Consider the following 57,671-nt stretch of genomic DNA (forward strand, 5'->3'; position numbering starts at 1 on the left):
CCCAGCTCGCGGGCCCGCGCGGCGATCTCGTCGACGTCCGAGCGCTGCGGCACCTCGATACCGATGTGCGCGAACGGGTGGAGCAGGCCGAGCTGGCCGCCCTTGTCCTTGTTGAACGAGACGAGCACCAGCACGAACGGCGTCTCGACCTGCTTGTCGTTGGAGAGCCACACGCTCTCCCCGTCGGCGTCGGCGAACCGCTCCACCACCACCAGCGGGGTGAGCGTGGTGTAGAACGCGATCGCCTTGTCGAGGTCGCCGGTGGGCAGTGCCACGTGCGTCCATCGGGCTTGGGTCAGGCCGGTCCCCATGAGTACCTCCACCGTGCCGGAATGTCCATAACAACGCTGTCACCAGCCTATTCGTCCCCCGGTCCCGGCGGCGATGTGCCGGGGACACAAACCCGTCCGGGCCGATTCGACCCGGCGGGACAGTGCCGGGGGTCGGGTCGGCGTGCCAGCGTGGTCACACACACCAGCAGGAGGACGATCAGATCATGCGCTACCGCAGGCTCGGCGGCACGGGCGTCGAGGTCAGCACGCTCTGCCTCGGCACGATGATGTTCGGCGCGTGGGGCAACACCGACGAGAAGGAGTGCCACCGGATCGTCGCCGAGGCGCTCGACGCCGGGGTCAACCTGGTCGACACCGCCGACGTGTACGCGCACGGCGAGACCGAGGAGATCGTCGGCCGGGCGCTGCGCGGGCGGCGCGACGACGTGGTGCTGGCCACCAAGTTCCACGAGCCGATGGGCACCGACCGCAACCGGCGGGGCAACTCCCGGCGATGGATCACGCAGGCGGTCGAGGACAGCCTGCGCCGGCTGGGCACCGACTGGATCGACGTCTACCAGGTGCACCGCCCCGACCCGCGCACCGACGTCGACGAGACCCTCGGCGCCCTGTCCGACCTGGTCCGGCAGGGCAAGGTACGCCTCATCGGCACCTCCGCGTTCCCCGCCGAGCAGATCGTCGAGGCACAGTGGGTCGCGCAGCAGCGCCAGCGGGAACGCTTCACCACCGAGCAGCTGGCGTACTCGATCCTGGCCCGGGGCGCCGAGGCCGGCGTGCTGCCGACCTGCGAGCGGCACCGGCTCGGGGTGATGGTCTTCAGCCCGCTCAACGGCGGCTGGCTGACGGGCAAGTACCGCGCGGGCAGCGTGCCGGCGGACTCCCGCGCCGGGCGCAACGGCGACCACTTCGACTTCCGCGACGCCGCCGCCCGCGACCGCAAGCTCGACCTGGTCGGCGAGCTGGACGCGCTGGCCCGGGAGAGCGGCCTGACGCTGATCGAGCTGGCACTGGGCTTCGTGCTCAGCCACCCGGCCGTGACCAGCGCCGTCATCGGCCCCCGCACCCTGGAGCAGCTGCGTAGCCAGCTCGGCGCGGGCCAGCTCGACGGGCTGCCGGCCGACGTGCTGGACCGCATCGACGCGCTGGTGCCGCCGGGCCACAACGTCAACCCGGCCGACGCCGGGTACCAGCCGCCGGCGCTGACCGACCCGGCCCTGCGGCGGCGCTGACGCCACAGGCGGCCGTCGCCCCGGCCGCGAGGGCGGCATCGCTGGATAGGGTGCCCCCGTGGCCCTCTCGACACCGCCGGCCATCCCCGCCGGGACGCTTGCCGCCCGCCCGCAGCCGGTGCTTCCCGCTGCGGGCGGGCTGTTCCTGCGCCCGTGGGCGCCCTGCGACGCGGCGGTCTTCTTCGCCGCCTACGCGGACCCGGAGATTCGGCACTGGCACACTCGTCAGCCTGCCTCCCAGGAGCAGGTCCACGAATGGTTCGATCAGTATCGTCAGGCGTGGGCGCGGGAAACCGGTGCCAGTTGGGCAGTGACCCGCAGCGACGGCGAGGTGCTGGGACGTATCGCCATGGGTGGCCTGAACCTCGATGACGGTGTCGCGGGGTGCGCCTACTGGGTGCTTCCCGCCGCCAGGGGAGCGGGGGTGGCCTCGCGCGCACTGACCGGCCTGAGCGCCTGGGCACTGGGCGAGGCCGGTTTCCACCGTCTGCACCTGGACCACTCGACCCGCAACATCGCCTCCTGCCGGGTCGCCGCCAAGGCCGGCTTCCTGCTTGAGGGCACCAAGCGCAGCGACGCCGTCCACTCCGACGGCCGGCACGACATGCACCTCCACGCCCGCATCCGAGGTGACGAGCAACTCGCCTGACGCACTCCACCAGGCGGCTCGCGGCGGGAACACCGGACGTAACCCCATTGGCGACCGACGATCACCGTCGGCTCCTTTGCTTGCCCGTGTGAGCGGTCACATGTTAACTTTCCCGAGGAGCTACCGGGCCGCTCCAAGCAGCTTATCGGGATCCCCGCCGGTCTCGGAGCGATGCGTATTACCGCGTCGAGCCGTGGCCATTCGGGAATTCCGCGCAGCGCTGAGGACAGGTCGCATTCCCGCCCCGTAATCGCAGGTGACCGCCACCAAGATGTCACCAGTGCACCACTCATGCCTGCCGAATGGCATATCAATTGGCAGGCGGCACGACGACGTCCACCGTCCCGAAGATGGAGAGTCAATGCGCGCACGTACGAGATGGTTCGCCGCCCTTGGCGTCGCACTCCTGGGAGCAGTCGGATTGACCGTGGTCGACACGGTTGCCGCGCCGCAACCAGCTCAGGCGTTGGACAACGGGGTGGGCCGCACCCCGCCGATGGGCTGGAACAGCTGGAACACGTTCGGCTGCAACATCAGCGAGGCGCTGATCCGGCAGATGGCCGACGCCATGGTCAACTCCGGCATGCGGGACGCCGGCTACCAGTACGTCGTCGTCGACGACTGCTGGATGAACCCCAACCGCGACTCGGCCGGCAACCTGCAGGGCGATCCGACCCGTTTCCCCAGCGGCATGAAGGCCCTGGGTGACTACATCCACAGCAAGGGCCTCAAGTTCGGCATCTACCAGGCACCGCTGGACAAGACCTGCGCCCAGTACTTCAACTCCTACCCCGGGGCCACCGGTGCCATGGGCCACGAGGCCCAGGACGCCCGCCAGTTCGCCGCCTGGGGCGTCGACTATCTCAAGTACGACTGGTGCTCGCCCACCGGCACCATCAACGAGCAGGTCAACCGGTTCGCCATCATGCGCGACGCGCTCGCCGCCACCGGTCGCCCCATTCTCTACAGCATCAACTCCAACAGCATCCACGAGAAGACCGGCCCCATGCGCAACTGGGGCGACGTCGCCAACATCTGGCGCACCACCGAGGACATCACCAACGCCTGGAACACCGGCCAGACCAACGGCTACCCGATGGGCATCCAGAACATCATCAACGTGACCGTGCCGCTGGCCGGTTACGCGCGTCCGGGTGCGTTCAACGACCCCGACATGATGGAGGTCGGCCGGGGCGGCATGAACGACACCGAGATGCGTAGCCACTTCGCGATGTGGGCGATCATGGCCTCGCCGCTGATCGCCGGCAACGACATCCGCAACATGGACAGCGCCACGCAGACCATCCTCAAGAACGCCAACCTCATCGCGATCAACCAGGACACCCTCGGCCTCCAGGGCACGCAGGTCTCCAACGACGGCACCCGCCGGGTGCTCGCCAAGCGGCTCGCCAACGGCGACGTGGCCGTCGCCCTGTTCAACCAGGGCAGCTCCACTACCACCGTCTCCACCACCGCCGCCGCGATCGGCAAGTCCGGCTCCTCGTTCACCCTGCGCGACGCCTGGACGAACGGCACGTCCACCACCACCGGCACCATCTCCGCCAGCGTGCCGGCCCACGGCACGGTCGTCTACCGGGTCAGCGGCGGCGGCACCACCACCCCGCCGCCCACCACCACGTTCCGGCTGCGCAGCGAGTCCAGCGGCCGGTGCCTGGACGTCGACAACGGCAACACGGCCAACGGCACGGGGGCGCTGATCTGGGACTGCCACAGCAACGCCAACCAGCAGTTCACCCAGTCCGGCCAGGCCCTCCAGGTCCTGGGCAAGTGCCTGGAGCTGCCCACGAACGCCGCGGCCGGCACGCGGGCCCAGATCTGGGACTGCAACGGCGGCACCAACCAGCAGTGGACCTTCAACGGCAACGGCACCATCAGCAACGTACGGTTCCCGTCGCTCTGCCTGGACGTCAACAACGCCGGCACGACCAACGGCACCACCGTGCTCGCCTGGACCTGCCACACCGCCGCGAACCAGCGGTGGAGCCGGGCCTGACCTGACCCCACGCGCCACCGGGCGCCCCGGACGCCACCGTCGGCAGACGGCCCGGCATCCGGGGCGCCCGCCTTCCCGTACGAAAATCCGCCACACTGTGCCGCATGAGCGGATCGCAGGTGCCGGTGCTGGAGATGCTGTGGGAGGCGCACGATCCGCACCGCGCGCTCGACGCAAGGTTCGGCTTCGGCGACGCGCGGGCGGCGGGCCGTTGGGTCGCCGACGTCCTGAACGAACACTGGGGCGTACGCGTCGACTCCTGCGAGCGGATCGTGATGAGCGGCGGCAACGCGCTGGCGTGGGTCGACACGCCGTCCGGTCGGCGGCTCGCGAAGCGGTCGGTGCTGCCCGATCGTTTCCCGCGCCTGGCCGAGGTGGCCCGACTCACGAGCTGGCTCGACGGCCAGGGCCTGCCGGTCTCGGCGCCGGTTCCCACCCGGGACGGCCGGCTCCAGGTCGAGGCCGACGGTGTCTCGCTGGGCCTGCAACGGGTGATCGAGGGCGATCTTCTCGACACCACCGACCCCGGTCAGGTGCGGGCAGCCGGCGCCGTCCTGGCCCGGCTGCACGATGTGCTCGCCGCATACCCGCACGCCGAACGATTCGCCACGCTCGCCGTGGCGTCCCCACCGTTGACACAGCAGATCACCGAATGGCTCGACAGCCGCGCCGCACCGCTGCCCGCGGTGGCCCGTGACGTGCTGCGCGGACTGGTCGCCGGCGCGCCACCCGACCGGCTGCCGCGGCAGCTCGTCCACGTCGACTTCCGCTCCGCCAACGTCCTGTGTGCCGGCGGCGAGATCACCGCGGTCCTCGACTTCGAGGAAGCCCGGCACGACCACCGGCTCGTCGACCTGGCCCGCGCGACGGTCCTGCTCGGCACCCGCTACCACGACTGGGGGCCGGTGCCACCTGAGGCCCAGGCCCAGTTTCTCGCCGGCTACCAGGCCGTGCGCCCGCTGACTTCGGCGGAGGCGGGCTGGTGGGACATCCTGCTGCTCTGGCAGGCCCTCGCGATGGTGCCGCCCGGGGAGGACCCGACCGGGTGGGGACCGTCCGCGCTGAGTCGACTGCCGCGACCCTGAGCACGATCCACTCTCGGCGAGCCGGGCCGGATCGGGTGTGGTGCACGATCAGTCGGCCGGCGGGGTGCCGTCCCGGTCGGATTCGGCGGGTTGGGTTGCCGTGTTCCACAGGAGCACTTCCGTGGCGGTGCGCAGGACGTCGCGGGCGGCGGTGGCGACCGGGCAGTCCGCTGTTCGGCAGGTCGGGCAGTGGCCGTCGGGGTCGGGTTGGTGGTCGCGTAGGACCCAGCGGGCGGTGAGGATGAGCCGGTTGCGGATCTGGGCCAGGGACAAAAACGGCGCGGTCATCCTCAGCCCACCCCGATGGTGGCGGCGAGGTGGACGATGATCATCGGGGCGGCCGGGTCGCGGGCGACCTGGGCGAGGACGTCGCGGCCGGCGGGTCGGTGGCGGATCTCGGCCGGCGCGATCCGGTCGGCCTCCATCAGGACCCGGCCGGCGTTGACCGGGTCGCCGGTCTGGAGGTACGCGCGGGCGGTGTCGAGCAGGTGCGCGGCGCGGTGTTCGGCGGGCAGCCACCGCCAGCCGTCCCGCGCGGTCGCCTTCTCGTGCCGGGCCACCGCGTTCCCGCTGTCGCCCCACTCCATCGCCGCGGCGGCACGGGCCAACTCCACCGCCGTCGGCCCGAACCCGGTGCGGTGGTGGTACTCACCCCCAGTACGAATGAGCTGGTCAGGAGTCACCCACGTCGCTGTCTGCGACGGGAAACGTCGACTGTCGGTCACCGTAGGGATGGCGATGGCACCGTTCGAACGATCCACCCCGGCTCGCGGCGACGTGACCGGCTACCTGCTGAAGCTGATCCGGGAATCCATCCCCCTGACCCAGGAACAGCTCAGTGTGAAACTCTGCGTCGACCGTGCGACCGTCCAGAGTTGGGAGTCAGGGCGGCGACCGTTCCACGCCGTCCCGTTCGGCCAGGCCGTCAGGATCCGGCATCAGCTCGGCAGCCTCGGGGCACATCCGGTACTCCTCGACGCCGTCACGGACGCCGTCGAGGCCGACACCGTCCTCGCCGCCCTGCTCGGCCCGAAGATCGAGCGGGCAGACCTCACCGCGCAACCCCTTGGCTGCATGGTGCTCACCCACCGGCTGACCGACCTGATCCTCTGGGCGGTCCTCGGCCAGACACCCACCTTCATCAGAAGCCTGCCGATCTCCCACCGTCGACGCGGCCCCGTCGCCACCGGCCCCACCCTGCCGCCAGCGGAACAGCGAGCCTTCTTCGCGGGCCTGCATGTCCTGGCCGAACGCTCCACAGCCCAGCACCACCCCGATTTGCTGCTGCACCGGCAGGCGTGCTTCCTCGCCGGCATGGACCCCACAGGCACCTCCACTGATTGGCTCGCCCAGAGCAACGCTCGGAAGGCGCCAGGGAAGACCGCCTTCCATACCTGGTCACCGCTGTGGCCCGATGCCCGCTCCGTCGTCACATCCCTGGCCAACCAAGGAGACCCCGAGCCGCTCCGGGACTTCATCGCCCGCGCGCACCCCGATGATGCCTGCCAGCGTGCGGCCCTCAACTACTCGGCGTACTGGGTCGGCGAGATCCCTTACCGCCGACCCGACGACACCTTCATGCCTGCCACCATCGACGATTGGCGCGGCAACCGACTCCTGCGGCACCTGGTCGAGCGCCTCAACGTCGAGCACCCGTTCATCGACCTCAACACCCACAACCTGTGGGCCCTGCTCACCGCCCGACGCGGGCTCGTCCACGATCACCCCGCCATCGGGCGAGCCCTCGCCCACCGTGCCGTCGCCGTTCTCGACAGCGACCGGATCTCGGCGCAGTCCCGCCAGGAACTAACCTCTATCGTCTACAGCCTGCGGACAGAAGGCATCACCGGCACGGGGACGGGCAGATGAGCGAGGACCAGCACGCCGCCGCGATGAGGTTCGTCTTCGAGGCCGGCGTCCTCAAACGCGCCGCCCGAACCGGCTGGTGGTTCGCCGGGGTCAAGCACCCCGAGACCATCGCCGAACACTCCCACCGCACCGCCCTCATCGGCATGATCCTCGCCGCCATGGAAGGCGCCGACCCCGCCCGCGTCACCATGCTCTGCGTCCTGCACGACACCCAGGAAACCCGCACCACCGACCTGCCCCACATCGCCAAGCGCTACCTCACCGCCGCCCCCAACACCACCATCACCGCAGACCAGGTCGCCGGCTGCCCACCCGCCGTCACCGACACCATCACCGCCGCCGTCACCGAATACGAAGCCGGCGAAACCCTCGACGCCATCGTCGCCCGCGACGCCGACAAACTCGAGTGCCTCGTCCAAGCCGTCGAATACCGCCACCAGGGCATCGACAACGTCCAACGCTGGATCGACAGCAGCCGCGCCGCACTCCGGACCAACTCCGCACATCGCCTCGCCGACGCCGCACTGACCGGACAGCCGCTGGCCTGGCTCACGCCCCCCGCACGGCCGGAGTAGCGGCTCCCTCGTCGGTGGGTTCCTTTCCCTGTGCCGCCGCTGCGGGTGCCCTACCCCAGGCTCAGGTTGTGCTCCTCAAGGGAGTGCTGGATGATCCCGAGGGCCTTCGGCCCCATGCCGTGCAGCCTGGCCAGCTCGGCGCGGGGCACCCCGGCCAGCTCGCGCAGGGTCGTGTAGCCGGCGTTGTTCAGGGCCCGCGTCGCGGGTGCTCCGATCCTGGGGAGCGCGTCGAGGGCAGAAGTCACGTCGTCGACCCTACGGGCAGGTCAGCGCGATCTCCGGGCTGGGCTCAGGATTCCACTCCGGCGAGTCGGGCGGCTCGGTGCCAGAACCGGTCGATGTTGGCTTCGTCTTCACCCTCCCCCGCAACCTCATCGAAGAGTAGCCATACCGGCGCACTCAGCTACCTCTCAGGTTGAGTTGGTACTTTCCCGGCGCAGCGGCTTCCACCATGGACGCCGCTGAATCCGTTGTGGCACAAGGGTTTCCGGTGAAAGTTCCGCCGAATCCCGCGTGGCGCGCGTGGTGGCTGTCAAGGGAGACGCACGGAGTGTTCAAGAAGATGTTAGGCGCGTTCGGGGTGGGTGGCCCGAGCGTCGACACGGTCCTGCCCAACCCGAACACCCGCCCGGGGTTGCTGCTCGGAGGGCAGGTGAACCTGACCGGCGGCAGCCACGACGTGGAAATCGACCACATCACCGTCGGCCTGGTCACCCGGGTGGAGGTCGACGGCGCGGAGGAGGGGTACGACGCGCTCGTCGAGTTCCACCGCGTCCAGGTCGCCGGCGGCCTGCACCTGCGGGAGGGGCAGCACCTCTCCCTGCCGTTCCAGGTGGCGATGCCGTGGGAGACCCCGGTGACCGACCTGTACGGGCAGCACCTGCACGGCATGACGATGGGCCTGCGCACCGAGGTGGCCATCCGCGGCGCGGTCGACAAGGGTGACCTCGACCCGGTGTACGTGCACCCGCTGCCGGCGCAGGAGCGCATCCTGGAGGCGTTCGGCCGGCTCGGCTTCCAGTTCAAGGCCGCCGACCTCGAACGCGGCCACATCTCCGGGCTGCACCAGACGCTGCCGTTCTACCAGGAGATCGAATACTTCGCGGCCCCGCAGTACGCCCACGCCGTCAACGAGGTCGAGCTGACCTTCGTCGCCAACGAGCACGGCGTCGACGTCGTGCTGGAGTTCGACAAGCGCGGCGGCCTGTTCGGCGGCGGCCATGACTCGTACGGCCGCCATCACGTCGCCCACGGCGGCGCCGAGCACGGCGACTGGGCCGCGCAGGTCGACGGCTGGATCCGCCAGGTCCTCGACGGCCACCAGAGCCCGCACGCCGGCCTCGGCTACGCCCCGCCCGTCCAGGGCTACGGCGCTCCCGGCTACCCGCCGCCGCCCCCGCCGCCCGGCTACGGCCAGCCCGCATACGGCCAGCCCGCATACGGCGCGCCCGGCTACGGGCACCCCGGGGGCCACTACAAGGAGGAGCACCACGAGCGGCACGACGGGCCCGGCATGGGCGGGGTCGCCGCCGGGGTGGTCGGCGGCGCGGCGCTCGGCTTCGCCGGCGGCATGATCGCCGACGAGGTCTTCGGCGACGACGACGAGGACGACGGCGGCGACGAGGAGTGAGCCTCCGGCGGGTCCACTGTGGATCCGCACGCCGTTTCATGATCTAATTTGTCAGGTTTGTCCGCATCTGGCCGGGCCGTCCGGCCGGAGTTTCGAAGGAGTGTGCATGCCCGTCACCGCCGACCTCACCAAGCTGGTCGACAAGGCCTACCAGGACAAGACCCTCACCGAGATCGTCGACGCCCCGGTGTCCGCCCTCGCCGGGGTCAGCGACGGCGACGCGAAGCTGCTCAAGGACGCCTTCAACATCACCACCGTCGGCGACCTCGGCCGCAACCCCTACTTCCGCACCGCCAACGCCCTGGTCGCGCTGACCGGCACCACGAAGTAGCGCTACGACGGGTGCCCGGCGGCCGAGAGCAGTTCTCGGCGCACCGGGCACCCGTCCGTTTCGCTGCCGCCCGCGTCAGGTGGTGCCGCGCTGGAACGGCTGGGCCAGCGCCCGGGGTTCGCGGTGCGCGGTGGCGAACACCAGCATCGCGAGCAGGGCCAGCAGGTACGGCGCGGCGATCAGCAGCTGCGAGTTCATGGTGACCCCGAGCGCCGGCAGCGCCAGCCGCATCGCGTCGGCGAGGCCGAAGACGACGCAGCCGACCAGCGTGCGGCCGAGCCGCCAGGCGCCGAAGATCACGGCCGCGATCACCAGGTAGCCGCGCCCGGCCGTCATGTTCTGGTTGAACGAGCCGACCTCGCCGACGGCCAGGTACGCGCCGCCGAGCCCGGCGAGCAGACCGCACCACAGCAGCGCCTGCCGGCGGCGGAGGTTGACGTGGATCCCGCTCACGTCGGCGGCCTGCGGGTTCTCCCCGACGGCCCGTAGCTCCAGCCCCCACCGGCTGCGCTGCACCAGCCACCAGGTCAACGGGATGACCGCCAGCAGCAGATACACCGGCCAGCGCTGCACGAACAGCATCGGGCCGACGATCGGGATGTCCCGCAGCACCGGCACGCTCACCTGCCACACCTGGTGCCCGGTGAAGGTGCTCACCGTGATCAGGTAGCTGGTCAGGCCCAGCACGAGGGCGTTGAGGACCAGGCCGACCACGAACGTGTTGATCTGCACCCGGTGCGACAGGTTGCCGTGCACGAACGCCACCGCCACGCCGACGAGCGCGCCCGCGGCCAGGCCGATGGTGGCGCTCCCGGTGGCGCTGGCCACGGCGATCGACCCGAACGCGGCGCCGAGCATCATCGCCTCGACGGAGATGTTGAGGGTGCCGGCGCGCTGGGCCACGTACTCGCCGCAGGCGGCGAAGGCCAGGGGGACGGTGAGCCGGGCCCCGCTGGAGAGGATGGTGGCGATGTTGTCGGCGGCGCTCATGCCAGACTGCCTTCCATAGCGTCCTGCTTGCTCACGGCCGGGTCGGTGGCGGGCGTGGTGGTCGCCGGCTCGCCGGCGCGGCGGCGTTTGCGCAGCATGTCGATCACCACCGGCGGCGCGACGAACGCCAGCACCAGCAGCGCCTTGACCACGTCGACGAGGAACGGCGGCACCCCGGTGGCGGCCAGGAAGCTGCCCCCGGCCCGGAGCACGCCGAACAGCACCGCGACCGGGATGGCCAGCAGCGGGTTGTTCCGGGCGACGAGGGCGACCAGCAGGCCGTCCCAGCCGATGTTGAGGGACATGCCGGGCTGCAACCGGTTGGTGCCGACGGGGCTGGCCAGCAGCAGCGCCCCGGCCAGGCCGGCGAGGCCGCCGGAGATGGCCAGCGCCATCCCGCCGAGGGCGCCGACGCGCACGCCGGCATGCCGGGCCGCCGCCGGGCTGAGGCCGGTCATCGTGAGCCGGAACCCCCATCGGGTACGCGCCAGCGCAAGGCTGAACACGACCGCGACGACGATGGCCAGGACGAGGCCGCCGTTGATCTGGAGGTTCGGGTACTCGCCGAGGGAGCTGATCCGCGCGCCCTCGGGCAGCGGGTTGGACTGCGGGGACAGGGTGCCCCGGCCCAGGCGGGACTCCTGCAGCAGCCACGGGGTGTTCACCGCGAACGAGACGAGCTGCTGGGCCAGGAACGTCATCAGCATCGTGCTGACCACGACGTTGACGCCGCGGAAGCGGTACATCAGGGCGCTGAGCCCGGCCCACGCGCCCGCGCCGACTGCCGCGGCGGCCAGCACGCTGACGACGAGCAGCGGTCCGGGCAGCGCCAGGCGCAGGCCGGCCCAGGCGCCGAAGAGCGCCCCGATCAGCACCTGCCCCTCCTGGCCGATGTTGAAGAAGCCGGAGCGGGCGCTGACGCAGGCCCCGACGGCGACCAGTAGCAGCGGCGCGACGTACAGCAGGGAGGTGGTCCAGGCGGCGGGGCTGGCCATGCTGCCCTGGTACATGGCCTTGGCCGAGGCGGTCGGCGAGCCGCCGGTGACCGAGATCAGCAGGGCGGACAGGGCGAGGGCGACGGCGACGGTCGCCGCCGTGGCGGCGGCCACCTGCCAGCCGCCGACGCCCGGGTTGAGCCGGCGCAGCAGCCGGCGGCCGGTGGCGTCGGGGCCGCTCGGGCCGGTGGGCGGCGCGGCGACGGTGGTGGCGGCCATCAGTGCGCCACCCCGCCGACCAGCATGCCGAGGCGTTCCGCGGTGGCCTCGGCGGTGGGGAGGACCCCGACGATCCGGCCGGAGGAGATCACCGCGATCCGGTCGGCCAGGGCCATCACCTCCTCCAGCTCGGTGGAGATCAGCAACACGGCCACTCCTTCCGCGGCGGCCTGCCGCAGCCGCACGTACATGTCTTCGATCGCGCCGACGTCCAGCCCGTGGGTGGGTTGGGCGGCGACCAGCGCCTTGGGTCCGGCGGACAGCTCCCGGGCCAGCACCACCCGCTGCTGGTTGCCGCCGGAGAGGCTGCGCAGCGGGGTGTCCGGCGAGGGGGCCACGATGTTGAACTCGGCCATCTGCCGGCGGGCGATCCGGTGCATCCGCCGCCGGCTGAGCACCCCGCGCGTGCAGACCCCGGCGAGGGACTTCATGACGAGGTTCTCCGCCACGCTCATGTCGAGCACCACCCCGGAGTGGTGCCGGTCCTCGGGGACGATGCCGAGGCCGGCCTCGTGCAGCGTGCCCGGCCGGGTCAGCTCGACGGGGCGGCCGCCGACCTCGACGGCGCCTTCGTCGGGGACCAGCAGCCCGGACAGCAGCTCGCCGAGGGTGGCCTGGCCGTTGCCCTCGACCCCGTACAGGCCGACGATCTCGCCGGGGGCGACGTCGAGGTGCAGGTCGTCGAGGACGGGCAGGCCGCCGACGCGCAGGGTCACCCCGCGCAGCCGCAGCGCGGCCGGCGTGGTGGGGTCCGCCGCCGGGGCCGCCCCGGCGGGGTCGGTGGACGGCGGCGCGCCGGCCGGGCTCTGGGGCTCGACGGGCAGCAGGCCCAGGGCCGCGCCCTCGGCGCGCAGCGAGACGTCGCGGCCGACCATCTGCCGGGCCAGCTCCTGGGCGGTGGTGTCCGCCGTCGTGCCGTGGAACGCCACCGCGCCGCGCCGCAGCACGGTCACCCGGTCGGTGGCGGCCATGATCTCGGCGAGCTTGTGGCTGATCAGGATGACGGCGCGGTTCTCGGCCTGCACGACCCGGCGCAGCACCGTGAACAGCTCGGCCGACTCGGCCTGGGTGAGCACGGAGGTCGGCTCGTCGAGGATCAGCACGGACGGGTCGCGCCGCAGGCACTTGATCAGCTCGACGCGCTGCCGTTCCCCGGCGGAGAGCCGGTCGACCCGGGCGAGCGGGTCGATGGGCAGCCCGTAGCGCTGGGCGACCTGCTCGACCTGGGCGCAGGCCGCCGCCCGGTCGACCCGCCCGGTGTCGCCGAGGATGACGTTCTCCCAGACGGTGAGCGGCTCGATCAGGCTGAAGTGCTGGTGGACCATGCCCAGCCCGAGGTCGGCGGCGACCTGCGGGCTGTCGATCTCGATCGGTTCGGTGCCGCGCAGGATGGTGCCGGTGTCCCGGTGCACCAGCCCGAGCAGGATCTTCATCAGGGTCGACTTCCCGGCCCCGTTCTCGCCGAGGAGGCCGTGGATCTCGCCGGGCCGTACGGCGAGATCCACGGCGTCGCAGGCGACAACCGGACCGTAACGCTTGCTGACCCCGCGCAGGGTGAGAGCCGGCGTCAGCTGGTCGTCAACGTTCACAGTCCGTCCACCTCGTTGGTCGTCGAGCGGCAGGGGTCAGGAGCCGAGCTTGGCGACTTCCGCCTTGGTGTCGATCTTGTCGGCACCCACGTCGGCGATGAAGGCGTCCATCTTCTGGGTCTGCTCGGCGGTGGGGGAGCAGATCTTGACCGTCGGGTACGCGTCCTTGCCGAGGTGCCACACCTTGGTGGTGCCGAGCTGCATCTCGCCCTTGGCGAACAGCTCCAGGGCGGCGGCGAAGTACGCGCCCGGGTCGAAGATGACCGAGATGTCGAAGCGCGGGTCGGTCGAGTCGCAGCGGTCGGTGCCGGGGGTCAGGGTGATCGCCCCACCGCCGGCGGCGAGCTTGGCGGCGGCGTCGGTGGCCCCGCCCAGGTACGGGTAGATGACCTTCACGCCCTGGCTGAGCTGCGCCTGGACGGCCTCCCGGGCCTTGGCCGAGTCGTTGAAGTCACCGGTGTAGGTGGTGACCAGCTCGGCCTTCGGCACGACCATGCGGATGCCGGCCTTGAACGCCTTGGCGGCGTTGACGGAGAAGTCGGCCTCCATGCCGGTGACGAAGCCGGCCTTGGTGGCGTTCTTCTGCTGCATAAGCAGGCCGGTGGCGTAGCCGGCGGCCAGCATGCTCTGGTTGGGGTCGTCGCTGGAGATGACGGTGCGCGCGGTCTGCGGAACGTTCTCCGACGACGGCACGTACCAGGCGGTCTTCGCGCAGACCGGCTCCTCGGAGGCGGGGATGGCGTCCTTGAGCTCGGAGGCGCCGAGGGCGACCATGTCCACGCCCTGCTGACACATCGCCCGCGCGGCGGCGAGCGCCTCGGTGGCCGGGACGCTGCCGCGCTTGATGACCTGCCAGCCCTTGCTGGTGGCGAACTTCTCGGCGCCGACGACGAAGCTCTCGTAGTAGCCCTTGTCGTTGATGTCGCCGGGGCTGAGCACCCCGATGACGACCTTGCCGTCGCCGTTGACGTCGGGCTGGCCGGCCTGGGTGGTCCCGCCGCTGGCGGTTCCGGCCGCCGAGGGCGCGGACGCGTCGTTGCTCGCGCAGCCGAACAGGGCGAAGGCGAGGGCGCCGGCGAGCACCGCCGCCGGGCCCTTCGCGGTACGAAGTGTCATGGTGCGTTTCCTTTCACAGTGGGGGCGCTGCGGCGGCCGGCTCGGCCGGGCGCGCGCAGTGTTCGGTCGCGGGCACGGTCGGCCAGCGATGGGGGATGTCGATGCCGGCCCGGTGCAGCAGGGCGGCCCGGCGTGCGGTGGCCTCCTCGCGCAGGGCGTCGACGTCGACGGTGGTGACCCGCCGGTCGCGGACCACCAGCCGACCGTCGACCAGGACGTCGCGGACGGTGTGCCCGGCCGCGCCCCAGACGAGCTGGGTGGCCAGGTCGCCGCGCGGGGCCCAGGAGATGGTCCGGGTGTCCAGCACGACCAGGTCGGCGGCCTTGCCGACCTCGATCGAGCCGGTCGTGCGCCCCAGCCCGACGGCGTCCGCGCCGTCGATGGTGGCCAGGGCGAACACCTCGTCGGCGCGCAGCGGGTCGGGCGTGCCCCGGTCCCGCTCCAGGCCGGCGAAGAGCCGGGCGGCGCGCCACACGTCGGGGGTGTCCCCGGCGTTGTGCGAGTCGCAGCCCAGCGCGAGCCGGCCGCCGGCGCGGCGCAGCTCGGTGTGCCGGCCGGCACGGCTGACGCCCTGCCCGAGGCGCAGGTACGCGCCGGGGCAGGCGGCGACGGCGGTGCCGGAGTCGACGAGCGCGGCCAGCTCGGCGTCGTCGAGCCAGACGGCGTGGCCGAGCAGCAGCCGGGGGCCGAGCACGCCGAGGTCGCGCAGGTGCAGCACGGGCCGCGCGCGGCCGGCGGCGGCGTACGCGGTGACGTCGTCCGGGCCCGGCGAGATGTGCCAGGTCATCGGCACGTCGAGCCGCTCGGCCAGCTCGGCGGCGCCGGTGAACAGCTCGTCGCTGACCAGGTCGTGCCCGAGCAGCGTGATCCAGCCGGTGACGAGGTCGTCGCCGGCGAGCGCGGCGACGGTGTCGGCCTGGGCGGCGAGGGCCTCGGCGGCGGGCAGCGCGTAGGGCGCGCCGGGGGTGTCCCAGCCCCAGCCGCCGACGCGGGCGCGGATGCCGGCGGCGCGCAGCCCCCGGGCGACCCGCAGCGGGTGGGCCACGGTGCCGGGCTCCAGCAGCGTGGTGACGCCGTAGCTGAGCGCCTCGACGGCGGTGAGGGTGGCCGACAGCTCGTCGTCGTCGCCGGTGACGGCGGCGTGCAGCGGCACGATCCAGTCGTAGATGGCCTGCTGGGCGGGGACGTCGTCGGGGATGCTGCTGCGCACGAGCGGGTCGGCGGTGGTGTGCTGGTGGGCGTTGACCAGGCCGGGCACGACCACGCAGCCGGCGGCGTCGAGTTCCGGGCTGCCCGGGTACGCGGCGCGCAGCGCGTCGGCGGGGCCGAGCGCGGCGATCCGGCCGGCGGTGACCGCGATCGCGCCGCCGGTGACGACCTCGCGGCCGGGGGCCATGGTGACGATCTCGGCGTCGACGATCAGCAGGTCGGCGGGGCCGGCGGCGGCCGGGGTCGGCGGCGGGGTCCCGGTCATGGCCGCACCAGGATCTTGCCGACGAGGTCGCGGGACTCCTGCCGGGCGTACGCCTCGGGCAGGTCGGCCAGCGGGTATTCGGTGGCCCGCACCACGCGCAGCCCGCCCGCGTAGAACGCGTCGAGCATGGCGGCGAAGTCGGCGGGGGCGTACGCGCCCGCGCCGAGCAGGCGCAGCCCCCGGTGGTAGACGTCGGCCAGGGAGAAGGTCACCTGGTCGCCGCTGGTGTTGCCGAGCAGCGCCAGCCGGCCGCCGGTGCGGAGGCTGGCCAGGGAGACCGGCCAGGTGGCGGTGCCGACGTGGTCGACGACGAGGTCGACGCCGTGGCCGCCGGTGCGCTCGCGCACCTCGGCGACGGTCCGCTCGTCGAGGTCGAGCGCGTCGGCGCCGAGGTCGGCGGCGAGGGCCCGCTTGGCCTCGGTGCGGGCCACGGCGATCACCCGTGCCCCGGCGCGGCGGGCGAGCTGGATGGCGGCGATGCTGACGGCGCTCGCGCCGGCCTGCACCAGCACCCACTCCCCCGCGCGGACGGCCCCGACGCGGTGCACGGCGTGCCAGGCGAGGCTCCAGGCGGTGGGCAGGGCTGCGGCGTCGGCGAGGTCGACGTGCGCGGGCACGGGGTGCACGACGGCGGCGGGGACGGCGACGTACTCGGCGAAGCCGCCGGGGCGGTTGCCGCCGACGACCGCGAGCCGGGGACAGTAGCCGGGCTGGCCGGCGGCGCAGGAGGGGCACGCGCCGCAGCCGACGGTCGGGTCGACCAGCACCCGGTCGCCGGGGCGTACCGTAGTGACGTCGGAACCGACGGCGACGACCTGGCCGGCGACGTCCATCCCGGCGACGTGGGGCAGGCGGAAGCCGGGCAGCCGGCCGGGGCCCTTGCGCTGCAGCAGGTCGAGGTGGTTGAGCGCGGCGGCGTGCACCTGGATGACGGCCTCGGTCGGGCCGGGCTCGGGGTCGGGCAGGTGGCGCAGTCGCACCACCTCCGGGCCACCGAACCCCGTCTGGACCATCGCTCGCACAGGACCCCTCCGGCGCTCTGCCAATCAATATGGCGTCTTGCATTGTGATTCGCGTTGCTTAGCGACGTACTCTGCCTGCGGTCCGTCGGCATGTCAACGGCTTGACCGAAACAGGAACGCCAGCGAAACCAAGCCGTGCCTTTACGTCCCCGGCGCACCGTTCACCGGGCATCGACCAGCAGGTCAGCCCGGGTCGGACGCGGCCAGCAGCTCCCGCGCGGAGAGCGCGGTGCGCAGCACCGTCGCCGTGTCGGGATCGAGCGGGTCGACGCCGAGCAGCCGCTTGATCAAACCCACCCGGTAGCCGACCGAGTTGCGGTGCAGGTGCAGGCGCTCGCTGACGGCCTGCCGGCTGCCCCCGGTGGCCAGCCAGCAGTCCAGGGTGCGCAGCAGGTCGTCGCGGTGCGCGATCGGCCCCAGGTGCCGCCGCACGAACCAGCGCAGCCGCTCGTCGGGCACGGCCAGCAGGACCTGGTGCAGCCCGGCCCGACCGAACGACAGCTCCGGCGGCGCGTCCGGCTGGCGCAGCAGCAGGCTCAGCAGGCGGTCCGCGTCGCGGAACGACGCCGCCGTCCGGGCGGCCCCGCTGACCGTCGCGCCGCTGGCCACCCGCACCTGCCCCACGCCGACGATCTGGTCCAGCCGGGCCCGCAGCCGGGTCGCCTCACGCTCGACGTCCTCGCCGTGCAGCAGGGTCCAGGCCCGCCGTCCCTCGGCGAGCACGGGCCGGTCCAGCCAGCTCAGCGCCGACGCCCAGCGCCGCTGCTGGGCCCCGGTGTAACCGATCCCGGCGACCGCGTGCGGCTGGTCCAGCCGCCACCCGTGCGTCGCCCCGGCCCGCAGCAGGTCGGCCTCGGTGAACCCGCGCGGGCCGACGGCCCCACCGGAGCCGGCGACGCCGGGCGGGACGCCCGCACCGAGCGGGTCGCCGGGGCCGGGCGGGCGGACGCCGTCACGCAGCGCCCGCAGCACGGCCGCGGCGTCGGCGAGGGCGGGCGGCGGGGGCGACTCGCGGCGTACGGCGTCGATCAGCAGCGCGGTGGTCGCGGCCCGCGCCAGGTCGAGCTGCCCGGCGGTGACCGGCTCGGCCACCAGCAGCGCGCCGAGCCGCCGCTGCCCCGCGCCGACCGGCACGGCGCGGCCGGTCCACCCGTCGGCGCAGCGGACCCGGCCCGCGACGATCCCCGGCACCGGCCCGCCGCCGGCCCGGGAGCCGGCCAGCGCCCGGCGTACGTCGTCGGGGTCGGCGCCGCGGGCGTCGCCGGCCGCGCCGTCGCTGGCGGCCAGCAGCTCCCCGGCCTCGGAGACCAGCCGGCAGGCCGCCCCGACGCGCTGCGCGAGCGCGGCCAGCAGGCCCGGCCAGCCGGCGCCGCCGAAGGCCAACTCGGCGAGGGCCTGGGCGAACACGGCCGGCGGCGGCCCGGTCGCGACGGTCAGCCGCGTCCGGGCCGCCGGAAGCTCGCCCGGCCGGGTCACGCCGGTGGGCGGTCGAGCAGGCGGACCGCCACGGCCTTCTCCTGGGTGTACTCGCGCAGCGCCGCGTAGCCGCCGCCCCGGCTGAACCCGCTCTCCTTCTGCATGTTGAACGGGAAGCCGATCACCCCGGCGTCGTGGAACTGGTTGACCGCCACCTGGCCGCTGCGCGCGTCGGCGGCGACCCGCAGCGCCCGGGAGACGTCACTGGTCCAGATGCAGGTCAGCAGCCCGAAGTCGGTGCCGTTGACCAGCGCCACGGCCTCGTCGACGCCGCGGAAGCCCTGCACGGCCAGCACCGGGCCGAAGACCTCCTCGCGGGCCAGCCGCATGCCGGAGTCGACCCCGTCGAAGACGGTCGGCGCGACGAACCAGCCGTCGCCGTGGCGTCCGCCGGCCGACTCGCCGCCGGTGACCAGCCGGGCCCCGGCGGTCGGGGCCTCGGCCAGGAAGCCGCGCACCCGGTCGTACTGGGCCTGGCTGACCAGCGGCCCCATGTCCAGGTCCTGGTCCCATGCGCCGGTACGCACGGCCGCCATGCCGGCGGCGACCCGCTCCACCACCTCGGCGCGGATCGACTCCTCGACCAGCAGCCGGGACCCGGCGTAGCAGTTCTGCCCGGCGTTCTCGGTGATCGAGGTGACGATCGCCGGGATCGCCACGTCCAGGTCGGCGTCGGCGAAGACGACGTTCGGGGACTTGCCGCCCAGCTCCAGCTTCACGGGGACGAGGTTCTCGGCGGCGGCCCGCATGACGGCCCGGCCGGTCACCGTGGACCCGACGAAGCTGATGTGGTCGACGTCGCGGTGCCCGGTGAGCGCGGTGCCCGCCTCGGGGCCGAGGCCGGTGACGGCGTTGAGCACGCCCGGCGGCAGGCCGGCCCGGCGGGCCAGCTCGGCCAGGGCGAACGGGGCCAGCGGCGCGATCTCGGAGGGCTTGAGCACGACGGTGTTGCCGGCGGCGAGGGCCGGGGCGACGTTGGCCGCGGTGAGCACGGCGGGCACGTTCCACGGGATGATCACGGCGCACACGCCGTACGGCTCGGGGCGGGTGTAGCCGAAGTAGTCCGGCGTGCGGGTGGGCAGGGTGACGCCGGTGAGCTTGTCGGCCGCGCCGGCGAAGTAGTCGACGATGCCGTGCGCGATGTACATGTTGAGACGCCCGCCGGAGCGGGGCTTGCCCACGTCCCGCGCCTCGTGGGCGGCGAGTTCCTCGACGTGGGCGGCGATCAGGTCGGCCCAGCGGCGCAGGATCGCCCCGCGCTCGGTGGGTGAGGTCGCCGCCCAGGCGGGGAAGGCCCGGCGGGCCGCCGCGACGGCGGCGTCGACGTCGGCCGCCCGGGCCCGCGCCACCGGCTGGATGGGCGCGCGGGTCGCGGGATCGAGCACCGGCAGCTCGCCCTGGTCGGCGGCGGCGACCCAGGCGCCGTCGATGAGCTGGCGGGCGGGGGGAATGTCCAGGTCAGCCATGAGGGAATCCTTGACCCTTCATGTTTCACATGTCAAGATGCAGTCTCGCTTTGTGAGTTGACCGGGAGGACGTGTGCGGATCACTGCGGCGGTGCTGGAGAGCGCGGGAGCGCCGTTCACCCTCCAGCAGCTCGACCTCGCCGAGCCGGGGCCGGACGAGGTGCTGGTGCGGGTGGACAGCGTCGGCGTCTGCGGCACGGACCTGGAGTTCTCGAACTTCTTCCCCACCCCGGCGGTCCTCGGCCACGAGGGCAGCGGCGTGGTGGAGCAGGTGGGCGGGCGGGTCACCGGCGTCGCCGTCGGGGACCACGTGGCCATGAGCTTCGCCTCCTGCGGCGAGTGCCCGCTCTGCCTCGGCGGAAACCCGGCGTATTGTCGCCGGTTCGACGCCGTGAACTTCGCCGGGCGGCGGCCGGACGGCAGTTCGGCGCTGTCCCGCGACGGCGCGCCCGTCAACGGCCACTTCCTGGGCCAGTCGTCCTTCGCCACCCACGTGGTCGCCCCGGCCCGCGCCGTGGTGCCCGTCGCCAAGGAGATCGACCTGCGGGTCGTCGGCCCGTTCGGGTGTGGCTTCGGCACCGGCGCCGGCGCGGTGCTCAACGTGCTGCGCCCGGAGGTCGGGTCGTCGCTGGTCGTCTTCGGCGCGGGCGCGGTCGGCGTCGCGGCGATCCTGGCCGCCCGCGCGGCCGGCTGCGCCGTGGTGGCCGCCGTGGACGTCAACGCCGGCAAGCTGGACACCGCGCGGCTGCTCGGCGCGACCCACGGGGTGCACTCGGCCGCCGGGGACCCGCGCGAACTGCTGGCGGCGATCGCCCCGCACGGCTTCGACGTCGCGATCGACACCACCGGCCGGGAGGACGTGCTGCGCACGGCGGTGGAGGTCCTCGGCCCGCTGGGCCGCTGCGGCGTCATCGGCGTCGGGCCGAGCGAGCGGATGAGCTTCGACTGGCGCAGCATCCTCAACGGCCGCACCGTCACCGGCATCATCGGCGGCAACAGCCTGCCCCAGGTCTTCCTGCCGAAGCTGCTCGACCTGCACGCCGCCGGCCGGTTCCCGGTGGACCGGCTGATCACCTACTTCCCGTTCGAGCAGATCAACGAGGCGGTGGCGGCGGTACGCGCCGGCGAGGTCGGCAAGGCCGTCCTCACCTTCTGATGCTCGATTCGTAACACCGTCTCGTGATGCGAGCGAGTTACGCTCGTCGTCCGACACCCCAGTGGCGCGGCTGGGCAACACCGCGCAGCGTCCCGCACCCGTGGAGCTCGTCCCCATGACCGAACACCAGCTGACCACACCGGCCGCCCCCTTCGACCACCACTCGGCCGAGTGCAACGCCGACCCCGTGGGCTACTACGAGGCGTACCGGCAGACCTGCCCGGTCGGGCGCACCACCGCGCACGGCGGCTTTGTCTACACCACCCGGTACGCCGACGTGGTCCGCATCGCCCGCGACGACGACGCCTTCTCCTCCGCCCGGTCCGTCGCCGGGGGCGACGGCACCGCCATCGTCATCCCCCGGGGCCCCGGCCTGGAGCAGTACCCGATCGAGCTGGACCCGCCGGCCGCCACGGAGTACCGCGACCTGATCAACCCGCTGCTCACCCAGGACGCGGTGGCCACGCTGGCCCCCATGATCGCCCGGCACACCACCCGCGTGATCGACGCCTTCATCACCGAAGGCTCGGTCGACTTCGTCCGCGACCTGACCAACCCGCTGCCGGCCGCCGTCACCCTCGACTGGCTGGGCTTCCCGGAGGCCGACTGGGCCAAGCTGGCCGGCCCCATCCACGACATCTTCGCCGCACTGCCCGGCAGCGAACGCGCCGCGCGCGGGGCCGCCGGCCTGGCGTACCTCGACCAGCGCATCCGCGAGCTGATCGTCGAGCGCCGCGCGCAGCCGACCGGCGACGCCGTGAGCTACCTGGCCACCCAGCGCCGCCCCGACGGCGAGCTGTTCGACGCCGACGAACTGGTCTCCGTCATCGGGCTGCTGATCGCCGGCGGGGTCGACACCACCACGTCGCTGACCGGGTCCACGCTGGTGCACCTGAGCCGCCACCCGGAGGACCGGCAGCGGCTGATCGACTCCCCCGACCTGCTGCACAACGCCACCGAGGAGTTCCTGCGGGCGTTCGCCCCGTCGCAGTCGATGGCCCGCACCGCCCGCGCCGACGCCGAGGTGGGCGGCTGCCCGGTCACCGCCGGCGAGCGGGTGCTGATCCCCTGGGTCGCCGCCAACCACGACCCGGCGGTGTTCCCCGAGCCCGAGCAGATCCGGCTCGACCGCGACGCCACCCGGCACCTCAGCTTCGGCATCGGCAGCCACCGCTGCGCCGGCGCCCACCTGGCCCGCCTCATGTTCCGCGAGATGATCACGCAGGTGCTCACCCGGCTGCCCGACTACCGGGTCGTCGAGGAGGGCCTGGTCACCTACCCGACCCGGGGCAACCAGACCGGCTGGGACGCCGTACCCGCCGTGTTCACCCCCGGCCCCCGCGCCGCCGACACCCCGGGCGCACGCCCGGCCGCGGGCCCGACCCTCGACCGGGACCTGCGCGTGGAGGTCGCGGCCGTCGCCGCCGACGACGTGCTGGAGGTACGCCTCGCCGACGCCGCCGGCGCGCCGCTGCCGCCCTGGGCGCCCGGGGCGCACCTGGAGGTGCGGCTGCCGTCGGGCCGGGTCCGGCAGTATTCCCTGTGCGGCGACCCGGACGACGCCCACCACTACCGCATCGCCGCCCTGCGCGAGGCCGGCGGCCGGGGCGGCTCGGTGGAGCTGCACGCGGTGGCCCGCGCCGGGGCGACCCTGTCCGTGCGCGGCCCGCGCAACCACTTCCCGCTCGTCGACGCCCCCGGCTACCTGTTCCTCGCCGGCGGCATCGGCATCACCCCGATCCTGGCGATGGCCCGCGAGGCACACCGCCGGGGCGTGCCGTTCCGGCTGGTGTACGGCGGGCGCACCCGCGCCTCGATGGCCTTCGCCGACGAGGTCGTGGCGCTCGCCGGGGACCGGGCCACCCTGCTGCCGCAGGACGAGGCCGGCCTGCCCGACCTGGCGGCGCTCGTCGCGTCCGCCGGCCCGGACACCGCCATCTACTGCTGCGGGCCCACCGCCATGATCGGCGCGCTGGAGCGGACCTGCGCCGAGGCGGGCCGGTCGGGCCAGCTGCACGTCGAGCGGTTCACCGCCGGCGACGACCTGGAGGTCGCCTTCGACCCGGCGGCCAACACCGAGTTCGAGGTGCACCTCGCCCGCACCGGGGCGACCGTGCGGGTGCCGAGGGACCGCCGGATGATCGACGTGCTGCGCGAGACGGTGCCCGGCCTGACGTACGACTGCGAGAAGGGCTACTGCGGCGCGTGCGAGACGCGGGTGCTGGCCGGCACGCCGGAGCACCGCGACTCGCTGCTCACCGAAGCCGAGCGCGCGGCCGGACGCAGCATGATGATCTGCGTGGGCCGCAGCTGCTCCGAACGACTGGTGCTGGACCTCTAGCACCCGCCTGCTGAGCGGGCCGGCCCTCGCACCGGGGCCGGCCCGTTCGGCGTGATGGGGCTACGGGCCCGCGGGGCCGTTGCGGGCCGCCAGCGCGTCGAGGATCAGGTCGAGGCCGAACTCGAACTGCCCGCCGAAGTCGTAGCCGGGCTGCCGGACGTGCTGCGTCGCGAACTCGACCAGGTGCGGGTAGTCGCCCGCCGCGAACCCCTCCATGATCGACTCCGCGACCTCGGTGGCGGCGTCGCCGCCGTCGAACGGCAGCGACGCCTCCTGCAACACGAAGCCGAAGACGTACGCGTCGACGATCGCGTACGCGTGGGCCGTCATCGGCAGCGAGAAGCCCCCGGCCCGCAGCACGCCGAGCATGGCGTCGTGGTGGCGCAGGGTCGCCGGCCCGGGGCTGGTCCGGGTCTCGACCAGCGCCAGCGCCCAGGGGTGCCGGGCGAGGACCGCACGGGCCGAGAGGCACCGCCGGCGCACCTCGGCCCGCCAGTCGCCGCCCGCCCCGGGCAGGTCGATCTCCGCGAAGACGCCGTCGACGAGCGCGTCGAGGAGCTCCTCCTTGTTGCGGATGTAGTGGTAGAGCGACATCGGCCTGGTGTCCAGCTCGGCGGCCAGCGACCGCATGGTCAACGCCGCCAGGCCGTGCGCGTCGGCGATCCCGACGGCCGCCCGCAGCACCCGCTCGCGGCTGAGCTGCCGCCCCGCTCCGCCCACCGCCCGGCCCCCTCCGCCCGACACCGCGTTGACCGCGCTTGCCTGCCGAGCCTATCGTACTTAGTACCACGTACTTAGTACGAGAGCCTGGGAGGCTCGATGTCCCTCCGTGTGGCCGGCCGCTGCGCCGGCGCGTTCTTCCTGCTGGCGTTCGTCGCCTACGGCGTCGGCAGCGCCCTGCCCGGGCAGCCCGCCGGGGCGGCGCTCGTGGCGCTCAACTCCGCCCTGGTCGCCGCCATCGGCGCGCTGGCCTTCCGGACGCTGCGCCCCGCCCACCCCGGAGCCGCCTGGGGCTACCTCGTCGGGCGCGGCGCGGAGGCGTTCCTGCTCGCCGCCGGGCTCGTCCTGCGGGACTCCGCCGGGGCCGCGGCCGCCGACATCGCCTACCAGGCGGCCATGCTGTCCCTGGGCCTGGGCAGCGTGCCGTTCTGCCTGGCCCTGGCCCGGCAGCGCTGGCTGCCGGGCTGGCTCGCGGGCTGGGGAGTCGCCGGGTACGCGCTGCTGGCGGCCGGCGCGGCGGCCGAGCTGGCGGGGATCCGGGTCGGGCTCGTGCTGGCGGCACCGGGCGGGCTGTTCGAGCTCGTGTTCGGCGCGCTCCTGCTGGCCCGCGGCTTCGCCCCGGCCACCGGCGGGCGGCCCGGCCCCACCGGCGACGTGGCGTCGAGCGCCGCCGGGGCCGGCGACACCCGGGTGTGGCGCGCCGCGCGGGCGGCCGGGTCGGCCTGCTGCTGATGGCGGTGCTCGCCGGGCTGGCCAACTTCGGCATCGTGCAACGGCTGGCCGCCGCCGACGCTGCCGGGACCAGCGGCCTACCGCTGTCGCACCAGCGGGCCCTCGTCCTGGCCGTCGTCGCCCTGCTCGCGGTGGCCTGCCTCGACGTGCTGGTCGCCTGGGCGCTGCGCGCGTTCCTCGCCGACGCCGGCCGCGCCGTCGCGCTGCTCGCCGCCTGGTGCCGCACCGGGTACGCGGTCGTCCTCGCCGTGGCGATCACGCACCTGGTCGCCGCCGCCGGCCTCCTGCGCGACGGCGGCACCGACCGGATCGACGCCGGCATCCGCGCGCGGATCGCCGACTTCGAGGAGGTCTGGAACGTGGGCCTGATCCTGTTCGGCGTCCACCTGCTGCTGGTCGGGTGGCTGGCCTGGCGGTCGGCCGCCGTGCCGGCCTGGGTGGCGGCGCTCGTGGCGGTCGCCGGGGCGGGCTACCTCGCCGACTCGATCGGCGCGCTGGTGCCGGCCGCGTACCCGGTGCAGGTCGCCGCCGTCACGTTCGTCGGCGAGGTCGTCCTCATGGGGTGGCTGCTCTGGTTCGCCGCGCGCCGGCGTCCCGACCGGGGGGCCGACCGGGACGCGGGCCGCGCCCGCCAGGCGCAGCCCGCGTGAGGGCGACGGGCGGTCACGACGCGGACGGCCCGCCGCGCCACGACTCTGGGGCGCTGCGGGCCGTCCTGACGAGGGGCCGGCGGGTCAGTTGCCCCACTCGAAGTTGGGCTCGACCGCCTCGGCGATGCGGAACCGGCCGCCCGGCGCGATCTCGCTGCCGCGCTCGGTCACCACGTGCTTGCCGAACCCGGCGACCAGCGGCCGGCCGACGTCGCGCTTGAGCCACAGCCGCAGCAGGTGGCGGCGGCGCTCCGGCTCGGGGAAGTCGACGTAGCCGGTGCGCGAGTGCAGGGCGGCGTAGTTGAGCAGCCACTGCACGTCCCCGGGCTGGAAGTCCATGTCCAGGGCCAGGCCGGGGGCCTGGGACACCTCGTCGTAGAGGTGCAGCAGCTCGATCTGCGCCTCGGTGAGCCGGGGCACCTCCGGGTAGTCCTGCGCGGAGAAGATCATCGAGCTGCCGGCGTACGTGCTGAAGATGCCGTCGACGTAGCTGCAGATGGGCGAGGTGTAGGTGCGGGCCGGGGCGTCCGGGTCCTGCCGGTGCCAGTCCCAGTGCCACGACTCGAACAGCAGCGGCGCGAGGTCCGGCCGGCGACGCAGGATCTCGTTGTAGATGGTGGTGCCGCTGACCAGGCTGCTCGCCCCGCCGGCCTTGGCCGCCCGCAGGCACATCAGCGCGACGACGTCGGAGCTGTCGGAGTGGAACGGCAGCCGGTCCCGCACCCGCGACGGCAGCGCCGACGGGTCGTCGAGGGTCTTGTTGGAGGTGGCGATGACGTGGTCGAGCACGTCGCCCATCTGGTTCTGCCCCATCGGCACGCCGAGGTGCAGCCCCATCAGGAAGAAGATGGCGCCGGCGAGGGTGTCGCCGTACTCCTCCGTGCGCAGGCCCCGGACCAGGATGAAGCCGCGCCCGGAGTCGAGCTGGCGGGCGCACTCCTCGTTGAGGCCGGCGCAGGCCGGCAGCGGGTAGTCGGCGGCGGTCACGGTACGCAGGTCGGGGTTGTCGGCCACGAAGCGGCGGCCGACGGTCTCCAGCTCGGCACGCTCGGCGTCACTGAGCTGGTAGACCCACTCGGTCGAGGTACGCAGCTCGTCGCCGCGCCAGGCGGACGGGCCGGAGATGGGGGCGAGGTCGATTGCGGTGGTCATGATGATGCGCTCCGAGGGTCGGTTCTGACGGGTACGGATCGGTGCCCCGGCGCGGGCGTTGCCACGGGCCGGGCGATCGACGACAGGGGCGGCCTCGCCGCCGTTCACGGCGGCGGGGCGGCCCGTCAGAAGGGGGTCTGCGGATCCCCGGCGGCGGTCCCGGGGCGCATGCCCTCTCGCGGCGGGTGTACCCGCAGCGGCTCCTCGTAACCGCGCACCAACAATCCAGCGCCTTGCGGAACTCGGATCATGGCGTCTCCTGCGGCTGACGGTGTCGCCCCAGGCTAGGGCAGCCCCAGCGCGACGTCAAGAGAGACGGCGTCTCGCAATCTGACAAGCAGGCCAGGGGCGCCCCCGCGGAATCTAAGACATTTCCCAAACGAATTGTCGAGCATCGATGCTGATCGCCGCGCAGGGCGGCCGGTCAGACGAGGAGCGACCATGCCCGTACGACAGTCCGACACGATCCACGGCGCGACGCCCCGCCCGGTCAGCGCCCTCCCCGCCGGTCCGGACGACTGGCGAGGCCCCCTGCTGGACCACCTTCCACCGCGCGAGCGCCGGCTGTTCCACCGGTTCGGCCGGGGACCCGAGGTGACCGTGCCCGACCTGCGCATCCACCAGGCGTTCGAACGCTGGGCCGCCGCCACGCCCGACGCCGTCGCCGCCGAGCACCTCGGCGAGACGATCGGCTACCGCGAGCTGGACCGCCAGGCCAACCGGCTCGCGGCCCGGCTCGCCGACCTCGGCGTACGGGCCGGGGACGCCGTGGGCGTCTTCGCCAGCCGCTCGCTGCCGATGCTGGTGGGGATCCTGGCGACGCTGAAGGCCGGGGCGGCCTACGTCCCGCAGGACGTCCGGATCACCCCGCACCGGCAGCTGCGGCAGGTCGCGACGACCGCCCGGTGCCGGGTGGTGCTGACCACGGCCGGCGCCCTGGACACGGTGCCGGCGCTGCCCGGCGTGACGCGGCTCGCCGTCGACGAGCTGATGGCGCAGCCGCTGCCGCCCGGCCGGCACCTGACCGCCCCCGGCACCGACCGCCCGGTGACCGCCGACGACGGCTGCTACGTCCTGTTCACCTCCGGCACCACCGGCACGCCGAACGGGGTCACCGTCACCCACGGCAACGTGGCCAACCTCCTGCTCACCGCGCCGGGAAACCTGGGGATCCGGCCGGGCCGGCGGGTGGCCCAGCTGCTCAACGTCGCCTTCGACATGGCCGCCTGGGAGATCCTCGGCTGCCTCGCCAACGGCGGCACCCTGCTCGTGCGCGACCGCGACCTCACCGCCACCGCCGCCCGCGCCGACGTGGTGGTCGCCACCCCGTCGGTGCTCGGGCGCATCGACCCGGACCGGTGCGCCGGGGTGCGGACGGTCGCCGTGGCGGGCGAGCCCTGCCCGCGCCCGCTGGCCGACCGCTGGGCCGCCGGCCGCGCCTTCTACAACTGCTGCGGGCCGACCGAGACCACCATCGTCAACACCATGCACCGGCACCGGCCCGGCGGACCGCTCACCATCGGCCGGCCGACGCCGAACAACACCGTCTACGTCCTCGACGCCGACGGGCGGCCGTGCCGCATCGGCGAGGTCGGCGAGATGTGGGCCGGCGGCGGCTGCGTCTCCGCCGGCTACCTCGACAACGACGCGCTCAACGCCGAGCGGTACGCCCCGGACCCGTTCCTCGGCGGCGGCCGGCTGATGTTCCGCACCCGCGACCGGGGCCGCTGGAGCGCCGACGGGGAGTTGGAGCACCTGGGCCGCACCGACGACCAGGTGAAGGTCCGGGGCTTCCGGGTCGAGTTGGACGCGGTCTCGACCGTGCTGGAGGCGGTGCCGGGCTGCCGGGCGGCGGTCACGCTCAAGCTGACCGACCGTGACCTGGTCTCCTTCGTCGCCCCGGCCGAGCTGGACCCGCAGCGGTGCCGGGACGCGGTGGCCGCCGCACTGGCCTACTACTGCGTGCCGGCGGCCGTGCACCCGCTGCCGGAGCTGCCGATGACCGGGCGGGGCAAGGTCGACCGGGACGCGCTGCGCCGGCTCGCCCTCGACCTGCGCTGGCAGTGGGCGCACATCGAGGAGGCGGCGGCGTGACCACCACCCCCGTCCGGCCGCAGCCGGCCCCGCCCGCTCCCCCGCGTACCGACGCGGCCGGCCCGCCCGGCGACGCGCCGCCACCCCCGGTGTCGACGCTGCGCCGGATCCTCGCCCACCCCCGGTTCATGCACCACCACCGCCTGGTCGCGGCGGTGCTCGCGGCCAACGCCGCGCTGCTGGCGTACGGCCTGGCCGCCGACTGGTGGCGCGGGCCCGGCGCGGCCGAGGCCCTGGGCGCCGCCGCGCTGGCCAACGTCGCGCTGGCGGTCCTGGTGCGCCAGCAGTACGTGATCAACCTGCTCTTCTGGCTGGCCACCCGCGCGCCGACCCGGTGGCCCCTGCGGATCCGCTGGACCCTGGGCAAGGTCTACCACTTCGGCGGGCTGCACGTCGGCGGGGCGCTCGCCGGCACCGCCTGGTACCTCGGGCAGCTCGGCGCGCTGACCGCCGCCGGCGGGCACGGGCCGGGCGGGGCGGGGGCCCTGGTCACCGGGTACGCCACCGCCGGCCTGCTGCTGGCGGTCGTCGGCACCGCCCTGCCGCCGGTGCGGTCCCGCCGGCACGACCTGTTCGAACGCACCCACCGCCTCGGCGGCTGGGCGGCGCTGCTGCTGCTGTGGGCGCAGGCCGGCCTCCTGGCCGGCGGGCCGGTCGCCCTCGCCGCCTCCCCGCAGGGCTGGGTGCTCGCCGTGCTGACCGCCAGCATCGCCCTGCCCTGGCTGCGGCTGCGCCGGGTGCCGGTCGTGGTCGAGCGCCCCTCGTCGCACGTGGCGCTGGTCCACTTCGACCACGGGGTGACCCCGTTCCCCGGCTCGTCCACCGCGATCAGCCGCCGGCCGCTGTGGGAGTGGCACTCCTTCGCCAATGTGCCCGCGCCGGGGCGCAGCGGCTTCCGGCTGACCGTCTCCCGCGCCGGCGACTGGACCGGACGGTTCATCGACGACGCGCCGCAGCGGGTCTGGGTGAAGGGGATCAGCACCGCCGGGGTCGCCAACGTCGAGACCCTGTTCCGGCGGGTGGTCTACGTGGCCACCGGCAGCGGCATCGGCCCGGTGCTGCCGCACCTGCTGGCCGAGCAGGTGCCGGCCCGCCTCGTCTGGGTGGCCCGTCGGCACCGGGAGACCTTCGGCGACGCGCTGGTCGACGAGATCCTCGCCCACCAGCCCGACGCGCTGCTGTGGGACACCGCCCGCGACGGCAAGCCCGACATGCTGCGGCTGGCCTGGCAGGCGTACCGCCAGTTCGACGCCGAGGCGGTCATCTGCATCTCGAACCGCCCGCTGACCTGGCAGGTGGTGCGGGGCATGGAGGAACGCGGCGTCCCCGCGTACGGCGCGATCTGGGACTCCTGACGGACGGGCCGCCCGGCCGCCCGGGACCGCACCGGTCCCGGGCGGCCGGCTCAGAGTGCGCCGATCTGGTAGCCGAGGCCGTGCACGGTGCGGACCACCCCGTCGCCGAGCTTGCGCCGCAGGTAGTGCACGTACGTGTCGACCACCGCCTCGGTGCGGTCGGCGCCGAAGACCCGCCCCCGCAGCTGGCTGCGGCTGTGCACCATGCGGGGCTGGGTGGCGAGCAGCCGGATCAGCTCGAACTCCCGCCCGCTGAGCGTCACCTCCCGGCCGTCGGGCAGCCGGACCCCGCGTTGGGCCAGGTCGAGCTGCCCGGCCCCGATGGGGATCAGCTCCGCCCCGTCGAAGCGGCGGCGGGTCAGCGCCCGGACCCGGGCCATCAGCTCCGCCACCTCGAAGGGCTTCGGCAGGTAGTCGTCGGCCCCGGCGTCCAGGCCCCGGATCCGCTCGGTGGGGTCGGCCAGGGCGCTGAGCATGAGCACGCGGGCGGCGACCGCGCAGCGCCGCAGCCGGATGAGCAGGTCGACGCCGTCGATGGCGGGCAGCCGCCGGTCGAGCATGATCACCTGGTAGCGGCCGCGCAGGGCCAGGTGCAGGCCCCGCTGCCCGTCCCGGGCCAGGTCGATGCGGTAGCCGTCCCCGCTGAACAGCTCGACCAGCATGTCGGCGAGCTCCGCGTCGTCCTCGACGAGGAGCAGCGGTCCGTGCGCCGGGGCCGGCGGGTCGTCCATTTGTTTATGGTCCCACCGAATGCTGAGAAGGTTGACCCGCGGAATTCTCCGCTGGTCGGGACCCGGTCAGGACCCGGTCAGCTCGCGCTCCTGGCCTGCCCGGTCGCGGCCGACGCGCCAGCAGAAGGGCCACCGGGACCCGGTGGCGTCGCCGTCCGGGGGTGTCGCGCCGGGCCGCGTCCCGTCACGCACCGGCAGCCGTACGGTGAAGGCGGCCCCGGCCCCCGGCCGGCCGGCGGCGCTGATCGTGCCGCCGTGCGCGGTGACCACCTCGCGGATCAGGGCCAGCCCGAGCCCGACCCGGCGGTCGCCGGAGCCGGGGCCCCGGTGGAACCGGTCGAAGATCCGGTCGGCGTGCCGGGGGTCGAAGCCCCGGCCGGAGTCGGTGACCACCAGCTCGACGTGGCCCGGCGTCGCCGGGCGCAGCCGCACCTCGACGCGGCCGCCGGACGGGGTGTGGTTCAGCGCGTTGGCCAGCAGCTCCGCCACCACCCGGCGCAGGGCCGGCCCGACGCCGTGCACCGGCACCGGGGCGTCCGCGCCGGCGACGGCGAGCGTCACCCCGTGCTCGGCGGCGCGGGGCGCGTCCGCCTCGACCGCCTCGGCGACGAGCGCGGCGAGGTCGACCGTGGCGGGCGGCCGGGCCACCGACGTCGTGTCGGCCAGCCGGGCCGACAGCAGCAGCTCGTCGACGATCTCCCCCAGCCGTCGGGTGGTGTCCAGCAGCCGGTCCAGGTCCGCCCGGTCCGCGTCGTGGCCGGAGTGCGCCGCGCGCCGCGCCAGCAACTGTGCCGCCGTGTGCACCCGGGTGATCGGGGCGCGCAGCTCGTGGCTGGCGTCGGCGACGAAGCGCCGCTGCCGGTCGAGCGCCTCGGCCAGCGGCAGCACCGCCGCGCGGCGCAACCGCAGGTCGGTCACGGTCGCCGCGACCAGCACCGCCGCCGCCGCGAGCGACACCCCCCAGAGCAGGTAGCGCCGCTCGGCGAGCTGGAACCGGGCGTCGAAGACCACCTGGACGACCTCGTCGCCGCGTAGCTGCGTCCGCACGTGGTAGACGGTGCCGTTGCGGGCCACCTCGCCGACCTGTGGCCGGCCGGTGCGGGCCACGGCGTGGATCGCCTCGTGCCGCGGGAAGCCGGCCGGGGGCGCGCCCGCGTGCCCCGTGTCGCTCGCGCCGCCGAAGATCCAGGTGCAGCCGGACGGGTCGGCCGGGCGGCCGTGCAGCACCGCCCAGTCGAGCTCGTGGCGGATCTTCGCCTGCTGGACGTGCAGCAGGGCGGCGTACGCGACGCCCCCGAACAGGGCCAGCAGCGCGACGACCAGCAGGCCGACGGTCAGCCCGGTGCGGGGTCGGGCTCGGCGCGCGGCCGACCGCCCGTCGTCGGTCAGCGGCACCGCGCTATCGCCCCCCGCCCCCCTGCGGGGACGTGGCCCCCTCTGCCAGCGCGCCTATCGACCCGCACCCATCGAAGATGACACATCACCGATCGGATCGGAAGGGATCACCGAGCGTCCTCCCGGATGGCGGGCCCGCCCGCCGCCCAGCGGCGGGCCAGCTCGGCGCAGACCAGCAGCTGGAGCTGGTGGAACAACATCAGCGGCAGCAGCACCAGGCCGACGGTCTGCGGGCTGAACAGCACCGCCGCCATCGGCAGCCCCGTCGCCATGCTCTTCTTCGACCCGCAGAAGATCGCGGTGATCCGGTCGGGCCGGGTGAAGCCGAGCAGCCGCGCCGCCCCGGCCGTGGCGAGCAGGACCACCAGCAGCAGCGCCGCCAGCACCCCGAGCAGCGCCAGCAGCCGGCCCGGCGAGGTGCGCTGCCAGACCCCGGCGACCACCCCGGCGCTGAACGCGGTGTAGACGACCAGCAGGATCGACCCCCGGTCGACGAGGGTGAGCACCCGCTTGTGCCGGCCCATCCAGCCGCCGAGCCAGGGCCGCAGGGCCTGCCCAGCGGCGAACGGCAGCAGCAGCTGGGCCACGATCTCCAGGACCGACCCCGCCGAGAAGCTCACCGCGCCGGTGCCGGCCAGCACCACGCCGGCCAGCACGGGGGTGAGCAGCACGCCGGCCACGTTGGAGAAGGAGGCGCTGAAGATGGCGGCCGGCACGTTGCCGCCGGCCATCGAGGTGAACGCGATCGACGACTGCACGGTGGACGGCACCACGCACAGGAACAGCAGCCCCTGGTAGAGCTCCGGCGTCAGCACGGCGGGCTGCAGCACCCGGGCGGCCAGCCCGAGCAGCGGGAACAGCACGAACGTGCTGGACAGCACCAGCACGTGCAGGCGCCAGTGCCGGGCCCCGGCCCACGCCTCGCCGGGCGAGATGCGGGCGCCGTAGAGGAAGAACAGCAGCCCGATGGCGAGGGTGGTGGCCACGGACGCGCCGTCGGCGAACCGGCCCCGGGCCGGCAGCACGGTGGCGACCACCAGGGTCGCCAGCAGCGCCAGGATGTACGGGTCGAGCGGGATCCGGGACAGCCAGCGGCGCACGATCGACCCTTCCCCGACGGTCACCACAATTCGAGACAGCGTCTCGCCTTGCGATGCTGCTACGGGCGTCGGTGCGGAGTCAAGGACTGCGGCGACGGTCACACCACCCGTCGCGGCCGACACCCCCTGCGGCCCGGCCCGGGATGCGCAGCCATGCCAGGATGTGGCCGTGTCGTATCCTCCTCACCCGTCGTACCCGCCCGGGCCCGGCGCGGTCGCGCCGCTGACCGCCTACCCGCAACCGATCCCGCCGCCCCCGGGCCACGCCGTGCTGGTCGTCTCGGTCAACCGGGGGCCCTACCTCGTCCCCGCCCCGGCCACCAGCAAGTTCAAGATCGACGGCCGGACGGTGCCGATCCCCGGCGAGGGCACCTGGCACGTGGCCGTCCCGGCGGGGCCGCACGACGTGCGGTACACGGACTTCATCGGAATCCCCGTCATCACCACCACGCTCGTCGCGCAGCCCGGGGCCGCGCACCACCTGTCGTTCCGCTTCGGCGGCTGGCGCAACCGGGTCCACGACGGGCACGGCACCGACGTCACGCGCTTCGGCATGTGGTCCAACTACAGCATCCTGCTCGTCACGCTGGCCGTGGTCGGCGTGCTGTGCTGCGGCGGCTTCGGGCTCGTCGCCGCCCTGTCCGGCACCTCCTGACCGGCACGTCCCGGCCGGTTCCCGCCCGCACGGCCAGGGGCCGCCCGTCCGCCGCAGCGGAGGGCGACCCCTGGCCGACGGCACGGTCAGGGCAGCGACACCGGGAACCGTTCCCACACCCGGTGCGCGGCCAGCAGCCGCTGCACGGCCGCGAGGGCGTCGTCGCCGGAGTCGCCCGCGACCACGCCCGGGGTGCCGGCCACCCCCGCCAGCTCCAGCACGGCGACGCCCGCACCCCACGCGCCGATCGCCTTCGCGTGCCGCCAGCACTCCTGCACCAGCAGCAGCACGCGCGGGTCGACGGCCGCCGGACCCGGCGCGCCCGCCTTCTCGTCGCGCGCCGGCAGCGCGTCCGGCGCGGGCACGGGCGCCCCGGCCAGCAGCAGCGCGTCGAACTCGACCGACCGGCCGGTGGCGAAGGTCCGCTGCACCGGCAGCCCGCCCACGGTCCCGCCGTGCGGGGCGATCAGCAGCGGCACCATGCCGGCCGCGAAGACGGCCCGCTGCACCTGGCCGACCCCGTCGAGGCCGGCGTCGGGGTCGACGACGATCCCGACCGTGCGGCCGTCCGCCGGCCACTCGCGGCCGACCTGCGACAGCGCGGGGCTGGGCGCGACGTCGGCCAGCGGCACGGTCGGCTCCGGGGCGGGCAGGCCCAGCCCGGCGGCCACCTGCGCGCACAGCACCGGGTCGATGTTCGCCAGGCAGGCGAGCTGACGTTCCCGGATCGCCTGGTGGTAGCACTTGCCCAGCTCGAACGTGTAGGCGCGGACGATGTGCTCCCGCTCCACCGGCGCCATGCTCAGCCAGAACAGGCGGGCCTGGCTGAAGTGGTCGTCGAACGAGGCCGGGTTCGCGCGCACCTTCGGCGCCTGCGCCACCGTCACCGGCACGTCGACGAACGCGCCCTCGGCGTCGCCGGCAGGGAACGGGTTGCCGCCGTCGAGGGAGTTCGGCCGGTACGGCGCGACGCCCGCGTGCACCGCCTGCTGGTGGAAGCCGTCGCGGAGCATGTCGTTGACCGGGGCGTGCGGGCGGTTGACCGGGATCTGGGAGAAGTTCGGCCCGCCGAGCCGGGTGAGCTGCGTGTCGACGTACGAGAAGAGCCGGCCCTGCAACAGCGGGTCGTTGGTGACGTCGATGCCCGGCGGCAGGTGCCCGACGTGGAAGGCGACCTGCTCGGTCTCGGCGAAGAAGTTCGTCGGCGTCCGGTTGAGCGTGAGCCGCCCGATCGGCTGCACCGGCGCGAGCTCCTCCGGCACGATCTTCGTCGGGTCCAGCAGGTCGATCCCGGCGAACGTCTCCTCCGGCGTGTCGGGCAGGACCTGCACGCCCAGCTCCCACTCGGGGTACGCCCCCGCCTCGATCGCGTCGTAGAGGTCCCGACGGTGGAAGTCCGGGTCCACGCCGCCGAGCAGCTGCGCCTCCTCCCAGGTCAGGGAGTGCACGCCCAGCTGCGGCTTCCAGTGGAACTTGACCAGCACGGTCTCCCCGGCGGCGTTGACCAGCCGGAAGGTGTGCACGCCGAAGCCCTCCATCATCCGGTACGAGCGCGGGATCCCCCGGTCGGACATGTTCCACATCGTGTGGTGCTGCGCCTCCGTGTGCAGGGAGACGAAGTCCCAGAACGTGTCGTGCGCGCTCTGCGCCTGCGGGATCTCCCGGTCGGGGTGCGGCTTGCCGGCGTGGATGATGTCGGGGAACTTGATCGCATCCTGGATGAAGAAGACCGGCATGTTGTTGGCGACGAGGTCGAAGGTGCCCTCGTCGGTGTAGAACTTCGTCGCGAAGCCCCGGGTGTCGCGGACCGTGTCGGCCGAGCCGCGCGAGCCGAGCACGGTGGAGAACCGCACGAAGACCTCGGTCTCGCGGCCCTTGGCGAGGAAGCCCGCCCGCGTGATCGGTTCGGCGGTGCCGTAGCCGACGAAGACGCCGTGCGCCCCCGTCCCCCGGGCGTGCACGACGCGCTCGGGGATGCGCTCGTGGTCGAAGTGCGTGATCTTCTCGCGGAAGTGGTGGTCCTGCAGCAGGATCGGGCCGCGCGGCCCGGCCTTGAGCGAATGGTCCGTGTCGCGCAGCCGCGCCCCCTGCGAGGTGGTGAGGTAGGCGCCCTGCTGGCCGTTCGCGGTCGTCGGCGCGCCGGTCGGCGCACCGGTCGGGCTGCGGGTCTCGGGAGCGCCCTGCTCCCCCTTCGGTGGCAGCGGGCCGTGCGGCGTCGTCGGCTCCGCGACGGGGGGCGGGACGCTGCCGGGCGCGCCGGGGGCGTCGGGGGTCAGGACGTCGGCGACCTTCCCCGCGGCGGCCTCGACCACATCCTTGACCGCCTTGGCGGGCTTGCGAGCACTCATCTGGACGGGTACCTCCGGGATGCGGCGATGAACGGGCATCCGGGTCGTACCCTGCTGGGTTCGAGCAAAACGGACCAGACGGGTGTCGGGTCGTCGGACGTCGCCGGTCAGCCGGGCCAGCGCCCGGCCAGCACCGCGGCCCCGTCGCCGTCGAGCTCGGGCAGGGCCACCCGTCGGCCGGTCAGCGTCAGCAGCAGCGCCTCACCGGTACCCCGGACCACCGGTCCCTCGCCCGCCGCCCAGTCCAGGTCGGTGGCCTCGAACCGCAGCCCGGCGACCCGGCGGCGATCGACGAAGCCGACGGCCCGGCCGCCGGTCAGGAAGTCCAGCGACGTACGCAGCCGCAGCGGGTCCAGGTCGGCGGGCAGGCCCAGCGGGCGGCGGATGTCCTGCCCGTGCACCTGCACGTCGGTGAGCTGGCCGAAGAACCCGACCACGGGCGGCCGGAACGGATGCTCGGCGTGGGTCCGCAGCGCCGCGGCCAGCTCGCCGGCCGGCCGGCGGGCCACCTGGCTGGCCAGGCGCGCGTTCGCCGCGTGCAGGTTGAAACCGGAGCGCAGCACGAGCGGCAGGACCCGCCACGGGCTGACCACCAGCGGCGAGACCAGGTGGCCGGCGACCTCCCGCACGGTCCAGGCCCCGCACAGGCTGGGCGTGTCCAGCTGGGCGGGGGTCAGCGAGTCGAGCAGGTCGGCGATGCGGCGGCGTTCGGCGGCGATCATCGCCAGCAGGTCGGAGGACACGGCGACATTCTGCCTCCTGCGCGCCGCCCCGGCACCGGCCGTGCGGCCCGCCGCCGGGCGGCGGCACCGCTGTCCAGGGTCGCCGTCGACCGGCCCACCCCTCAGCCGGACGCCGGCCGCCCCAGCACGGCGCCCAGCTCGGCGCGGCTGGAGATGCCGAGCTTGCGGTAGGCCCGGGCGAGGTTGGCCTCGACGGTCTTCGGGCTGATGAACAGCGTGTCGGCGATGACCCGGTTGGTGCGCCCCTGCGCGGCCAGCCGGGCCACCCGCTCCTCGGTGGCGGTGAGCGTGGTCGGTGCGGCCGTCCGCCGGCCGATCCGGTCCAGCTCGCCGCGCGTCGCGGCGGCGAACGCGGCGGCGCCGAGCGCGTCGAACTCGGCCTCGGCCGCTTCCAGGGCCGCGCGGGCCTCCCGGCGACGCCGGGCCCGCCGCAGCGCGCGACCCGCGACCAGCAGGCAGCGGGCGCGGTCCAGCGGTAGCACGTCCGCCGGTACGGCCGACCGCGCGGCACCGAGCGCGGCGAGCGCCGGCGACGTGTCGACGCCGGCGGCGCCAGCGACCAGCACCCGGCTGCGGGCCAGCCCGAGCGTGGTCCACGGCCGGGGCAGTCGCCCGTGCCGTTCGGCGAGACGGGCGAGGGCCCGGCCCGCCGTGTCGAGGTCACCGCAGCCGACGCACGCCTCGATCCAGTCCGGTTCGAAGCGCAGGGCGACCGGCTCGACGATCCCGGAGCCGGACAGCGCCCCCGCCAGCTCGCCGTACGCGGCGGCGGCCTCGCCGGCCCGGCCGGCGGACAACGCCACGAACCCGGCCAGTTGCAGGTGGATGCGCCGGCTCCAGTCGTCGTCGACCTCCCGGGCCCGGCGCAGGCCCTCCTCCGCCACCCCGGCGGCCTCGGCCAGCCGCCCCCGGTACGCGGCCAGCGTCCCCGCCAGCCAGGTCTCGCCGACCAGCGCGCTGCCGAGCTGCTCACCCAGCTGCCGGGCGGCGGCGATGTGCGCCTCGGCGGCGGCGAACCGGCCGGCCAGCAGCTCCGCCTCGCCGAGGTGGGTGAGCAGCTCGTGCTGCCATGGCTCGTCGCCCCGCGCCGCCGCCCGGGCGCGCATGTCGTGCAGCCGTTCGCGCGCCCGGTCGTGGTCGTCGACGGCCTTCCACCAGATCGCCGGGATCGTGCCGGCCAGCCACGACGGCTCGCCGGCCTCCAGTGCCAGCGCCCGGTCGAGCAGCCCGGTGCGGGCGGGCAGGCCCGCGCGCACCTCGTGGAAGAACAGCAGCAGCAGCGACGCGGTCAGCAGGGGCCGGTCCTCGTCGGCGCCGAGCAGGGCGATGGCGGCCTCGGCGTGCCGCCGGGCGGCCCCGGGCCCGTCGTGGAACAGGGTGAGGTGGGCGTGGATCCGCCCCGCGAGGGGGCCGCCGTCCGCGGCGGCCAGCGCGCGCTCGCCCGTGGACACGGCGGTGGCGAGATCGTCGGCGAACCATGCGACCAACGCGCGCAGGAGCAGCGCCTCCGCCCGCGCCTGCCCGGTGAGCTGCCCGGTCGCGGCGTCGGCCGCCGCGCCCGCCGCCGCGTGGTCGCCGCTGTCGATGCGGCAGCGCACCGCGGCCAGGCGACGCCGGTCCCGGTCGTCGGCCTGGGCGGCGGGCGTGAGCTGCGCGGCCCGCTCGAACAGGTCCGCGGCGACGGCGGGGGCACCCCGGGTGCGCTGACGTTCGGCGGCGGCGGCCAGCTCGGCGGCGACCGCTCCATCGGGCTCGACGACGCACCGGGCGAGCTGGCGGGCGCGTTCGTCGGGATCCGGCACCGCGTCGGCCAGCGTCCGGTGCAGCCGCCGGCGCACCCCGGGCGGGATGCCGCCGCGGACGGCGGCGGCGTAGCTCGGGTGGACGAAGCCGACCCGGTCCGGGGCGACATGGAGCAGGCCGGCCTCCTCCGCCGCGTCCCAGGCGTCCGCCGGCACCCCGGCCGCGGCGAGGTCCGGCAGGGTGGGCACGGTCAGCAGCGCGGCCAGCCGCACCGCGTCCCGGGTGGGGGCGGGCAGCGCCCGCAGCGCGTCGGCGAGCAGCTGGCGCAGCGACGACGGCACCGGCAGGTCCTCGTCGGGCCCCGGTGGGCGGGGCAGGCGCAGCGCCGCCCGGGCCATCTCGATGGCCAGCAGCGGGTTGCCCCCGGCGTCTCGGACGATGCGGGCGAACAGCGGGCGGCTGAGCGCGCCGTCCAGCCGGGTCCGGACGATGTGGTGCAGGGAGCCGGCGTCCAGCGGGGGCAGGGCGACGCGGGTCACCGGCGCGCCGCCGGGCCGGTCGTCGTCGAGGCCGAGGGGCGCGGCGGCGGGCCCGGTGCCGTCCGTGCGCCGGGCGACCAGCACGGCGGGCCGGGGCGCGAGCCGGCGCAGCGCGAACCGCAACGCCCGCTCGCTCGGCGGGTCGAGCCAGGGCGCGTCGTCGACGGCGAGCAGCACCGGGGCCCTCGCGCCGAACGCGCCCTCGATCAGGGCGCGGGTCGCCGCGCCGACCGCCCGTTCGTCGATCACCTCGTCGCCGGGCGCGGCCAGCAGCACCATCTCGGCGGCGGCGCGCTGCGGCGGGGGCAGGGCCGGCACCGCGGCGGCCAGCGGCCGGAGCAGGTCGGCCAGCGCGGCGAACGGCAGCGCCGCCTCGGCCTCGGCCGGGGCGCAGGTCAGCGTCGACCACCCGGCCCGCTCGGCCCGGCCGACCAGGGCCCGCCAGAGCGCGGTCTTGCCGATGCCGCTGCGGCCTTCCACGAGCACCGGCGCTCCCGCGACCAGCGCCCGCCATGCCCGGTCGGCGGCCGCGTCGCGCCCCACCAGGGAGGTCTCCATGGCGGGATGATGGCACGGGTCCGCCACCGGGGGGCCAGGCGGCGGTCAGCGCGGCGGCGTCCGCAGACCGCGACGCCCGGCGCGACCTCCCCGGCGCGGGCGCGACCGTCCTCAGAGCCGGGTGGCGACGGTACGGGCGAGCGACTCCAACGGCCCGCGGTTGGCCTCGGGGTCGTTGAGCCGCACCAGCCGGACGGCCACCCACCTGCCGGAGGCGTTGACGAAGAACGAGTCGGCGGTCGCGTACGCCTCGTCGCCCACGCCGGGCAGCGCCCGCGTCTCGTGCCCGAGCGCCCGCTCGACGTCGAGGTAGTTCTTCGCGCCGTCGCCGACGAAGACCTCGACCTGCGCGGTCGGCCCGTCGGCGGGCGCGGTGTAGGTGCAGGTGTCCCCGACCGACTTGCCGTCGCCCAGCCCGAGGCCGGCCAGCTTCTCGGCCTCGGCCTTGCGGACCAGGGCGCAGGGGTCGGGCAGGGCCACCGCCTCGTCCCCCGGCTCCGGCGACTGCCCGTCGGTCGGGTCGGTCGGGTCGCCGGGTTCCGGAGCGGCCGGGTCGGCCGACCCGTCGGGCTGCGACGCCACCGGGGCGGGCCGGTCGGCGGCGTCGCCCGGGTCGGCGGAGAGCGGGCCGGCCAGCTGGCCGCAGGCGGCGGGGGCCAGCAGGGCGAGCAGCAGGACGGGTGCCAGGCGGCGGAACCGCGTGGTGACCCGGGCCGGGTGGAGCGGGCGGGCCGGGGTGTGCGTACGACGGGGCATGCGCCTGACGCTAGGGCCGCGCGCCCGCGCGGTAATCGGGTGTTTCCCTACGCTGCGGCGGGACCGGGATTGTGTCGATCATCGTTCTGCGCTCTGCTGGGTGAAAGCGCGTGCCCCGTGGGCGGCGCGGCCCGTCCGACGGACGGGCGTCCGGGCACGGACCAGGGTCCGCTCCGGCATCCGGCGGGCACCGGATGCCGGCACCTCCGCGGGCCCCACGTACAGCCAGGGAGCAACATGCTGCACAGACAGCGTCGAAAGTCCCTTCTCGTCGTCACAGCGGCGGCGGCCACGCTCGCCGCCGCGGGGGTCGTGGCCACGGCGGGCGCCGCGCAGGCCGCCGCCGGCTGCCGCGTCAGCTACGCGGTCGGCTCGCAGTGGCCGGGCGGCTTCTCCACCACGGTCACCCTCACCAACGTCGGCGACCCCCTCACCTCGTGGCGGCTCACCTGGTCGTTCGGCGCCGGCCAGACGGTCACCCAGGCGTGGAACGCCACCGTGACGCAGAGCGGCAGCGCGGTGACCGCCACGAACGTGAGCTTCAACGGCAACCTCGCCACCAACGCGTCGACCGCGTTCGGCTTCAACGGCACGTGGAACAACAGCAGCAACCCGACGCCGACCAGTTTCGCGGTCAACGGCGTCACCTGCACCGGCGGGACCAGCCCCACCACGCCGGGCAACCCGACCACGCCGCCACCGACCACGCCGCCGCCCACCACGCCGCCGCCGACCGGATCCTGGCCGACACCGACCGGGCAGGTCGGCGTCGACGGCACGATCCCGGTGTCCGGGGTGTTCGACGGCGGCATGCGCCGGTACTGCTGCATCGGCGACGGCAGCCAGGAGGAGAGCCAGGACCCGATGTTCCAGCTCGCCGCGGGGGCCACCCTGCAGAACGTCATCATCGGCGGGCCCGCCGGTGACGGCGTGCACTGCGCCGGGTCCTGCACGCTGCGCAACGTGTGGTGGGAGGACGTGGGCGAGGACGCCGCCACGTTCCGCGGCAGCGGGTCGCCCGTCTTCCTGGTCGACGGCGGTGGCGCGCGCAGCGCCAGCGACAAGGTCTTCCAGCACAACGGGGCGGGCACGCTGACCGTCCAGAACTTCCAGGCGACCAACTTCGGGACGTTCTACCGCTCCTGCGGCAACTGCTCCACCCAGTACAAGCGCGCCGTCGTCATCCGCAACAGCACGCTGACCCGCCCCGGCAACACGGTGGCCGGGATCAACGTCAACTACGGCGACACCGCCCGGTTCTCGGGCATCACGATCGTCAACGACTCGAGCCGGTCGATGGTGATCTGCCGCAAGTACAACGGCAACAACACCGGCAGCGAGCCCACCCAGGTCGGCACCGGGGCCGACGGCACCAACTGCCTCTACTCCTCGTCCGACCTGACCTACCGGTAACCCCCGCACCGGCGTCGCGGGCCCGCAGCGTCGCGGGTCCGCGACGCGGACGCCGGGCCGCGCGTGGGCTACCGGGCCGCCATGCGGCGGGTCAACTCGGCCGCCCGGTACGCGGCGACCTCGCGCGCCTTGGCCGCCACGAACCGCCGCAGCGGCACCGGGGCCTCGGCGGTCACCCCTTCCCGCACCCGGGTGCCGCCCGCCTCGGCGGCCAGGTCCACCACCGCGCGCAGCGACACCCAGCCGGGGCTGCGCACCTCGCTGACCAGTTGCTCGCCCGGCCGCGTCGCCACCATCCGTACCCGGATCGGGTTGTCCCACCGCACCGGGCCGACCAGCCGGAACCGCTCGACGGCGACGTAGCGGGCGACGGCCCGGCCCTGCGCGTCGTGGCCCGTGCGCACGTCGCGGACCGCCACGATCAGCGGCGACAGCCCGACGTAGCTGAACGGGTCGGACAGGTGGTGGTAGACCTCGTCCGGCGGCGCCGCGACGACGCAGGTCGTCTCGAACGCGACCGGTGGTCTGCGGGCCTCGGGCACGCCGACATCCTGCCACGCCGAAGCGGCGCGACCGTCGGGAAGGGACATTGCCGCAGACATCGACGCACATTATTATGTCAATGCCGTTCCGTGAGCGGATGGACGGGGAGGGCGGAGATGAGCGGGAGACCCTCCCTGGCCATCGGCATCGCCTCCTCGGCGTCGCACCGCCGCCGCCTCGCTGAGCTGTTCGGCGGGTCCGAGGCCGTCCTGATCGTCTCCAGCGTGGACCAGGCGCGGCGGTTCCTCGGCGTGGCCGGCGAGCCCGCCGCCCCGCCCGCCGAGTCGGCGGCCCACCGGGTCGCGGTCACCGCCGCGCCGGCCGCGACCGCGCTGAGCATCGACTCCGACCGGCGGGTGCTGCGCTGGCGCAACCGCGAGATCGGGCTGACCCCGCTGGAGCACGACCTGCTGCGCTGCCTGGTGGGCACGCCCGGGCACACCTGGACCCACCGGCGGCTGCACCGCGAGGTCTGGGGCACCGAGCGCCTGGGCCGCGGCTCCGACCTGCACTCGGTGGTGCGGCGGGTGCGGCGCAAGCTGGCCCGGCTAGGCGTGCCGGCGACCATCGACGCGGTCCGGGGGGTCGGCTTCCGGCTGGCGCTACCCTGAGCCCCTCCCCCGTCCGCCGGCACGGGCCCTCGAACACGCCGGGCTCCGAGCCGCCGGCCCGCCGCAGGACGCCCGCGGCCCGCCCGGTCGGGTGACCGGGCGGGCCGGGGCTGTCCCGTCAGCCGTCGACGGTCAGCAGCGGATCGGCGCCAACGCGAAGTTCTCCACGGTGGGCGTGCTGGTGTTGATCTTCGTCTGGCGGGTCTGCGGCTTCCAGCCGTCCTTGGCGACGATCAACGTCAGCGGGTTGTTCCGCTTGTCCAGCCAGTAGGCGTACCGGCCCTGGTCGTCGGTGGCGAACGTCCACGACATCGCCCAGGAGTCGACCTGGACCACCGCACCGGAGATCGGCGCGCCGACGCCCTGGCAGCTCGTCCCGGTCACCGTGCCCAGCAGCTTGCCCCAGGTCTTCGGCGGCTGCGCGGTCATCGTGACCGGCACCGGCGCGACGGTGTACGGCGTGTTCTCGGTGATCACCACCGACGCCGTGTACGTGCCCGGCTGGTCCACGGTGGCCGCGATCCCGACGGTGACCGTGACCTTCTCGCCCGGCGCCAGCGTGGCCGCCGTCTTGTCGATCGTCAGCCAGCTGACGTCCGCGGCGGCCTCGGCGCACTCGCCGAAGCCGGGCAGCGCCTCGCTGTCCGCCGTCGCCGTGAAGCCGCCCGAGGAGCCGCCGACCTTGTAGAAGCCGCACGCCGCGCCGCCCCGGTACCGGGCGGTGTTGGCGTTCGGCAGGGCCGACCACGAGTTGCCCACCGGGTCGTAGGCGAAGCCGGCGTTGGTGATCGCCCCGCCCTGCGAGCCGCCGACGACCAGCAGCTTGCCGTTGGCCACGGCGAACGAGCTGGCCCAGTTGTCGGCCGGCGCGTCGGCGATCGCGGTCCAGGCGTTGGTGCCCGGGTCGAAGGCGTAGCCGGCCTTCTGCGCGACGGAGCCGTCGTTGCCGCCGGTGCAGTAGACGACGCCGCCGATGCCGCCGCAGGACAGGAACGCCACCGCCTTCGGGTAGTCGGGCAGCGTCTCCCAGGTGTCGCCGGCCGGGTCGTACCGGAGCACGTCGTTCGACATCGGCGTGCAGTTCGCCGTCGTGCAGCCGCCGACCGCGTACAGCTTGCCGTCGGCGACGGCCTGGCCGGCGGCGGACCGGGGCGCCGGGTTGTTCGCCTTCTTCGTCCACGCGTTGGCCGCCGGGTCGTACGACCAGGTGGCCGCGTCGGGGCCGGACGCGCCCCAACCGCCGGTCACGATGATCTTCCCGTCGACGACGCCGGCCGTGACGGCGTTGCGCGCGCCGGGCAGGTCGGCGATCGCGGTCCAGGTCTGGGCGATGGGGTCGTAGGCGTAGTTCTTCGCCGACGACGCCGTGCCGTTGCCGCCGGCGATCGAGTACACCTTGCCGTCCAGGCTGACCACCCGGTTGTCCATGATGGTGGCCGGGAAGTCGGTGACGTCCGTCCACGGCGCGGCCTGCGGGCCGGCCGGGGCGGGGGCCGCCGAAGCCGCCTTGCCGGACGCCCGCGCGGCCAGCGACGTGGCGGCGGTGATCCGCTGCTCCGGGGCCCCCTCGGCGGCCAGGATCTGCCGCTGGGTCACCCGGGAGCCGTCGGCCCGCAGCAGCTCGAAGCCGCCGTCGCGCTCGCCGAAGCGGACGTCGACGGGGGCCCCGCCGGTGTTGGTCACCGTGAAGGTCTTGGCGACGGTGCCGGTGGGCATCCGCACGGTGCCGCTGACCTCCGCCGGCTGCACGGACAGCCGGCCCGCCGCGAGCTTGAAGGTCGCGGTGGTGGCCCAGTCGGCCTCGACCGTGACCTGCTTGCCCTGGCTGACGTAGCCGCCGGCCTTGGCGGTGAACCGGTGCGCGCCGGTCAGCGACGAGAACAGCCAGTAGAAGCCGTCGGGCAGCTCGGTGTCGTCGGGAGTGGCCACGGTGGTGGTCGTCTGCGCCGGCCGGTCGTCGCTGGTGACGGTCGCGCCGTTGACGTACCCGTTGTCGTTGGCGTCGCGGACGTGGCCGAGCACCAGGCCGCCGTCGGTCGGCGCGCAGGTGACCTCGCTGCCGATCAGCACGTTGTCGACCTGCCACCACCACTCCCAGGTGGCGTCGTAGTAGTGGAACCGCACCTGGACCCCGGACTCGCCCGCCGCCTGCGGGATCGCGATCTCGGTGACCTTGGGCCCGCGTACGTCCGCCGCCTGGCGCAGCACGTTGGTCCAGGTCTCGCCACCGTCGACGCTGAGGTCGACGTCGGCGCGCTCGGAGCTGACCCAGTTGAGGTCCTGGTTGAACCGGATCACCGGCGCGGCGACGTCGGTGAGGTCGACGACCGGGCTGACCAGCGAGGTGTCCTGCTTCCCGCCACTGCCGTAGTCGTCGCTGTCGACGATCGCGAAGCCGCCGGTGCCGCCGGTGAGGTTGCCCCGGTTCCCCGTGTCGGTGAACCGCCACCCCTGGCCGGTGCCGGCGTTGTCCACGACCGACCAGCCGGCCGGGGCGCGGTCGCCGTCGAAGGTCTCGTACACGCCGTCGGAGCCGTACCCGTAGCCGGGCGCGGTGGTGCAGGCGGCCGGGTCCACGGTGACGGCGACGTTCTGGGTCTTGTTGCCGGAGCCGACCACGACCTCGCGGGTCACGGTCTGGTAGCCCGGGTACTGCGGCTCCACCTTCAGCGTGTACGTGGCCGAGGCGGGCAGGGTGAGGCTGTAGCGGCCGTTGCCGGGCGTGGTGTAGTCGGACACCGGCAGGCCCTCGACGCTGACCTTCGCGTACAACGGCCAGCCGTGGCCGGAGCCGTCGGTGACCGCTCCGCTGACGGTGACCGACGGCACCGCCGTCAGGGCGACGTCGAGCGTCGTGGTGGCGGCGGCGCGGACCGTGGCGGGCAGGGTCCGGGCGGCGTAGCCGAACGCGGTCACGGCGACCTGGTAGTCGCCGGCGGGCAGCAGGGACGAGTACCTGCCGTCGGCGCCGGTGGTGAGCTGCCGGGACGCCGGGCCGGTGAGGGCGACCGTGGCGCCGGGGACCGTGGCGCCGGTGGCCGCGTCGGTGACCGTGCCGGCGAGGGTGCCGGTCTCCCCGATCGGGGCGGCGTCGAGCAGCGCGAGGGCGTCGAGGCGGCCCTCGCCGAAGACGTTGTTGTCGTCGGCGGTGCCGCCGCACTGGGCGTCGGCGGTGTCGATCGCCGAGTCGTCCAGCAGGGCGCGGGTGGCCGCGACGTCGCCGACCAGCGCGGGCGCCGCCGACCACAGCAGCGCCACCGCGCCCGCGAGGTGCGGGGAGGCCATGGAGGTGCCGCTGAGGCTGCCGTAGCCGCCGCCGGGGATGCTGGAGCGGACGTTGACGCCGGGCGCGGCGATGTCGGGCTTGACGGCACCGCCCTGGCCGGCGCCCCGGGCGGAGAAGCTGGCGATGGCGTTGTTGACGTCGTACGCGCCGGTGGAGTAGTTGCTGGACCGGCTGCCCGGCGAGCCGCTGGTCTGGCAGGACGGGCCGCTGTTGCCGTTGGACCAGGCGCCGAAGATGCCCGACGCGGCCCAGGCCAGCGTCACGTCCTCCATGAACGGGTCGTTGGAGGGCAGCCGGGTGCCCCACGAGTTGTTGATGACATGGGGCCGCTTGCTGGCGTCGGGGTTCTCGCCGTCGAGGTCGGTGGGTTCGAGCATCCACTGGCCGGAGGCGATCAGCGCGGCGTCGGTCGGGCAGCAGCCGTTGGCCGCGATCCACCGGACGCCGGGCGCGACGCCGATCTGGTTGGCGCCGTCGGCGCCGGCCATCGTGCCCATCGTGTGGGTGCCGTGGCCGTCGCCGTCGCAGGGGGCGGCGGCGCAGTCGCCGGCCGCGTCGAACCAGTTGTAGTTGTGGTCGAAGGTGCCGTCGCCGTTGTTGCCCCGGTACGCCCGCACCAGCGCCGGGTGGTCGAACTGCACGCCGGAGTCGATGCTCGCCACCGTGATGCCGGCGCCGGTGACGCCGTAGCGGGACCAGACGTCGTCGGCGTTGATGTTGGCGATGCCCCACTCCAGGGCGTTGGCCGTCTTCTCGTCGGTGCCCTTCGTGACCTCGGGCAGCTCGTAGGCGACGGGCGCGTAGACGCCGTCGACCTCGGCGTGCGCGGCGAGGCTCTGCACCATCGTCAGGGAGCCGCTGCTGACCTTGATGGCGTTGGTCGCCCAGAAGGTCTGGTACTTCGCGCCCGCGCCGTCGAGCTCGGCGCGGACCTTGGCCTGGCTGTCGGCGGCGGTGCGGCGCAGCGCGTCCGCCACGGCGGCGCCCCGCTTGGTCCAGTCGGTGATCGCGGCGGCCTTGCCCAGGTCCGCCCGGGCACCGAAGTGGATCCAGAAGTCGCTTTCGGTCTTGGTCTGGAGCTGCTTGACCAGCTCGGGCCGGATCTTGTCCGCGGGCGTGCCGCCCGGCGCGGCCTGCGCCCCGGAACCGGTCGCGACCAGGGCCGTCGCGGCGAGGACGAGCGCCGCACCGGCGCTCACCAGGCGCCCGGCCGGGCCCCTGGGGTGTGGACGTCTCAGCATCGGTGCTGCCTCCTGCAGAACGACCCGCGGTTGGTCGGGCCGTGACAGGGGTACAACGACCGTGCCTCCCCTCTGGACGCACCGGCACGCGCGGTTCCCCAGGCCCTCCAGGCGCCGTGCGGGTCACGCCGGCAGCCTGTGGGCAAACTATGATCGACAAAGATGAAGGATCAAGCACGCGACGTGAGCAACTCGTCGCTAGGAGCAGCCCGCCCGACGGTGGTGGCCGCCCGTCGCTGTCACCGCGCTGACAGACTCGGGCAGCAGCCGCCGATCGCGCCCGGGTGGGCGCGGTGAGCGGCGGCGACGGCAGCGTGCCGCCCGGTCCCCTCGACGAGGCGGGGCCGCCGACCCCGCTGGTGATCGCGGTGACGCCGTCGCCGGCCGAGCGGATCCGGCTCGCCGAACGCCTCGACGGCATCGCGCCCCTGCTGCTGGTGGCCGACCTCGACGAGTTGCGCCGGCTCATCGCGGTGCCCCAGGGGCCGCCCGCAGCGGGGCGGCCGACCCCCGAGGCGGGCCCGGACGACCTGCTGCGGATCGACCCGGCCCGGTCCACGGCCCGCTACGGCGAACGCGAGGTCTTCCTCACCCGGCTCGAACGCGACCTGCTGGCCCGCCTGACCAGCGAACCGGTCCGAGTCTGGAGCTACGCCGAGCTGCACCGGACGGTCTGGCACGACGAGGGGCGGCAGCACCCGGCCGGCGTGCAGTCCCTGGTGAAGCGGCTGCGCCGCAAGCTCGACCAGCTCGGCACCGGCGTCACCGTCGTGGCGGTGCGGGGGGTCGGGTTCCGGCTGACCGACCACCGGCGGCCCCGGGTCGACGGCGGGTGAGGCCCCGGCCGTGGCGTTGCAGGATGGGGGCATGGCAGGGCTTGTCGGGCGGGACGACCAGATCAGCCTGCTCGGGGATCTGCTCACCCACGCCATCGACGGGCGGGGCGGCGCGCTGGTGTTGCGCGGCGAGGCGGGGATCGGCAAGTCGGCCCTGCTGGAGCACGTGGTCCGCGCCGGGCGCGGGCGCGGGGTGCGCGTACTGGGCGTGACCGGCGTGCAGGCCGAGGGGCAGATCCCGTACGCGGGGCTCGACCACCTGCTCCGCCCGCTGCGTGCCGCCGCGCTGACGGCGGACTCGCCGTACCGGCGGGCCGTCGAGGTGCTGCACCTGCTCGGCGAACCGGAGCAGCCCACGCTGCTCGCGGTCGAGGACGCGCACTGGCTGGACGCCGCCACCTGGGAGACCCTGACGTTCCTCTGCCGGCGGGTCGGGTCGGACCCGGTCGCCGTGGTCATGGCGGTACGCGACGGCGAGGACGTCGACCGGCGGCTCACCAGGGCGGGGCTGCCCGAGCTGCGGCTGGAGCCCCTGCACCCGGCGGACGCCGGGACGCTGCTGGACCGGACCGCGCCCCGGTTGGCCCGGCGGCTGCGGGACCGGGTGCTGGACGAGGCCGCCGGAAACCCGCTGGGCATCGTGGAGCTCGGCACCTCGGTCGCCCGGCTCGGCGACGGCGCGCTGTCGCCGGCGGCGCTGCCGCTGAGCGCGCGCGTGGAGCGGACCTTCGGCGGGCTGGTCGCCGACCTGCCGCCGCAGACCCGGACCCTGCTGCTGATCGCGGCGCTGAACGACGGGACCGGCCTGGGCGAGATCCTGGCGGCCGCCGCGGTCCTGGCCGGCGTCGACGTGCCCACCGAGGCGATCCAGCCGGCGGTGACCGCCCGTCTGGTCGCCGTCGACGAGCGGTACGAGCTGCGGTTCCGGCACCCGTTGCTGCGCTCGGCGCTGCGTCAGCAGGCCGCGCCCGCGGACCGTCGCCGCGTGCACGCGGCGCTGGCCGAGGTGCTGTCCGCCAGCCCGCAGCGCCGGCTCTGGCACCGGGCGTCGGCCGCACCGGGCCCGGACGAGGCGCTGGCCCGGGAACTCACCGAGGTGGCGATCGCCGCCGCGCCGCGTCAGGCGCCGCTCGCGCTGGCCGCGCTCACCCGGGCCGTTCAGCTCAGCGGGGATCCTGCCGCGCGCGGCCACCGGCAGGTGTCGAGCTGCCTCGTGGCGCACGAGCAGGGCGACCCGCACACCGTGCGGCGGCTGCTCGGCGAGATCGACGAGCACGCGCTGCGGCGGGCCGACCACGCGCGGCTGACCTGGCTACGCGAGACGTACCTGCCGGTGGCCTGGTCCGGGCCGGAACGGCTGCTGGCCTACGCCGACCTGATCGACGCGATGCGCCGCGACGGCGACCCCGAGCGCGCCCTCCAGGCGATGAACGACCTGGCGCTGCGCGTCTACTACTCCAACGTGCCGGCGCCCGTCCGCGACCGGTTCACCGAGGTCACGCTCGCGCTCGGGTCCGTCGACGACGACCCGCGCGTGACCGCGATCATGCTGCTGGTCGCACCGGTCGAGCACGGCGCCGCCGCGCTGCGGCGGCTGGAGCGGCTGGTGCACCGGATGGACCTGCCACCGGCCCTGCGCAGCGACCTGTCGATCGCCGCCTGGGCCGTCGGCGCGTTCGACCTGGCCGGGACGTTCGCGCTGTCCGCCGCGGCCGAGCTGCGCGCACAGGGCCGGATCGGTGTCCTCTCCCAGGCGCTCAACGCGGCCGCGTCGGCGTACGCGGCGCTGGGCGACACCCGGGCCGCCGTGCCGCTGGCCGCCGAGTGCATCAGCCTGGCGGAGGAGACCGGGCTGCCGATGTGGGCGTTGGGCGGCAGCCTCACCATGGGCCTGGCCGAGGCGCTGCGGGGCGACGTCACCGCCGCCCGCCGCCGGGCCGAAGCCGCCGAGCAGGTGCTCTCCGCCGGCCGGCGGCTGCCGATGCTGGCCCTCGTGCAGCGCATCCGGGGCGTCGCCGCGCTCGCCGAGGGCCACCCGGACGACGCGTTCCGGCAGCTCATGCGGATCTTCGACCCGGCGGACAGCGCCTACTTCCCGGGCCACCGGTTGCTCGTGCTCGGGCACCTGGCCGAGGCGGCCCTGCTCGGCGGCTTCCAGGACGAGCTGCGCCCGGTGGTCCACGACCTGGAGCCGGTCGCCGTGCGGACCGGGTCGCCGTCGCTGCGGGTCGGCCTCGGCTACGCCCGCGCGGTGCTCGGCGGGGACTACCGGGCCGCGCTGGCCGAGGACCTGACCGGCTGGCCGTTCGACCGGGCCCGCCTCCAGCTCGCGCACGGCACGGCGCTGCGGCGGGCGCACCGGGTCACGGAGAGCCGGCCGCCGCTGCGGGCCGCCGTGGCCACCTTCGACGCGCTCGGCGTCACCCCCTGGGCCGACCGGGCCCGGTCGGAGCTGCGGGCCACGGGCGAGACCCGGCGGCGGCCGACGGACGCGCTGACCACCCTCACCCCGCAGGAGCAGCAGATCGCCCGACTGGCCGCGGAGGGGCTGAGCAACCGGGAGATCGGCGCGCACCTGTTCCTGTCCCCGCGGACGGTCAGCACCCACCTGTACCGGATCTACCCGAAGGTGCACGTCAAGTCGCGGGCGGAGCTGGCCCGCGTCATTACGTCATCCGACGTACGCTGAGCATCCACGTCGCTACCTATCGTCATGCCATGCCTGTTTCGCACAGTGTCGATCCGCGCCGCCCGGCGACGCACCTGCGGATCCTCGGCCCGCTACGGGTCCGGCGCGGCGACGCCGAGGTGGATGCCGGGCCGCCGCAGCAACGCTGCCTGCTGGCGCTCCTGCTCGCCCGCGCCGGTCACCCGGTCGGCACGCCCGAGCTGGTCGACCTGCTCTGGGGCCCGGGCGCGCCGCCGAGCGCGGTCAACACCATCCACAAGTACGTCGGTGGCCTCCGCCGCCTGCTCGAACCGGGCCTGCCGCCGCGCGCCCCGGGCGCGTACCTGACCCGGCACGGCCACGGGTACCGCTTCGCGGCCGGGCCGGAGGCACTCGACCTCGTGCTGTTCCGGCGCACCGTCGCCGAGGCGAAGGCGTACGCGCGGGGCGGCGAGCCCGCCGCGGCACTCGACCGGTACGCCGCGGCGCTGCGGCTCGGCCACGGCCCCGCCGGCGACGGCCTGGCCGGCACCCCGGCGGCCCTGGCCACGTTCGCGCGCCTCGACGGCGAGTTCACCGACGCCGTCCTCGACGCCGCCGGGATCGCGGTCCGGCTGCGCCGTCCGGCGCCGGTGCTGGCGCCGCTGCGCCGCGCGGCCGAGCGGGACCCGCTCGACGAGCGCGTCCAGGCGGGCCTGGTGACGACGCTCGCCGCCGCCGGCCGCCAGGCCGAGGCCCTGGCGGCGTACCGCTCGGTCCGCGAGCGGCTCGCCGACGAGCTGGGCATCGACCCGGGAGCGGACCTGCGGGAGGCGCACCGGCGGGTGCTGACCCAGGCCGGGCCGCCACCTCGGCGGACCAGCAGGGCCGTAGCCAGGCGGCGGCGCTGGCTACGGCCCTCCCGCCGGTCGGCGGAGCCGGTGGATCAGGCCGCCGAGTTCACGCTGAACGTGATGCCGGAGAACGAGCGCGCGGAGTCGAAGACCTTCGACAGCGGCGAGTAGTACGACCGCGTGGTGCAGTTGCCGACCTTGTTGGTGCCGCCGTGCAGGATGCCGTAGGCCATGTGGTCGACCTCGCTGAAGAGCGGGCCGCCGCTGTCCCCGTCCTGCGTGCAGATGTCCGTGATCATCCCGCCGTCCTTCGTGAGGACCGTGCCGCACCTGGTGTTGTTGGACGTCTGACCGGTGTGGCAGGCCACCCAGCCGACCCCGATCTGGGAGTAGCTGTACATTCCGTAGATCGGGAACTGCGCGCTCACCCGCGAGTTGAACACCGTGTTGCGTGGGTTCACCACCCAGTACGTGACGTACTCGAAGCCGTTCATCACCACGTACGGCATGATGATTCCGTCGTTGGGGTAGATCTCGCTGACATAGGTCGGATTGTTGTAGCGGCCGACCCACAGGCCCGCGTGCCGGGAGTAGTAGCCGTCCCCGGCTTTGCTGCAGTGCCCCGCCGTGACCGTGTACTGCCAGCCGTCCGAGCCGTGCACGTTGAAGCCGTTGGTGCAGGTCCGCTTCGGATTCTTGTTGAAGTCGAGGAAGTCCAGCGTCAGTCCGCCGCGCATCGGCGCCTCGCAGTTGCGGATCGCGCAGGCCTGTGGGACGGGGGTCGGCGAGTCGACCACCGTGACGCCCAGGTCGGCGGCCAGCGCGAGCCGGCCGGCCGAGCCGCGCACGGCGTCCGCCGCGCCATGATGCAGTTCCACCCGGTTGCGCTGCGGGTTGATCACCGGCTCCTGCTCAGGCGTGAGCCCCAGCCGGGCAGTGACCTCTCTGGCCCTGGCCTCGAGCTCCCGGAGGGAGTGCCGCACCCCGACGACGCGGATGTGCCGCCGGTCCGGGATCGCGCCCAGCGCGGGGGCCAGCCTTTCGGCGGCGGTGCTGGCGACGTGGAGCACGCCCCCGTTCTCCTGGTCGATCCAGGAACCCGCGAAGGTGTCGCCGTGGTCGCGGGCCAGCACGTCCTGCAACGCCCCCGCGGTCCGCTGCAACTCCAGCCGCCGCACCGCCTCCCGCACGCTGACGCCGTAGGTCCTGGTGAGATAGTCGACCGAGCCGGCGACGTCGGCCGGTTGCACGGGGGCCGCCGCAGCCAGCCGGATGACGGGGGCGGCGGTCGCCGGCCCGGAAACCGTGAGGGATCCGGCGGCGGCGACCAGGCTGAGCGCCGCGGCCAGCCTCCAGTTCGTTCCTCTTCGCACCTGAGTCGCGTCCCTTCGCCACGTGACGCCCTTCGCGTCTGTGCCGTAGACGCTGCCAGCCGGCTGTGGAAGCGATCTGGACGGTGAGTGGAAGGCGGGCGCGGCCGGCTACGGCCGCGCGGCGGCGCAGTTGTTGCTCTTGCGGGTGACCGTGTATTCGACGTCGTCGTGGGTGATCCCCGACGGCTCGCCGTCGAACCAGGTCTCGACCTTCTCCCAGCCCCGGCGCTGCTCGTAGTGCAGGTGGGGCGCGCCGGAGTTGCCGGTGCTGCCGACCCGCCCGATCTGCTCGCCCTGGGCGACCCGCTGACCCTCGCGGACCAGCGGCGGTTCGAGCAGGTGCAGGTACTGCGTCTCCCACCGGCCGCCGTGGTCGATCTTCACCCAGTACCCGCCGCCCCGGCCGCGCGGGCCGTCCGGGTTGTCGGGGGTGCGGCCACCCAGCGACCCGTTGATCCCCGCCACGGTCACCGTGCCGGCGTACGAGGCGAGCACCGGCCGCCCCCACGCCTCGCCCCGCTTGGGGAACAGGTCGACGTCGTAGTCGTCGTGCCCGGGATAGGTGCCGAGCTGCCATGTCTCGCCGCAGGCGACGGGGAGCTGGAACAGCGGGCGCGGGCCCGGTGGCCGCAGGAACTGCCAGGCGACCCCGGCGACGGCGACGAGGGCGGCGACCGCCCCGAGCGCCAGGACGACGAGGGCGGCCCGGCGGCGCGGGCGGCGTGAAGTGGGGCGGCCGGTCGTCATCGTGCCGAGCATGGCAGACCCCGGCAACGCCCCGGGTGCCGGGTGGCCGGGCCGAGGGGGCGGCCCGGGGTGCCGGCGGGCGGCCCGCTCGGGGCGGCACCGCCACGACATCGATCCCCGTCTTGTCCGTGTTAACGGTAACAAGTATCCTGCCTCTCAGGAGCGAAGGGCACGCTCCGCCGCCGCCACCGAGATCGCCGATCCGGGGCGGCAGAGCCAGAGCAACAGCCGGGAGCTGAGCACGTCCGGCGTCCGCGTGGACGTCAGGGCCCGCTCCGACCCGTGATGTCGCAGCCCCTACCAGGGCCGACCGCGCCGCCGCACCCCCGGGCGGGTGCCGGTCGACCACCCACGCACTCACCCACCCCGGGCGGACACCTGTGCCAGGTGCGCTGCCCACGCCTCGGGAGGTATCTGTGAAGACCCTGACCGGCACGAGACTCAGGCGCGGTGTCGCCTTGGTCGCGACCCTGCTCTGCGTCGGGACGCTGTTCGCCGCCCCGGCCCACGCGGACAACCCGATCGTGCAGACGATCTATACCGCTGATCCTGCGCCGTTGGTGCACAACGGTCGGGTGTATCTGTACACCGGGCATGACGAGGACGGGTCGACGTACTTCACGATGAAGGACTGGCGGGTGTTCTCGTCGGCCGACATGGTGAACTGGACTGATCATGGTTCGCCGATGAGTCTGGCGACGTTCGCGTGGGCGGAGTCGGATGCGTGGGCGGGTCACGTCGTCGCGCGGAACAACAAGTTCTACTGGTATGTGCCGGTGAAGCAGCGTGGTGGCGGGATGGTGATCGGTGTCGGGGTGGCCGACAGTCCGACCGGTCCGTTCCGCGACGCGATCGGTCGTCCTCTGGTCGGTAACGGTGAGATCGATCCGAACGTGATGATCGACGACGACGGGCAGGCGTACCTGTACTGGGGTAACCCGAACCTGTGGTACGTGAAGCTGAACCAGGACATGATCTCCTACTCGGGCAGCCCGACGAAGATCCCGTTGACCACGGCGGGGTTCGGCACCCGTACGGGTAACGCGTCCCGGCCGACTCTGTATGAGGAGGGGCCGTGGGTGTACAAGCGTAACGGCCTGTACTACAACGTGTTCGCGGCGGAGTGTTGTGGTGAGTTCATCGCGTATTCGACGGCGCCGGGTCCGACGGGGCCGTGGACGTACCGGGGGACGGTGATGCCGCGGCAGGGCAGCAGTTTCACCAACCACCCTGGTGTCATCGATTTCAATGGTGGGTCGTATTTCTTCTACCACAATGGTGCGTTGCCGGGTGGTGGTGGTTTCACCAGGTCGGTGGCGGTGGAGAAGTTCTCCTACAACAGTGACGGCACGATCCCGAGCATGAACATGACCACGACGGGGGCCCCGCAGGTGGGCACGCTGAACCCGTACGTGCGGCAGGAGGCCGAGACCATCGCCTGGTCCGTCGGCGTCGAGACGGAGCCGGCCAGCGAGGGCGGCATGAACGCCAGCTTCCTCAGCAACGGTGACTACATCAAGGTCAAGGGAGTGGCGTTCGGGGCGGGCGCGTCGTCGTTCAGCGCGCGGGTGGCCTCGGCCGGCAGTGGCGGCACGATCGAGGTGCGGCTGGGCGGCCCCACGGGCACCCGGGTCGGCGCGTGCACGGTGCCCGTCACCGGCGGCTGGCAGACCTGGCAGACGGTGTCCTGCCCGGTGACCGGCGCGACCGGCACCCAGGACCTCTACCTCCGCTTCACCGGCGGCAGCGGCAACCTGTTCAACCTCAACTGGTGGCAGTTCGGCACCGGCAGCAACCCGACGCCGACGCCCACCACCCCGGCCCCCACCACGCCCGCTCCCACCACCCCGCCGCCCACCACGCCGCCGGCCGGGCAGTCGTGCGGCGTCACGTACACGCAGGTCGGGTCCTGGTCCGGCGGCTACGAGGGCAGGCTGACCATCACCAACACCGGGGGCACCGCCATCAGCGGCTGGCGGGTGACGTTCTCGCTGCCCAGCGGGCAGTCCCTGTCCCAGGGCTGGAACGCGACCTTCGGCCAGCAGGGCAGCCAGGTCACCGTGACCAACGCCGCCTACAACGGACAGTTGGCCACCGGCGGCTCGACCACGGCCGGCTTCATCGCCTCCAGCACCGGCACCCCGCAGGCGCCCACCAGCCTCACCTGCACGTCCTCCTGACCCCCGGCCACACCTCCACCACCACCGACAGAGGAGTCAACAGATGACCCGACACAGATCCTGGTTCGCGCCCGTCGCGGGCGCCGCGCTGCTCGCGCTGGCCCTGGTCGGCTCGACGCTCAGCGGCGGCCTCGGCGCCACGGCGTCGGCCGCCGAGATCGGCGCCGCCGCGGCGACCGCCGGGTGCGGCAAGGCCCCGACGCTGCGCAGCGGCACCCAGACGATCACCAGCAACGGCAAGAACCGCAGCTTCATCCTGCGCATCCCGGACAACTACAACAACAACAACCCGTACCGCCTGATCTTCGGGTTCCACTGGGTGGGCGGCACCGCCGTCGACGTGGACACCGGCCAGACCGTGCAGCGCGACGTCTGGTCCTACTACGGGCTCAAGCAGCTGGCGAACAACAGCGCCATCTTCGTCGCCCCGCAGGGCATCAACAACGGCTGGGGCAACGCCGGCGGCGAGGACGTCACCTTCGTCGACGACATCATCCGCCGGATCGAGGCCGACCTGTGCGTCGACACGGCGCAGCGCTTCTCGGTGGGCTTCAGCTACGGCGGCGCCATGACGTACGCCCTCGCGTGCGCCCGGCCGAACGTCTTCCGGGCGGTGGCGGTCTACTCCGCCGGGGCGATCAGCGGGTGCAGCGGCGGCACGTCGCCGATCGCGTACCTCGGGGTGCACGGCATCCGGGACGGGGTGTTCCCCATCTCCACCGGGCGGTCGCTGCGCGACCGGTTCGTCCGCAACAACGGCTGCACCGCCCAGAACCCGGCCGAGCCCACCCAGGGCAGCCTGCGGCACATCACCACGAACTACTCGGGGTGCCAGGCCGGCTACCCGGTCACCTGGATCGCGTTCGACGAGGGGCACATCGCCGCCCCGCAGGACGGCGCGACCGGTGACAGCGGCTCGCGCACCTGGCTGCCGGGCGAGACCTGGCGGTTCTTCACCCAGTTCGGCGGCACCACGCCGACCCCGAACCCGACCACGCCGACCCCCGGGCCGACCACCCCCGGGCCGACCACCCCGCCGCCGGGCAACGCGGCCTGCCGCGTCACCGCGACCGTCAACGCCTGGAGCAACGGCCTGACCGAGGACCTCACCGTCACCAACACCGGCAGCAGCACCATCAACGGCTGGTCC

Annotated in this window: 47 protein-coding genes (2 of these 47 only partly in view); 22 read left to right on the plus strand and 25 right to left on the minus strand. The window is 74.2% G+C overall.

The features are described 5' to 3' along the window. A protein-coding gene (locus ACVMYR_RS20165; RefSeq protein WP_228986516.1) for a VOC family protein crosses the window boundary here: on the minus strand, positions 1 to 275 show its 5' portion. The gene continues 139 nt to the left of window position 1, outside the view; the window shows 275 of its 414 coding nt (coding positions 1-275); it begins with the start codon at positions 273 to 275; its stop codon lies beyond the left edge, outside the window. Between the two features lie 221 nt (positions 276 to 496). Here ACVMYR_RS20165 and ACVMYR_RS20170 point away from each other — a divergent pair, with 221 nt between their 5' ends. From ACVMYR_RS20170 to ACVMYR_RS20185, 4 genes are all read left to right on the plus strand, one after another. Further along, on the plus strand, positions 497 to 1,522 hold the full coding sequence (locus tag ACVMYR_RS20170) for an aldo/keto reductase (protein ID WP_077937505.1): 1,026 nt from the start codon (positions 497 to 499) through the stop codon (positions 1,520 to 1,522). A gap of 58 nt (positions 1,523 to 1,580) precedes the next feature. Continuing rightward, positions 1,581 to 2,171 carry a GNAT family N-acetyltransferase gene (locus tag ACVMYR_RS20175; RefSeq protein WP_396790125.1) on the plus strand — a complete coding sequence of 197 codons (591 nt, stop codon included), beginning with the start codon at positions 1,581 to 1,583 and terminating at the stop codon, positions 2,169 to 2,171. A gap of 361 nt (positions 2,172 to 2,532) precedes the next feature. Next, positions 2,533 to 4,185: a glycoside hydrolase family 27 protein gene (locus tag ACVMYR_RS20180; protein ID WP_077937502.1), complete on the plus strand. Its 1,653-nt coding sequence runs from the start codon at positions 2,533 to 2,535 to the stop codon at positions 4,183 to 4,185. Positions 4,186 to 4,289: 104 nt separating this feature from the next. Beyond that, the gene (locus ACVMYR_RS20185; protein WP_077937501.1) at positions 4,290 to 5,270 is read left to right on the plus strand and encodes a phosphotransferase; all 981 of its coding nucleotides are present in this window, start codon (positions 4,290 to 4,292) and stop codon (positions 5,268 to 5,270) included. A 48-nt stretch (positions 5,271 to 5,318) separates the two neighbouring features. Here ACVMYR_RS20185 and ACVMYR_RS20190 read toward each other — a convergent pair whose 3' ends face one another. After that, entirely contained in the window at positions 5,319 to 5,558 is a 240-nt protein-coding gene (locus ACVMYR_RS20190; protein ID WP_077937500.1) for a hypothetical protein, read from the minus strand. 2 nt (positions 5,559 to 5,560) lie between these two features. Continuing rightward, positions 5,561 to 5,953, minus strand: a complete 393-nt coding sequence (locus ACVMYR_RS20195; RefSeq protein ID WP_158229415.1) for a hypothetical protein — start codon at positions 5,951 to 5,953, stop codon at positions 5,561 to 5,563. 55 nt (positions 5,954 to 6,008) lie between these two features. Between ACVMYR_RS20195 and ACVMYR_RS20200 the strand changes: the two genes are divergently transcribed. Both ACVMYR_RS20200 and ACVMYR_RS20205 read left to right on the plus strand, forming a co-directional pair. Then, positions 6,009 to 7,139, plus strand: a complete 1,131-nt coding sequence (locus ACVMYR_RS20200; RefSeq protein ID WP_457122425.1) for a helix-turn-helix domain-containing protein — start codon at positions 6,009 to 6,011, stop codon at positions 7,137 to 7,139. Then, positions 7,136 to 7,714 carry an HD domain-containing protein gene (locus ACVMYR_RS20205; RefSeq protein WP_457122426.1) on the plus strand — a complete coding sequence of 193 codons (579 nt, stop codon included), beginning with the start codon at positions 7,136 to 7,138 and terminating at the stop codon, positions 7,712 to 7,714. The genes ACVMYR_RS20200 and ACVMYR_RS20205 overlap by 4 nt, the downstream gene beginning before the upstream one ends. 50 nt (positions 7,715 to 7,764) lie before the next feature. Here ACVMYR_RS20205 and ACVMYR_RS20210 read toward each other — a convergent pair whose 3' ends face one another. Further along, a complete protein-coding gene (locus ACVMYR_RS20210; protein ID WP_077937498.1) occupies positions 7,765 to 7,959 on the minus strand; it encodes a helix-hairpin-helix domain-containing protein in 195 nt (64 codons plus the stop codon). Positions 7,960 to 8,276: 317 nt separating this feature from the next. Between ACVMYR_RS20210 and ACVMYR_RS20215 the strand changes: the two genes are divergently transcribed. Next, positions 8,277 to 9,344 carry a sporulation protein gene (locus tag ACVMYR_RS20215; protein WP_457122427.1) on the plus strand — a complete coding sequence of 356 codons (1,068 nt, stop codon included), beginning with the start codon at positions 8,277 to 8,279 and terminating at the stop codon, positions 9,342 to 9,344. 106 nt (positions 9,345 to 9,450) lie between these two features. Further along, positions 9,451 to 9,675: a hypothetical protein gene (locus ACVMYR_RS20220; protein ID WP_077937497.1), complete on the plus strand. Its 225-nt coding sequence runs from the start codon at positions 9,451 to 9,453 to the stop codon at positions 9,673 to 9,675. Positions 9,676 to 9,750: 75 nt separating this feature from the next. Here the strand turns inward: ACVMYR_RS20220 and ACVMYR_RS20225 are convergent, their stop codons facing one another. The 8 genes from ACVMYR_RS20225 to ACVMYR_RS20260 form a co-directional block, all read right to left on the minus strand. Continuing rightward, positions 9,751 to 10,665 carry an ABC transporter permease gene (locus tag ACVMYR_RS20225; RefSeq protein WP_043963153.1) on the minus strand — a complete coding sequence of 305 codons (915 nt, stop codon included), beginning with the start codon at positions 10,663 to 10,665 and terminating at the stop codon, positions 9,751 to 9,753. Then, on the minus strand, positions 10,662 to 11,879 hold the full coding sequence (locus tag ACVMYR_RS20230; protein WP_457122428.1) for an ABC transporter permease: 1,218 nt from the start codon (positions 11,877 to 11,879) through the stop codon (positions 10,662 to 10,664). Before ACVMYR_RS20230 ends, ACVMYR_RS20225 begins: the two co-directional genes overlap by 4 nt. Beyond that, on the minus strand, positions 11,879 to 13,468 hold the full coding sequence (locus ACVMYR_RS20235) for an ABC transporter ATP-binding protein (RefSeq protein WP_176734274.1): 1,590 nt from the start codon (positions 13,466 to 13,468) through the stop codon (positions 11,879 to 11,881). The genes ACVMYR_RS20230 and ACVMYR_RS20235 overlap by 1 nt, the downstream gene beginning before the upstream one ends. A 36-nt stretch (positions 13,469 to 13,504) precedes the next feature. Continuing rightward, entirely contained in the window at positions 13,505 to 14,584 is a 1,080-nt protein-coding gene (locus ACVMYR_RS20240; RefSeq protein WP_396790145.1) for a BMP family ABC transporter substrate-binding protein, read from the minus strand. A 13-nt stretch (positions 14,585 to 14,597) separates the two neighbouring features. After that, entirely contained in the window at positions 14,598 to 16,058 is a 1,461-nt protein-coding gene (locus tag ACVMYR_RS20245) for an amidohydrolase family protein (protein ID WP_457122429.1), read from the minus strand. After that, a complete protein-coding gene (locus tag ACVMYR_RS20250) occupies positions 16,055 to 17,071 on the minus strand; it encodes an alcohol dehydrogenase catalytic domain-containing protein (RefSeq protein ID WP_396790149.1) in 1,017 nt (338 codons plus the stop codon). Before ACVMYR_RS20250 ends, ACVMYR_RS20245 begins: the two co-directional genes overlap by 4 nt. A 192-nt stretch (positions 17,072 to 17,263) precedes the next feature. After that, positions 17,264 to 18,556 (minus strand): helix-turn-helix domain-containing protein, encoded by a 1,293-nt coding sequence (locus tag ACVMYR_RS20255; protein ID WP_077937492.1) that lies wholly within the window; start codon positions 18,554 to 18,556, stop codon positions 17,264 to 17,266. Then, complete coding sequence (locus ACVMYR_RS20260; protein WP_077937491.1) at positions 18,553 to 20,022, minus strand: aldehyde dehydrogenase family protein; 1,470 nt, start codon at positions 20,020 to 20,022, stop codon at positions 18,553 to 18,555. Before ACVMYR_RS20260 ends, ACVMYR_RS20255 begins: the two co-directional genes overlap by 4 nt. Positions 20,023 to 20,095: 73 nt before the next feature. Between ACVMYR_RS20260 and ACVMYR_RS20265 the strand changes: the two genes are divergently transcribed. Both ACVMYR_RS20265 and ACVMYR_RS20270 read left to right on the plus strand, forming a co-directional pair. Further along, the gene (locus tag ACVMYR_RS20265; protein WP_077937490.1) at positions 20,096 to 21,178 is read left to right on the plus strand and encodes an NAD(P)-dependent alcohol dehydrogenase; all 1,083 of its coding nucleotides are present in this window, start codon (positions 20,096 to 20,098) and stop codon (positions 21,176 to 21,178) included. A gap of 115 nt (positions 21,179 to 21,293) precedes the next feature. After that, positions 21,294 to 23,519, plus strand: a complete 2,226-nt coding sequence (locus ACVMYR_RS20270) for a cytochrome P450/oxidoreductase (RefSeq protein WP_431891936.1) — start codon at positions 21,294 to 21,296, stop codon at positions 23,517 to 23,519. 60 nt (positions 23,520 to 23,579) lie between these two features. Here the strand turns inward: ACVMYR_RS20270 and ACVMYR_RS20275 are convergent, their stop codons facing one another. Further along, positions 23,580 to 24,239 carry a TetR/AcrR family transcriptional regulator gene (locus ACVMYR_RS20275; RefSeq protein ID WP_396790159.1) on the minus strand — a complete coding sequence of 220 codons (660 nt, stop codon included), beginning with the start codon at positions 24,237 to 24,239 and terminating at the stop codon, positions 23,580 to 23,582. A 99-nt stretch (positions 24,240 to 24,338) separates the two neighbouring features. Here ACVMYR_RS20275 and ACVMYR_RS20280 point away from each other — a divergent pair, with 99 nt between their 5' ends. Beyond that, positions 24,339 to 24,971, plus strand: a complete 633-nt coding sequence (locus ACVMYR_RS20280) for a DUF4386 family protein (protein WP_431891940.1) — start codon at positions 24,339 to 24,341, stop codon at positions 24,969 to 24,971. After that, positions 24,932 to 25,621 carry a DUF4386 domain-containing protein gene (locus ACVMYR_RS20285; protein ID WP_431891943.1) on the plus strand — a complete coding sequence of 230 codons (690 nt, stop codon included), beginning with the start codon at positions 24,932 to 24,934 and terminating at the stop codon, positions 25,619 to 25,621. The genes ACVMYR_RS20280 and ACVMYR_RS20285 overlap by 40 nt, the downstream gene beginning before the upstream one ends. A gap of 84 nt (positions 25,622 to 25,705) precedes the next feature. On the opposite strand, the gene ACVMYR_RS20290 is transcribed toward ACVMYR_RS20285, so the two are convergent. Next, positions 25,706 to 26,773: a TauD/TfdA family dioxygenase gene (locus tag ACVMYR_RS20290; protein ID WP_353898434.1), complete on the minus strand. Its 1,068-nt coding sequence runs from the start codon at positions 26,771 to 26,773 to the stop codon at positions 25,706 to 25,708. A 441-nt stretch (positions 26,774 to 27,214) separates the two neighbouring features. Here ACVMYR_RS20290 and ACVMYR_RS20295 point away from each other — a divergent pair, with 441 nt between their 5' ends. Both ACVMYR_RS20295 and ACVMYR_RS20300 read left to right on the plus strand, forming a co-directional pair. Next, a complete protein-coding gene (locus ACVMYR_RS20295; RefSeq protein ID WP_457122430.1) occupies positions 27,215 to 28,867 on the plus strand; it encodes an amino acid adenylation domain-containing protein in 1,653 nt (550 codons plus the stop codon). Continuing rightward, positions 28,864 to 30,222 (plus strand): hypothetical protein, encoded by a 1,359-nt coding sequence (locus ACVMYR_RS20300; protein WP_457122431.1) that lies wholly within the window; start codon positions 28,864 to 28,866, stop codon positions 30,220 to 30,222. Before ACVMYR_RS20295 ends, ACVMYR_RS20300 begins: the two co-directional genes overlap by 4 nt. A 50-nt stretch (positions 30,223 to 30,272) precedes the next feature. On the opposite strand, the gene ACVMYR_RS20305 is transcribed toward ACVMYR_RS20300, so the two are convergent. From ACVMYR_RS20305 to ACVMYR_RS20315, 3 genes are all read right to left on the minus strand, one after another. Then, a complete protein-coding gene (locus tag ACVMYR_RS20305) occupies positions 30,273 to 30,953 on the minus strand; it encodes a response regulator transcription factor (protein ID WP_091282259.1) in 681 nt (226 codons plus the stop codon). A gap of 66 nt (positions 30,954 to 31,019) precedes the next feature. Next, a complete protein-coding gene (locus tag ACVMYR_RS20310; RefSeq protein ID WP_457122432.1) occupies positions 31,020 to 32,348 on the minus strand; it encodes a sensor histidine kinase in 1,329 nt (442 codons plus the stop codon). A gap of 107 nt (positions 32,349 to 32,455) precedes the next feature. After that, complete coding sequence (locus tag ACVMYR_RS20315; protein WP_228986513.1) at positions 32,456 to 33,472, minus strand: bile acid:sodium symporter family protein; 1,017 nt, start codon at positions 33,470 to 33,472, stop codon at positions 32,456 to 32,458. Positions 33,473 to 33,617: 145 nt separating this feature from the next. Between ACVMYR_RS20315 and ACVMYR_RS20320 the strand changes: the two genes are divergently transcribed. Continuing rightward, a complete protein-coding gene (locus ACVMYR_RS20320; protein ID WP_396790171.1) occupies positions 33,618 to 34,103 on the plus strand; it encodes a hypothetical protein in 486 nt (161 codons plus the stop codon). Positions 34,104 to 34,189: 86 nt separating this feature from the next. Here the strand turns inward: ACVMYR_RS20320 and ACVMYR_RS20325 are convergent, their stop codons facing one another. The 4 genes from ACVMYR_RS20325 to ACVMYR_RS20340 all read right to left on the minus strand — a co-directional run bounded on the left by ACVMYR_RS20325 (position 34,190) and on the right by ACVMYR_RS20340 (position 40,790). Next, on the minus strand, positions 34,190 to 36,451 hold the full coding sequence (locus ACVMYR_RS20325; RefSeq protein WP_457122433.1) for a catalase: 2,262 nt from the start codon (positions 36,449 to 36,451) through the stop codon (positions 34,190 to 34,192). Between the two features lie 107 nt (positions 36,452 to 36,558). Then, entirely contained in the window at positions 36,559 to 37,194 is a 636-nt protein-coding gene (locus ACVMYR_RS20330; protein WP_198956537.1) for a maleylpyruvate isomerase family mycothiol-dependent enzyme, read from the minus strand. 101 nt (positions 37,195 to 37,295) lie between these two features. Next, positions 37,296 to 40,034 carry an AAA family ATPase gene (locus ACVMYR_RS20335; protein WP_457122434.1) on the minus strand — a complete coding sequence of 913 codons (2,739 nt, stop codon included), beginning with the start codon at positions 40,032 to 40,034 and terminating at the stop codon, positions 37,296 to 37,298. Positions 40,035 to 40,145: 111 nt separating this feature from the next. Then, complete coding sequence (locus ACVMYR_RS20340; protein ID WP_077937474.1) at positions 40,146 to 40,790, minus strand: hypothetical protein; 645 nt, start codon at positions 40,788 to 40,790, stop codon at positions 40,146 to 40,148. A 237-nt stretch (positions 40,791 to 41,027) separates the two neighbouring features. Here ACVMYR_RS20340 and ACVMYR_RS20345 point away from each other — a divergent pair, with 237 nt between their 5' ends. Next, a complete protein-coding gene (locus tag ACVMYR_RS20345; protein ID WP_077937473.1) occupies positions 41,028 to 42,203 on the plus strand; it encodes a pectate lyase in 1,176 nt (391 codons plus the stop codon). 68 nt (positions 42,204 to 42,271) lie between these two features. Here ACVMYR_RS20345 and ACVMYR_RS20350 read toward each other — a convergent pair whose 3' ends face one another. Further along, positions 42,272 to 42,745 carry an SRPBCC family protein gene (locus tag ACVMYR_RS20350; RefSeq protein WP_228986512.1) on the minus strand — a complete coding sequence of 158 codons (474 nt, stop codon included), beginning with the start codon at positions 42,743 to 42,745 and terminating at the stop codon, positions 42,272 to 42,274. A gap of 117 nt (positions 42,746 to 42,862) precedes the next feature. On the opposite strand from ACVMYR_RS20350, the gene ACVMYR_RS20355 reads away from it, so the two are divergent. Next, entirely contained in the window at positions 42,863 to 43,357 is a 495-nt protein-coding gene (locus ACVMYR_RS20355; RefSeq protein WP_457122435.1) for a winged helix-turn-helix domain-containing protein, read from the plus strand. A gap of 132 nt (positions 43,358 to 43,489) precedes the next feature. On the opposite strand, the gene ACVMYR_RS20360 is transcribed toward ACVMYR_RS20355, so the two are convergent. Beyond that, on the minus strand, positions 43,490 to 47,842 hold the full coding sequence (locus ACVMYR_RS20360) for a S8 family serine peptidase (RefSeq protein ID WP_457122436.1): 4,353 nt from the start codon (positions 47,840 to 47,842) through the stop codon (positions 43,490 to 43,492). A gap of 335 nt (positions 47,843 to 48,177) precedes the next feature. Between ACVMYR_RS20360 and ACVMYR_RS20365 the strand changes: the two genes are divergently transcribed. The 3 genes from ACVMYR_RS20365 to ACVMYR_RS20375 are packed head-to-tail and all read left to right on the plus strand — an operon-like array spanning position 48,178 to position 52,392. Further along, positions 48,178 to 48,720 (plus strand): winged helix-turn-helix domain-containing protein, encoded by a 543-nt coding sequence (locus ACVMYR_RS20365; RefSeq protein WP_457122437.1) that lies wholly within the window; start codon positions 48,178 to 48,180, stop codon positions 48,718 to 48,720. A gap of 31 nt (positions 48,721 to 48,751) precedes the next feature. Further along, positions 48,752 to 51,409: a helix-turn-helix transcriptional regulator gene (locus ACVMYR_RS20370; protein ID WP_077937468.1), complete on the plus strand. Its 2,658-nt coding sequence runs from the start codon at positions 48,752 to 48,754 to the stop codon at positions 51,407 to 51,409. Between the two features lie 29 nt (positions 51,410 to 51,438). After that, positions 51,439 to 52,392: an AfsR/SARP family transcriptional regulator gene (locus tag ACVMYR_RS20375; protein WP_457122438.1), complete on the plus strand. Its 954-nt coding sequence runs from the start codon at positions 51,439 to 51,441 to the stop codon at positions 52,390 to 52,392. Here ACVMYR_RS20375 and ACVMYR_RS20380 read toward each other — a convergent pair. Then, positions 52,314 to 53,594 carry a S1 family peptidase gene (locus ACVMYR_RS20380; protein ID WP_431891969.1) on the minus strand — a complete coding sequence of 427 codons (1,281 nt, stop codon included), beginning with the start codon at positions 53,592 to 53,594 and terminating at the stop codon, positions 52,314 to 52,316. The two genes, ACVMYR_RS20375 and ACVMYR_RS20380, sit on opposite strands and share 79 nt — an antisense overlap. Positions 53,595 to 53,702: 108 nt before the next feature. Further along, positions 53,703 to 54,341, minus strand: coding sequence for a M23 family metallopeptidase (locus ACVMYR_RS20385; RefSeq protein WP_043964505.1), 639 nt, complete (start codon positions 54,339 to 54,341; stop codon positions 53,703 to 53,705). A gap of 458 nt (positions 54,342 to 54,799) precedes the next feature. Here ACVMYR_RS20385 and ACVMYR_RS20390 point away from each other — a divergent pair, with 458 nt between their 5' ends. Together ACVMYR_RS20390 and ACVMYR_RS20395 are read left to right on the plus strand one after the other, a co-directional pair. Beyond that, on the plus strand, positions 54,800 to 56,521 hold the full coding sequence (locus ACVMYR_RS20390) for a family 43 glycosylhydrolase (RefSeq protein WP_457122439.1): 1,722 nt from the start codon (positions 54,800 to 54,802) through the stop codon (positions 56,519 to 56,521). A gap of 43 nt (positions 56,522 to 56,564) precedes the next feature. Beyond that, a protein-coding gene (locus tag ACVMYR_RS20395) for a cellulose binding domain-containing protein (protein ID WP_396790196.1) crosses the window boundary here: on the plus strand, positions 56,565 to 57,671 show its 5' portion. It continues 216 nt past the right edge of the window; 1,107 of the gene's 1,323 nt are visible here — the first part of the coding sequence; it begins with the start codon at positions 56,565 to 56,567; its stop codon lies beyond the right edge, outside the window.

It is taken from the genome of Micromonospora sp. PTRAS2 (assembly GCF_054052245.1).

Bases quoted from the DNA above. Each gene is read 5' to 3' on its own strand.
- ACVMYR_RS20385 (WP_043964505.1), bottom strand. From the start codon at position 54,341: ATGACGACCGGCCGCCCCACTTCACGCCGCCCGCGCCGCCGGGCCGCC.
- ACVMYR_RS20325 (WP_457122433.1), bottom strand. From the start codon at position 36,451: ATGAGTGCTCGCAAGCCCGCCAAGGCGGTCAAGGATGTGGTCGAGGCC.
- ACVMYR_RS20260 (WP_077937491.1), bottom strand. From the start codon at position 20,022: ATGGCTGACCTGGACATTCCCCCCGCCCGCCAGCTCATCGACGGCGCC.
- ACVMYR_RS20280 (WP_431891940.1), top strand. From the start codon at position 24,339: ATGTCCCTCCGTGTGGCCGGCCGCTGCGCCGGCGCGTTCTTCCTGCTG.
- ACVMYR_RS20225 (WP_043963153.1), bottom strand. From the start codon at position 10,665: ATGAGCGCCGCCGACAACATCGCCACCATCCTCTCCAGCGGGGCCCGG.
- ACVMYR_RS20220 (WP_077937497.1), top strand. From the start codon at position 9,451: ATGCCCGTCACCGCCGACCTCACCAAGCTGGTCGACAAGGCCTACCAG.
- ACVMYR_RS20240 (WP_396790145.1), bottom strand. From the start codon at position 14,584: ATGACACTTCGTACCGCGAAGGGCCCGGCGGCGGTGCTCGCCGGCGCC.
- ACVMYR_RS20170 (WP_077937505.1), top strand. From the start codon at position 497: ATGCGCTACCGCAGGCTCGGCGGCACGGGCGTCGAGGTCAGCACGCTC.
- ACVMYR_RS20305 (WP_091282259.1), bottom strand. From the start codon at position 30,953: ATGGACGACCCGCCGGCCCCGGCGCACGGACCGCTGCTCCTCGTCGAG.
- ACVMYR_RS20290 (WP_353898434.1), bottom strand. From the start codon at position 26,773: ATGACCACCGCAATCGACCTCGCCCCCATCTCCGGCCCGTCCGCCTGG.
- ACVMYR_RS20335 (WP_457122434.1), bottom strand. From the start codon at position 40,034: ATGGAGACCTCCCTGGTGGGGCGCGACGCGGCCGCCGACCGGGCATGG.
- ACVMYR_RS20205 (WP_457122426.1), top strand. From the start codon at position 7,136: ATGAGCGAGGACCAGCACGCCGCCGCGATGAGGTTCGTCTTCGAGGCC.
- ACVMYR_RS20180 (WP_077937502.1), top strand. From the start codon at position 2,533: ATGCGCGCACGTACGAGATGGTTCGCCGCCCTTGGCGTCGCACTCCTG.
- ACVMYR_RS20185 (WP_077937501.1), top strand. From the start codon at position 4,290: ATGAGCGGATCGCAGGTGCCGGTGCTGGAGATGCTGTGGGAGGCGCAC.
- ACVMYR_RS20215 (WP_457122427.1), top strand. From the start codon at position 8,277: ATGTTAGGCGCGTTCGGGGTGGGTGGCCCGAGCGTCGACACGGTCCTG.
- ACVMYR_RS20200 (WP_457122425.1), top strand. From the start codon at position 6,009: ATGGCACCGTTCGAACGATCCACCCCGGCTCGCGGCGACGTGACCGGC.
- ACVMYR_RS20345 (WP_077937473.1), top strand. From the start codon at position 41,028: ATGCTGCACAGACAGCGTCGAAAGTCCCTTCTCGTCGTCACAGCGGCG.
- ACVMYR_RS20270 (WP_431891936.1), top strand. From the start codon at position 21,294: ATGACCGAACACCAGCTGACCACACCGGCCGCCCCCTTCGACCACCAC.
- ACVMYR_RS20375 (WP_457122438.1), top strand. From the start codon at position 51,439: ATGCCTGTTTCGCACAGTGTCGATCCGCGCCGCCCGGCGACGCACCTG.
- ACVMYR_RS20190 (WP_077937500.1), bottom strand. From the start codon at position 5,558: ATGACCGCGCCGTTTTTGTCCCTGGCCCAGATCCGCAACCGGCTCATC.
- ACVMYR_RS20340 (WP_077937474.1), bottom strand. From the start codon at position 40,790: ATGCCCCGTCGTACGCACACCCCGGCCCGCCCGCTCCACCCGGCCCGG.
- ACVMYR_RS20245 (WP_457122429.1), bottom strand. From the start codon at position 16,058: ATGACCGGGACCCCGCCGCCGACCCCGGCCGCCGCCGGCCCCGCCGAC.
- ACVMYR_RS20355 (WP_457122435.1), top strand. From the start codon at position 42,863: ATGAGCGGGAGACCCTCCCTGGCCATCGGCATCGCCTCCTCGGCGTCG.
- ACVMYR_RS20230 (WP_457122428.1), bottom strand. From the start codon at position 11,879: ATGGCCGCCACCACCGTCGCCGCGCCGCCCACCGGCCCGAGCGGCCCC.
- ACVMYR_RS20370 (WP_077937468.1), top strand. From the start codon at position 48,752: ATGGCAGGGCTTGTCGGGCGGGACGACCAGATCAGCCTGCTCGGGGAT.
- ACVMYR_RS20250 (WP_396790149.1), bottom strand. From the start codon at position 17,071: ATGGTCCAGACGGGGTTCGGTGGCCCGGAGGTGGTGCGACTGCGCCAC.
- ACVMYR_RS20295 (WP_457122430.1), top strand. From the start codon at position 27,215: ATGCCCGTACGACAGTCCGACACGATCCACGGCGCGACGCCCCGCCCG.